Raw genomic sequence first — 56,430 nt, forward strand, 5'->3', positions numbered from 1 at the left:
TCATGCTCATCACGTTCGGACGAATGCTTTTGCATTCGCCTTGAGATGAGCGACGTGTTCAAAACAAATGAAGTGAAAACTTCAACCAGCTTCTCATTCGGTTTGCGCCAAGCTAGGCGTAAATCTTGCGCTTTGCCGACCTGGTGGTTCTGGCGGGGTGGCTGCACCCGTTCCCATTCCGAACACGGCCGTGAAACGCCCCAGCGCCGATGGTACTTCGTCTTAAGACGCGGGAGAGTAGGTCGCTGCCAGGTCTGCAAAACGCAAGAGAAACAAACCGAAATCTTCTCGACACACACTTCGGCCCTGCCGAAAACGGGCCGCCACCAAGCGGCCCTTTTGTTTTGCTAGGATCGACACGGTTAACACGAGACAAATCCTTCCGGATTTGCTCGGCACAGACAAACAACGAGATTTTGCTTCGCAAAACTCGGACCGGACTAAACGGGATTTTGCCTTCGGCAAAACCCGGAAAGAGCGGATAAATCCCATAGGGATTTACCGCGATGGCGCGGGGTGGAGCAGCCCGGTAGCTCGTCAGGCTCATAACCTGAAGGCCGCAGGTTCAAATCCTGCCCCCGCAACCAATAAAATAGCCCGCTTCAAGCGGGCTTTTTTGTTGGTAACGGGTCGAGGATTTAACGCCTCGTCAGGGGCCCGCAGACAAGCAAAAGCCGACGCAGCGGGACAGAAAACTCCAAATCCTGCCCCCGCAACCAAACATCCCAAAAGCCCGCGCGGAGAAATCCGCCGGGCTTTTTTGGCGTTTCTCAACCACCAAAACCACCGTCACCACGCGAAACCACCACGCCCGCAAGCATAAAGCGCGCTGAAACGGCAAACCGCGACGCGATGCCAGACACTTGACCAACCCCTTCTAGCCAGCGGCGATTGTTGTGTTTTGACCAATGAAACCTGACGTCGCTGGGTGGCTAAGCAAGTAGAAGCAAGCGTATGGGCAGAGTGCACGACAGCGAAGCACATCCTGCTGATCGGCCCCTCCAGGCACCCGCTCTGCGCGATGCAGCTGGACAAGCTCTCGAAAATAGAAACTATCGCCATAATCAAAAGGGAGTCGCACCAGGCTCCGAAAATGGCGGGGGGATTCGCGAGCATGGCCTATCAGGGGACTTTGGGTATCGAGCGAACCCGACTGGTCTACGCACTCTTTCTCGTTTGCGCCGGACTGGCGATCCTCGGCAGTCTGCTTGCCGCTTCAGACGAGTCCCCTTGGCGCTGGTTGCACTATCTGACGAAGCCGACGGCGACCTTGTTGCTTTTCGTCGTGGTCCTGCGCAACAGCCCGGCCTCGTCACGCACCTACGGCATGGCAGTCGCCATCGGCCTGCTTTTTGCCGCGGCCGGCGACACGTTTCTGATGCTGCCCGGCGATTATTTCCTCGCCGGGTTGATCTGCTTCCTGCTGACCCATTGCGCCTACATCTTCGCACTCACCCGCGATGCCAAATTTGCGGCCCATCCCGGGCTGTTCGGTGCTTTCGCCCTGGTCGCCTTTGCCGTCGTCGCTGGCCTCTGGACGTCCCTGCCGCCGGAGATGCGCATCCCAGTCATCATCTACGCATTGGCGCTCGGCGCCATGGCCGCCCAGGCCATTTGCCGCCTAAGGCAGTTCTTGGGAACGCCGGCGCAGGCAACCGCGCGGTTTGCCGCCTATGGCGGCCTACTGTTCATGATCAGCGACACGCTGCTTGCCTATGGCCGCTTCCGCTGGCAGATCCCCTACAACGCACTCTGGGTGCTCGGCACCTATTATGCCGCCCAGTATTTCTTCGCCCGTTCGACGCAAGCCCATGACAGCAAACGATAATTCATCCGCGCAGCTTCGCTCCACCTTCGACCGGCTGCGTGGCGCATGGCTGGAGCAGCGTCCAACGACCGAGCAACGACGTGACGACCTGAGCCGGCTCAAGGATCGGCTGCGCGCCCGCAAGGACGAGATGTGCGAAGCGATCAATGCGGATTTCGGCCATCGCGCCCGGCATGAAACGCTGCTCGGCGAAGGCGGCGTCGTGCTCTCGGAGATCGACCACACGCTGGCGAAGCTCAAGCGGTGGGTCCGTCCGGAGCGGCGGAAGGCCGGATGGAAGCTCTGGCCGGCCAAGGCGGAAGTGCGCTTCGTGCCGCTTGGCGTCGTCGGCATCATCTCGCCGTGGAACTACCCGATCAATCTGGCGCTCGCGCCCCTTGTCGCGGCGATTGCTGCTGGCAACCATGTCTACCTGAAGCCCTCGGAGCATACGCCGAAAACGGCAGAGTTCCTGCGGTCGCTGCTCGCCGAGGTCTTTCCCACGTCGCGGGTGGCGGTCGCGCTTGGCGGCCCCGAGCTTTCCGCCAGTTTCTCGGCTCTTCCATTCGATCATCTGTTCTTCACCGGTTCCACCGCCGTGGGGCGCAAGGTGATGGCGGCAGCCGCGCAAAACCTGACGCCAGTAACGCTCGAGCTCGGCGGCAAGTCGCCGGCGATCATCGGAGAAACCGCCGATCTCGCAAAAGCCGCAAGGCGTGTTACGACCGGCAAGTTCTTCAATGCCGGACAGACCTGCATCGCGCCCGACTACGTTCTGATACATGAGAGCAGACGCGATGCCTTCGTGGACTTGCTGAAGCAGGAAATCGCCACGCGTTATCCGGCAAAGCGTCGCTTCGACGATTACACCGAGATCGTCAATGCCGGCCAGCACGAACGTCTGAAACGGCTGATCGCCGATGCCGATCGGCGCGGCCACAGGGTGGTCCCGCTTCTCGATGGGACACAGGACGCGCCCGGACGCCCACGCTTTCTCCCGCCGACAGTCATCCTCGATCCGGATCGCGACAGCGCCGTCATGGGCGAGGAGATCTTCGGCCCGATCCTGCCTGTTGTCAGCTACGCTTCGATCGACGCGGCGATCGGCCATGTGCTCGGCCATGACCGTCCGCTGGCGCTTTATTGCTTCACGCGCAGCGAGGCCGAAATCGAAGCCATGCTCTCGCGCGTCGTCGCCGGTGGCGTCTGCATCAACGACACGCTCTACCAGTTCGGCTGCAACGACCTGCCCTTCGGCGGCGTCGGCGCCAGCGGCATGGGACACTATCACGGGCGCGACGGATTCCTGACATTCTCCAAGGCAATGCCGATCTTGCGGAAATACGATCCGGCGCCGAGCGACCTGGTGAAACCGCCCTATAAAGGCATCGCCGACTGGGTGATCCGCTTCCTTTCGCGATAGCTGCCAAAAATACTGCATGCGCGCTGCAATTTCGCCTTGTAGCTCTAGTTGCTAGAGGTCGTAGCCTTGCTTCAAGATTGCAAGGAGCAGGTCATGGCGAGCACTATTCGAGAAGCCCGTTATCGCGTCGAAGGCATGGATTGCGCATCCTGCGCGACCAAGATCGATACGGCGGTACGCAGGCTGTCAGGCGTCGAGGACGTTTCGGTCTCCGTATCGGCAGGCACGATGTCGGTAAAATTTGCCGATGAGAATGATCTCGCGACATCGATCGTCAGCAAAGTCGGAAAGCTGGGTTATCGTCTGCATCCGATCAATGCTGGCCAGACGCTGGAACGGAAAGCAGCGCATGTGTGCTCCGGCCATGACCATGACCATGATCATGGGCATCACCACGACCACCACGATCATCACCGTGAGGGCCACGCCGGACAGAAGGGCGAAAACGCAGCGGCTGCGGCAATGGGCCTTCATGGCCATGACCATGGCCCGGCGAGCGGCCCGTGGTGGAAATCGGGTAAGGGCAAGCTGACGATCGCCAGCGGCCTGGCGCTGATATCAGCCTATGCGGTCGGCAAGATGGTTCCGGCCACAGAGCCCTGGATCTTCACGCTGGCCATGCTGGTCGGCCTGTTGCCGATCGCGCGCCGCGCCCTTGCCGCTGCCACCATGGGCACGCCGTTTTCGATCGAGATGCTGATGACGATCGCTGCCGTTGGCGCGGTCTTCATCGGGGCGACCGAAGAAGCGGCGATGGTGGTGCTGCTCTTCCTGATCGGCGAGTTGCTGGAGGGCGTAGCGGCCGGCAAGGCGCGCGCCAGCATCCAGTCGCTGACAGCACTCGTTCCAAAGACCGCCTTCGTCGAGCGGGAGGGCCGGCTGGACGAAGTTCCCGCCGAGACGCTCAGTGTCGGCGCTGTCATTCTCGTTCGTCCCGGCGACCGCATTCCGGCCGACGGCGTGGTGCTTTCTGGCGAGAGTGCTGTCGACGAGGCGCCTGTGACCGGCGAGAGCACGCCGGTGCGCAAGGAGGTCGACGACACCGTCGTTGCGGGCACCGTCAACGGTTCCGGTGCGCTGCGCGTGCGAGTGACGGCCGCTGCTGCGGACAACACCATCGCGCGGATTGTCCGCCTGGTGGAGGAAGCACAGGAAAGCAAGGCGCCGACCGAGCGCTTCATCGACCGTTTCTCGCGGTACTATACGCCAGGTGTCGTCGTGGTTGCGGCGCTGGTCGGCTTGCTACCGCCGCTTCTCTGGGGCGGCGCCTGGGATGAATGGATCTACAAGGGCCTCGCCATCCTCCTGATCGGCTGCCCCTGCGCTCTGGTTATATCGACGCCAGCCGCGATCGCTGCCAGCCTTTCGGCTGGCGCCCGGCGCGGTTTGCTGATGAAGGGCGGCGCAGTGCTGGAGAATGTCGGCAAGGTGACCGCCGCCGCCTTCGACAAGACCGGCACGCTCACCGAAGGCAAGCCGAGGGTGACCGACATTGTCGGCTTCGGCCGATCGGAGACCGAGGTTCTGCGCCTGGCGGCGGCACTTGAGCAGGGATCGAGCCATCCGCTTGCCCGTGCCATCTTGGAGCGGAGCGCGGCTGACGGCCTTGTCGTCCCCAATATCGCGACCGTAAATGCGGTCGGCGGCAAGGGGCTCGAAGGGTCAGTCGAGGGTGGCGCATTGTTCTTCGGCTCGCCGAAGGCGGCCGCTGAGCGGGCACCGATAACGGCGGCTGAGACGGCGCGTGTTTCGGCGCTCAACGACGAAGGCAAGACGGTTTCGGTGCTGGTAGCCGGTGGCGTGATTGCTGGTGCCATTGCCATGCGCGACGAGCCGCGGCCGGATGCGGCCGCCGGCGTCAAGGCGCTGACCGATGCTGGTCTGCGCGTCGTCATGCTGACCGGTGACAACCGCCGCACGGCGGAAGCAATCGGCCGCCAGTTCGGCATGGAGGTTCGCGCCGAGCTCCTGCCCGAGGACAAGCAGCGGATCGTCCGTGAACTGAAGAACGAGGGCTTCAACGTTGCCAAGATCGGCGACGGCATCAACGACGCGCCGGCGCTGGCGGCCGCCGATATCGGCATCGCGATGGGCGGCGGCACGGATGTGGCGCTCGAGACCGCGGATGCGGCGGTCCTGCATGGACGGGTGGGCGATGTGGCGGCGATGATCCGGCTGTCCCGTTCGACGATGCGCAACATCGTCCAGAACATCACCATCGCGCTTGGCCTGAAGGCCGTCTTCCTGGTGACGACGATCATTGGGGTCACCGGCCTGTGGCCGGCTATCCTGGCCGACACCGGCGCCACCGTGCTCGTCACCATGAATGCTCTGCGTCTGCTTCGGCCCGTGCGAGCCGCCTGAACAGCTAAAATGCCTCAAAAAGACGACCGGCGGCACATGGTGTCGCCGGTTTTTCGCGTCCAGGTGCCTGTGTATATTCACGCTGGACTCTCACCAGCGATCTGGTGAGAGTATAAGGAGAACTCGATTGAGGGCTTCCGCCCCGAAAAATCGATGATAAACTTATACCAAATGGTAAAAAAATCGCCGGCACGGTTTCTGGGAAGAATGCCGAAGCGGGCCAGTTTGGGGATCGCAAGGCCAATATGGACAATATTGCCATCGAACTGCGTGGGATCGACAAAAGTTTCGGCCCGGTCCACGCCAACAAGAACATCAATCTGAAGGTCCGCAAAGGGACGATCCACGGCATCATTGGCGAAAACGGTGCGGGGAAATCGACCCTGATGTCGATCCTCTACGGCTTCTATCAGGCCGACAGCGGCGAGATCCTCGTCGACGGCAAACCCGTTGCCATCCGTGATCCGAACGCGGCGATCGCAGCCGGCATCGGCATGGTCCACCAGCACTTCATGCTGGTCGAGAACTTCACTGTTCTGGAAAACATCATGCTTGGCGCCGAGGACAGCCAGATCCTCAACAAGGGCATTGCCAAGGCGCGCGTCGAGTTGAAACGGCTGGAGCGCGAATACGCGTTGGAAGTCGATCCGGACGCCGTCATCGAGGAGTTGCCGGTCGGTCTGCAGCAGCGCGTCGAGATCCTGAAGGCGCTCTATCGCCGGGCCGATATCCTGATTTTGGACGAGCCGACGGGCGTCTTGACGCCGGCCGAGGCCGATCACCTCTTCCGCGTGCTCGAGCAATTGAAGAGCCAGGGCAAGACCGTCATTCTGATCACCCACAAGCTGCGCGAGATCATGGCGATCACCGACGAGGTTTCGGTCATGCGCCGCGGCGAGATGGTGGCGACCCGCACGACGGCCGAAACGTCGGTCGAAGAGCTCGCCGAGCTCATGGTCGGGCGCCGCGTGCTCTTGCGTGTGGAGAAAGGCGAAGCCAAGCCCGGCGAGGTCAAGCTCGCCGTCGAGGGGTTGACCGTCAAGGATGGCCGTGGGGTTACCATGGTCGACAATGTCTCGTTCAATCTGCGGGCTGGCGAGATTGTCGGCATCGCCGGTGTTGCCGGCAACGGCCAGTCGGAACTGCTGGAAGCGATCTCCGGCATCCGCCGCGCCGTTTCCGGCTCCGTGCTCCTGAACGGCAAACCGATCGATGTCACCGGGCGCGCCGACCCCTCCGAGCTGCGTGATCGTGGTCTCGCCCATGTTCCGGAAGACCGCCACCATGTCGGCCTCGTCCTGAAGTTCGAAGAATGCGAAAACGCCATCCTCGGCTATCACCATGACAAGCGCTATCTCAACGGCGTCTTCCTCGACGTTGATGCGATTCGCAAGGACGCCGAGAAGCGTATCGGCGAATACGACATCCGCCCGCCGAACCCACGCTTGAAGACCGCGAATTTCTCCGGCGGCAACCAGCAGAAGATCGTGCTGGCACGCGAGATGGAGCGCGGGCCTGATGTGCTGATCATCGGTCAGCCGACGCGCGGCGTCGATGTCGGCGCCATCGAATTCATCCATAAGCGGATCATCGAGATGCGCGACCAGGGCAAGGCTGTCCTTCTGGTCTCCGTCGAGCTCGATGAAATCCGCGCCCTGTCGGACCGCATTCTGGTCATGTTCGCCGGCCGTGTCGTCGGCGAGCGCGATCCTGATGCGACCGAGGGCGAACTCGGCCTCCTGATGGCCGGTGTAGAAGGCCGCAAGGAGGCCGCAGAATGAGCACCCCTTATGCTAAGCTCCCGGGCTGGGTCGAATATGGCCTCATCCCGCTGATCAACCTCGCGGTCGCCTTCCTCGTTGCCGGCCTCGTGGTGCTGCTCGTCGGCGAAAATCCCCTGGAAGCGGCCTATCATCTGATCAACGGTGCCTTCGGCCGAGGCGAGTATTTGGGCTTCACGCTCTACTACGCCACCACCTTCATCTTCACCGGTCTTGCCGTCGCCGTCGCCTTCCATGCCGGCCTCTTCAACATTGGCGGCGAAGGCCAGGCCTATGTTGGCGGCATTGGCGTGGCGCTCGCCTGCCTCTGGCTCGATCAGACGATGCCCTGGTTCGTGGTGTTCCCGCTGGCGATCCTTGGGTCCGCCTTCTTCGGCGCGGCCTGGGCCTTCCTGCCCGGTTGGCTGCAGGCCAAGCGCGGCAGCCACATCGTCATCACCACCATCATGTTCAATTTCATCGCGTCGAGCCTGATGGTCTATCTCTTGACACGCGTCCTGAAGCCGCTCGGCTCCATGGCGCCGCAGACGCGGACCTTCGCCGAAGGCGGGCAATTGCCGAAGCTCGACTGGCTGCTTGCGATCTTCGGACTGAATGTCGGTACGGCGCCGTTCAACGTCTCGTTCCTGCTGGCGCTCGTTGCGGCCTTCTGTGTCTGGCTGCTGATCTGGCGTACCAAGCTCGGATACGAAATGCGCACCATGGGCCACAGCCCGTCGGCGGCACGCTACGCGGGCATGAGCGAGAGCCGCATCACCGTTATCACCATGATGATCTCGGGTGGTCTCGCGGGCATGATGGCGCTGAACCCGATCATGGGTGAACAGGCGCGCATGCAGCTCGACTTCGTGCAAGGTGCAGGCTTCGTCGGCATCGCCGTGGCGTTGATGGGCCGCTCGCATCCGGCCGGCATCATCCCGGCCGCGGTGCTCTTCGGCATGCTCTATCAGGGCGGGGCCGAGATCTCCTTTGAAATGCCGTCGATCTCGCGCGACATGATCGTCATCATCCAGGGCCTGGTCATTCTCTTCGCCGGTGCACTCGAAAACATGTTCCGGCCGGCAATCACCCGGCTGTTTACGATGCAGAGCCGCCGCGCAGCCGTCGTGACGCAGACCAAGGGAGCTTGAAGCCATGGATTTCTTCCACGTCATCGTGGTGCTTCTCGAGTCCACCATCCGTGTTTCCGTTCCGCTGATCTTCGCAGCCCTTGCCGGGCTCTTCACCGAGCGCGCCGGCGTTTTCGACATCGGCCTTGAAGGCAAGATGCTTGGTGCGGCCTTTGCCGCCGGCGCCCTCGCTGCGGTCACCCAGTCTGTCTGGATGGGGCTGCTTGCGGCGATCCTGATCTCGATCGCGCTGTCGCTGGTGCACGGCTACGCCTCGATCACCCAGCGCGGCAACCAGATCGTCTCCGGTGTCGCGATCAACTTCATCGTCGCCGGCTCGACCGTCATTCTCGGTGAAGCCTGGTTCCGCCAGGGCGGCCGCACGCCGGCGCTCGGGGAAGGTTCCCGTTTCCAGACGATCACCTTCCCCTATGCCGACAGCGTCAGGGAGATTCCGATCCTCGGCCCGATCTATTCGGACCTGCTTTCCGGCCATTTCCTTCTGACCTATGTCGCCTTCGCGATGGTGCCGATCAGCTGGTGGATCCTTTACCGCACCCGCTTCGGCCTGCGCTTACGCGCCGTCGGCGAAAACCCGGGCGCGGTCGACACGGCCGGCATCTCGGTTCTCTGGCTGCGTTATCGCGCAGTTATCTGCTGCGGCATCCTCTGCGGCTTTGCCGGTGCCTATCTGTCGCTGGCGATGACCGCCGGCTTCGTCAAGGGTATGACCGCTGGCAAGGGCTATATCGCGTTGGCGGCGCTGATCTTTGCCAAATGGCGGCCGTTCAACATCATGCTGGCCTGCCTGCTCTTCGGTTTCCTCGATGCGCTGGCGATCCGCCTTCAGGGCAATCCGCTGCCGCTGATCGGCCAGGTGCCGGTGCAGTTGATGCAGGCGCTGCCCTACATTCTGACCGTGATCCTGCTCGCCGGGTTTATCGGCAAGGCCATCCCGCCGAAGGCCGGCGGCGTCCCCTATGTCAAGGAGCGCTAGAACCATGGAAAAAGAACTGTTCGAGGCCGCGCGTGACGCGATGGCCAAGGCGCATGCGCCCTATTCGAAGTTTCCGGTCGGCGCGGCGATCCGCGCCGAAGACGGCAAGATCTATACCGGCGCCAACATCGAGAACCTGTCGTTTCCTGAAGGGTGGTGCGCTGAGACCACCGCCATCAGCCATATGGTCATGGCCGGCCAGCGCAAGATCATGGAAGTGGCCGTCATTGCCGAGAAGCTGGCGCTCTGCCCGCCCTGCGGCGGCTGCCGGCAGCGGCTGGCGGAATTCTCCGGCGCCAGCACGCGCATCTTCCTGTGCGACGAGACCGGGGTGAAAAAGACCCTGGCGCTGTCGGACCTTCTGCCGCACAGCTTCGAGACCGAGATCCTCGGATGACCGCCGCCGCTGAACTGCTGAAATCCAGGCTCGGCGGCCTTTCGCCGCGCTATGGCATCGTGCTTGGTTCCGGGCTCGGCTCGCTGGTCGATGCCGTGGACGAAACGCTGCGGCTTTCTTATGCCGACATACCGGGGTTCCCGGTCAGCAGCGTCTCCGGCCATGCCGGCGAACTCGTGGCCGGAACGCTCTCGGGCGTTCCTGTTGTCATGCTTTCCGGCCGAGTCCATTATTACGAACAGGGCGACGCCAACGCGATGCGCCTGCCGCTGGAAACCCTGAAGGAACTCGGCATCGAGTGCCTGGTGCTGACCAATTCCGCCGGATCGCTGCGGGAGGATCTGCCGCCGGGATCGGTGATGCGGATTTCCGATCACATCAACTATTCGGGCTTCAATCCGTTGATCGGCGTGGAAAGCGACGATCGCTTCGTCGGCATGACCAATGCCTATGATGCCGAGCTCGCCGGAAGAATGCAGGAGAGTGCCGAACGCCTCGGCATTCCGCTTCTTGGCGGCGTCTATATGTGGTTCTCCGGCCCGAGTTTCGAGACGCCGGCCGAGATCCGCATGGCCCGCATCCTTGGCGCCGATGCCGTCGGCATGTCCACGGTTCCGGAGGTCATTCTCGCCCGTTTCTTCGGGCTGAGGGTCGTCGCCGCTTCGGTGATCACCAATTTCGGCGCCGGCATGACCGGGGGCGAGATCAGCCATCACGAGACGAAGGACATGGCGCCGGTTGGTGGCAAGCGGCTTGCCGCGATCCTCGCCGACATGATCGCAGCCGACGCGGTGCGCGGGTGACGATGCTTCCGCAGGAAACAATCAGGCGCAAGCGCAACGGCGAACGCCTCGCTCCAGCCGAGATCGCGGATTTCGTCCGCGGCCTGTCGGATGGCTCCATCTCCGAAGGGCAGGTTGCCGCTTTCGCCATGGCGGTCTGGTTTTCCGGCATGAGTCGCGACGAGACCGTGGCGCTGACGCTCGCGATGCGCGACTCCGGCGAAACACTCGACTGGAGCACCATCCGTCGCCCGATCGCCGACAAGCATTCTACCGGCGGCGTTGGCGACAACGTCTCGCTGATGCTGGCGCCGATCGTTGCCGCCTGCGGCCTTGCCGTGCCGATGATTTCGGGGCGCGGGCTCGGGCATACGGGCGGCACGCTCGACAAGCTCGAATCGATACCCGGCTACGATATCCAGCCGTCGGCGGCGCTATTCCGCAGGACAGTCGACGAGATCGGCTGCGCAATCATCGGCCAGACGGCGAACCTCGCTCCGGCCGACAAACGGCTTTATGCGATCCGCGACGTGACCGCGACCGTCGATTCCGTGCCGCTGATCACGGCCTCGATCCTGTCGAAGAAGCTGGCCGCCGGCCTTCAGTCGCTGGTGCTCGACGTCAAGCTCGGCAATGGCTCCTTCATGAGCGATGCCAAGGAAGCGGAGGTGCTTGCGCGCTCGCTGGTCGATGTCGCCAACGGCGCCGGCGTTCGTACCTCGGCGCTTCTGACCGACATGAACGAACCTCTAGCCGATGCCGCCGGCAACGCGTTGGAGATCGAAAATTGCCTGGCCTTCCTCCGGGGCGAGAAGAAGGGCACTCGGCTCGAAACGGTCGTCCTGGCCTTTGCTGCCGAAATGTTGGTGGCGGGGGGCGTCGCTGGTGATGCCGAACAGGGCGAAGCGCTGGCGCGCAAGGCGCTTTCAAGCGGGGCGGCGCTCGAATGCTTCGGAAAAATGGTGCACGCGCTCGGCGGCCCGACGGATTTCGTCGAGCGCTCGGTGGCCTATCTCGGGCGTGCGCCGGTCATCTTGCCGGTCGAAGCGAAGCAGTCCGGCTATCTTGCAGCCTGTGAGACCCGCGAACTGGGCATGGCTGTCATTGCGCTCGGCGGCGGACGGTCGCATCCGGATGACAGGATCGATCATCGGGTCGGCTTCGATGCGCTGAAGCCGCTCGGTACGCGGATCGAGAAGGGCGACCTGATTGCCTTTGTTCATGCGGCCGATCGGGATGCTGCGGACGTAGCCCGTCGGCGTCTGCACGAACTCTATACGATCGATGATATGGAGCCGACGAAGCGTTCGCCGATTCTCGCGAAAATCACCTGACGAGGTGCAGGGCACCGTCCTCGACGCGGAAGGACGACAGCCGGTTCAGGAACGTCATGCCGATAAGCGTGCCGGAGAGCGCCTTGTCCGGCAGCACCAGTGCCTGAACGTCGCGTACCGATATGCCGCCGATCTCGATACGGTTCAGCATCGCCGGAGCCCCTTCGACGACACCATTGGCAGTATTGACGCGAGCCGTGAAGGAAAGCGTGCTTGGTGCAATGCCGAGCCGGCGTGCGGTCGAAAGGTTGATGGCGATGCTGCTGGCGCCGGTGTCGACCAGGCCGCGCTCGCTGCGGCCGTTGATGCGGAAAGTGCCAAAGAAGTGGCCCCTGCCATCGGCGTCGAGCACAACGCTCCGCCCCGCCGCATACTTTGCCGTGGTCGTCGGCGGGGCTGCAGCTTCCTTGGCAGCCGTCTTGTTACCGCCTTGCGTCAAGGCGGTCGTTGCCAAGTGCGGAACCACCATGGCTGCAAGTGCGGCCAAACCTGCCAATGCGAGCAAACGGACGAGCATGGACATCACCCTTCAATGGCATCGGATGCAGCAAACGCAAATTGCTGCGGAGACCGGTCTGCACGCCCGAAAAGGAGGCGCGATCGCTATGGAGCAGTAGACCGCATGACGCCTAAGACGACATAAAAAAGCCGCCGGATACCGGCGGCTTTCTCACGGATTTGCAATCCTGGTTAAGGATCAGGAAATCATTTGGTGCCGTACATGCGGTCGCCCGCGTCACCGAGGCCGGGCATGATGTATCCGAGTTCGTTGAGGTGGCTGTCGATCGAGGCCGTGTAGATCGGCACGTCCGGGTGTGCGCCCTGGAAATTGCGGATGCCCTCGGGAGCGGCCAGCAGGCAGAGGAAGCGGATGTTCTTGGCGCCGCGCTCCTTCAGCTTGTCGATCGCTGCGATCGACGAATTGCCGGTGGCGAGCATCGGGTCGACGACGATGATGAGGCGTTCGGACAGGCTTTCCGGCGCCTTGAAGTAATACTCCACCGCTTCCAGCGTCTCATGGTCACGATAGACGCCGATGTGCGAGACGCGGGCCGAAGGCACCAGCTCGAGCATGCCTTCGAGCAGCCCGTTGCCGGCGCGCAGGATCGAGGCGAACACAAGCTTCTTGCCCTCGAGGACCGGCGAGTCCATTACCTGCAGCGGAGTCTCGATCCGCTCCATCGTCAGTTCGAGATCGCGCGTGACCTCGTAGCAGAGCAACGTCGAGATCTCGCGAAGAAGCCGGCGGAAACCTGCGGTCGAGGTCTCCTTCTTGCGCATGATGGTCAGCTTGTGCTGCACAAGCGGATGATCGATCACTGTAACGCCGTTCATGGCTCACCTTTCCGGATTTTTTGTATCCGTCCTTTTTCCATGGAATGCGTCGTCGCCGCAAGGGTATTGGCCGGCCGGAGAACGTCATCCCCAGCCGACGGATGGCGGCGGTTCCTAGATCCGCGCGAGCAGCCGCTGGCGCGTCGGTTCGTCGACGAAGGCGGCCTCGATCGCCGTGCGGGTCATGCGGTTGATCTCCTCGTCGGTGAAGCCCATCACCGCAGAGGCGATGTCGTATTCCTGAGCGAGCGACGTATGGAAGAACGGCGGATCGTCGGAATTGAGCGTGACGCGCACGCCTGCCTCGTAAAGTGCCCGCAATGGGTGCGAGGCGAAGTCCGGGAAGACCTGCAGCGAGATGTTGGAGCCGGGGCAGACTTCGAGCACGACTCCGGCATCGGCAAGGCGCCGCACCAGATCCATGTCTTCGATCGCCCGAACGCCATGGCTAATGCGCGAGGGGTGCACGTGGTCAAGCGCGTCGCGCACACTAAAGGCGCCGGAGAGCTCGCCCGCATGGATCGTCAGGCCAAGGCCTGCGTCCCGTACAATGTCGAAGGCGCGGGCAAAATCGGCCACGTTGTGCATGCGTTCTTCGCCAGCGAGGTTGAAGCCGGTGACGAGCGCATGCTCCCGCCTGGCCGCGAATTCTGCGGTCTTGATTACGGACTCCGGGCCGAGATGGCGAATGCCTGTGATCAGCATGCGCGATTCGATCCCGGTCTTCTGCCTTGCGGCTTCCATGCCGGCGGCAAGGCCCTCAAGGTAAGCCTTCGCGCCCAGGCCGATCGTGTTGCCGTGGTCGGGCGAAACGATGATTTCACTGTAGATTGTGCCGGCTTCGGCAAGCTCCGTCAGATAGGCTTCGGCGAGCAGTGCGTAGTCTTCCTCGGTCCGAAACAGCGAGGCGATGGCGTCGTAGCATTTCACGAAGCTGGTGAAGTCTTCCCAGACATAGGCCCTGTCACGGATGATCGCGCTGGTGTCGATGCCATACTTCTCGGCCTGAGCTAAAGCCAGCTCAGGCGGCGTCGCGCCTTCGATGTGGCAATGCAGCTCCGCCTTCTTCAGATGCGCGGTCAAATGAGGCTTCTCCCATGATGGCCCGGCGCGATGCCGAGATGTTTGGCGACGGATTCGCCGATATGCGCGAAGGTGTTGGCGACGCCGAGCGAGCGGCTGCGCAGCGACGGTCCGAACATCAGCACCGGCACCCGCTCGCGCGTATGGTCGGTGCCGCGCCAAGTCGGGTCGCAGCCGTGATCGGCCGTGAGGATGACGATGTCGGTGGGCTGCAGGCGGCGGTCGAGATCCGGCAGGCGCGCATCGAAGGCTTCGAGTGCTGCCGCGTAACCGGCGACGTCGCGGCGATGGCCGTAGAGCATGTCGAAATCGACGAAATTGGTGAAGACCAGGCTGCCGTCTTCGGCCTCGTCGATGGCCGCGAGACTTGCGTCGAAGAGCGCCATATTGCCGTCGGCCTTCGTCAGCTTCGTCACCCCCTGGTGGGCGAAGATGTCGCCGATCTTGCCGATCGCGTGAACCGTGCGCCCCGCTTCCGTCAGCCGGTCGAGGATCGTCGGCTCCGGCGGCAGCACGGAATAGTCACGGCGATTGCCGGTCCGGGTGAAAGTCTGCGGGCTGGTGCCGACGAAGGGGCGGGCGATCACGCGGCCGATATTGTAGTCGTCGACCAGGCGGCGGACCGTCTGGCAAAGCTCAAGCAGGCGATCGAGCCCGAAGCTCTGCTCATGCGCCGCGATCTGGAAGACCGAGTCCGAAGAGGTGTAGCAGATCGGCTTGCCGCTGCGCATGTGCTCCTCGCCGTGGCGGGCGATGATGTCGGTGCCGGAAGCATGGCAATTGCCGAGGATGCCGGGAATGTTGCCTTCGCGGCAGATGGTTTCGACGAGCTCGGGCGGAAAGGCATCGCCTTCAGCCGAAAAGTAACCCCAATCGAACATGACCGGCGTGCCGCCGATTTCCCAGTGCCCGGAGGGCGTGTCCTTGCCGCGCGAGACTTCGCTGGCGGCGCCAAAGGCACCATAGACCCGATTGGGCACCGGCATGCCCTTGGGAATCGTGCCGTTGGCGAGCTTTGCTGCGTGAACAAGGCCAAGGGCGGACATGTTCGGCAGATTGAGCGGCCCTTCTCGCAAACCAACCCGATCTGCGGCGCCGGCGGCGCAGAACTCCGCGATGTGTCCGAGCGTGTTGGCGCCCAGGTCACCGTAGGCTTCGGCATCCGGCGCGCCGCCTAAGCCGAAGGAATCGAGAACGAATAGAAACGCACGCGCCATGATGCACCTGACAGCGGAAGCGCTCGCATCGCGCTCCGAAAGCTTCTGGAAGAACGCGACGACGCCGGAGGCGCGCGCCACGCACAATCCCGAAGGGATAGCGCTGCGCACGGCGCAATGCAATTGCGCCGGATCAGTGCCCGATCAGCAATCAGTGCATTTTATAGTTTGGGCGAGACGCGAGTGGAAGTAGGCCGTCTTGGAGAGGTCTATCGTCTTCGCAGTGGCCTGAAGGCTCGGAGCGTAGAGCAGCAACTCGTGCGGCACGGTCAGCTCCGTGCGAATGACAAAGGACTTGTTGGCCGTGAATTGGCCGGGCAGGGTGACCTTCGAATTCACGCTGTAGGGAACCCCGCCGGCCTGATCGTGCGACCAAATGACGGTCCCCTCATTGGTGCTTGAGACCTCGATACCGGTGATCTTCAGTGTGTAGTTCGCGTTCCCATAGGGTTCGAGAATACTCTTTGCGATATTCGGCACCTTGGCGAGGAAGGCTTTGTTGACTTCCGATTGCTGTGCGATGATGTCGGCGACGGCGCTTGCGGCGCGGGCCGTCTTGCCTGCGACCGTAAAACCGACCGAAAGCTCGAACGCACCGAGATAGGTTATGATCAGCAAGGGTGCGACGATCGCGAATTCAACGGCTCCGACGCCGCGTTTGTCCCGCCGCAGCGCGTGAAACATGGCAGAAACCGCCCGAAGGCGCAGGATCTTTTGCTTCGCAATCTGCTTCACGGCAAACCTCACTCGCTCTCGTTTCGGAAGGTGGCGGTTGCCACCATGAGATAGTCCTTCGGCATGCTCGCGCCGGCGGGCCGCAAGTTGGTGACGAACGGCCTGACGAGGTCGGTGATCACGCTCCACCGATAGTAGGCACGCACCACGTTGAAGGTACCCGGACCGCCGGGGGCAAACTTGAAGTCGCCCGTATCAATATCGGTCGAGCCGGCCTTGCGCGGGATGTTCACAGGAAACGTGCTGAGATCCGAGACCGCCCGGACATCCAGGTAGAACTGCGAGGGCTGGTTTGCTTCGGTGGCGGAGCATTTCATCAGGACTGAGATTTCATTGCAGAAGGCCTGGCGAAACTGCGCCTGAGTCATATCCGTGGCCTTCCCCCGCTGGAAGGTAATCTGGCCGGTACGGACCTTGCGCGCCATCGTCTCCGTTGCGTTCGCCAGGAGCTGGTCGCCGTAGAAGGCGGCAAAGGTTTCGAGTGAGGCGAAAATCACCACGAAGAAGGGCAGCGCGAGGATGGCGAACTCGATGCTCGTCGTGCCTTTGCGGTTGCGGATGAAGCGGCGCAGAATGCCTTTTCGCCTGATATCAGGCCCGCTCGCACGTTCGATTGCCTGCTCGCTGCTCATTGTGCCGTCCCATCATGTTACGCCAGACGGGCGGAAGATTATGGAGCAACCGTTGATATTTCGTTCCCGCAAATCATGTGCATTTTAACGAATCGCGGGTCGAAACCCATAAAATTCAGTTGGTGCTACTTGTGGTTTTACGTTCCGCGTGTCGTTCACAATTTGGCGTACAGGAGAGCACGGTGCGCGACGTCTGTTTGTAGACGCGCACGGTGTTGCCTTCATCGATCGACACCAGAATCCGCTCATCGACAATGGCGTTTCCATCCTGGTCGAGGATGACCAGATTGGTCGTGCCAAAATTGCGGCCGGTGATGACGATGGTTCGGGCGTCGGCAACCGTGGCGTCTGCCACTTCGGCATTGCCGATGATGACCTTGCTGACCGGGCGATCGAGTTTGAGCACGCGCGCGTGATCCATATAGACGCGCATCATGTCGTTCTCTGCGCCAGCGGCGACCACCGGGGCGAGCGATGCGATCACGAAAGCAAACAGGGCGGCTCGGCCGGTCGCGAATGGCATGGTCATGGCGGGTCCTTGAGGTGGGTTCACGCCATACTCACCCGTCTTGGTGAATGAACCGTTAAATCCATGATTTCGAGACCGGATAGGCCCCGCGCCGTTTTCTGTTCGTTTACCCAAAAATCAGGGATGCGTCGTTAACCTGTCGGTAACCGCCTTCTTTAAGTCGATGGAAATGCGCCAGGACTAGTTTGAGGCCATCCGATCAACGGCAACAGTTGGCGGAAGTGCTGAACAACAAACGCGAAGTAGGAGAATCATCATGAAGAAGATTTTTGCCCGTCTGATGAAGGACGAGTCCGGCGCGACCGCTATCGAGTACGGCCTGATCGCCGCCCTCATCTCGGTTGCCCTCATTGCTGGCGCAAGCACCCTGGGCGACGCGCTCAACACCACGTTCGACGGCCTGGGCGGAAAGCTCACGGATAGCACGACTGGTAAGCTCTAATCGGTCTGACCGGTTCAAGCGAGGCGAGATTCGCATGGCGAAGATTTTCCGTCGCCTGAAGCGGGATGACAGTGGTGCGACCGCCATCGAGTATGGTCTGATCGCGGTGCTCGTTTCCGCGGCCCTGATTGCCGGCGCAACCACGATTGGCAATACGCTCGATTCCGCGCTCAATGCAATCGGATCGAGTATTGCGACGAGCGGCAAGATCTAATGAACCGGTCTTGCAAGGAACAAATGGAGCCGCTGCAAAAGCGGCTCCATTTCTATCTGGAGCCCCACGGGGAATCGGAGATTGCGTGCGCTCATCTTGGAGGCAGGAACCATGACTGAGGCTGCTATTTTGGTGGTTTTTCCCTTTTGCCTGGCGTTTGCAGCCTTTTCAGACCTGCTGACCATGACGATTCCCAATCGCGTTTCGGTAGTGCTTCTGGGCAGCTTTTTTGTCGTGGCGCTGCTGGCGGGACTCGATCTCGGGGAGATCGGCCAGCATGTGGCCGCGGCCTTGGTTGTCTTTGCCGTGTGCTTCGGCCTGTTTGCTGCAAACGTGATGGGCGGCGGCGACGCCAAGCTCCTGACAGCCAGCGCCATCTGGTTCGGATTCACCCCGTCGTTGACCGCTTTTCTGCTCTACGTTTCCATTTTTGGAGGTTTGTTGACGCTTGCCATCCTGATGTTGCGCCGGCAGGAAAACACGATACTGGCGAGTGGCATCCCCGTTCCGCAGCTCTTGCTGACGGCCAAGAAAATTCCGTACGGCGTGGCAATCGCGCTCGGTGGCTTTGTTGCCTATCCGGCTTCGCCGCTTATGGAGGCGGTCTTTGCGCGCCTTTCTTAAGGCTCAAGCGCGGGGCATCACCTTTCGTTAACTCTCCTCATAAGTAATCCGTTAACTATAATTACACCAATTCCTGATCAATCTGACCCTGGCAATTCTTCGGGGCTCGGAAACGATCATGAAACCGGTTCGCATCATAATACTGGCGGTGGCCGTTCTGTCGGCTGCAATGGCTGGTCTATTGGCGATGAAACTGACGCGCGCACCTGCGCCGTTGGCCGCCGAGCCTCTGATCGAGCGGGCGCCGACCGTCAACGTCCTGGTTGCCAGCAAGAGCCTGCCTGTCGGATCGCGCCTGGCCGGCGATTCCATCCAGTGGATGGCCTGGCCGAAGGACGGTTTGGTTGACGGCCTGATCACCGACGAAAGTCAACCGTCGGCAATCGACGACCTCACCGGAGCCGTCGTTCGCTTGCCGATCTTCAACGGCGAGCCGGTCCGTCACGAAAAGGTCGCAGACTCGTCCAACCGCATCATGTCGTCGCTGTTGCCGGCGGGCAAACGCGCCGTCGCGACGGAAATCACCGTCGCTACCGGTGCCGGCGGCTTCATCCTTCCGAATGACCGTGTCGACGTCATCATGGTCCGCAAGGGCGATGGCGAACTCTACCTGACCGAAACCGTGCTCAGCAACGTGCGTGTTCTGGCGATCGACCAGCAGGTCGAGGAGAAGGAAGACGGCACCAAGGCCGTGGTCGGAACCACGGCCACGCTGGAGCTGACGCCCGACCAGTCGAAAGTAATGACAGTGGCGCAGCAGATGGCCGAGCGCATTTCATTGGCGCTCCGAAGCGTCGCCGATGCACAGGAATCCGACACCGACGCCGCAGACTATCTATTGAGCGGCGACGGTCAGCCGAGCATTCAGGTCATCAAATCCGGGTCCATCGTCAAGAGCGATGGCGCCCTCGGCCAGACACAGCAGTAACCAGGCTAGAATGGGGCATAAGGTGAAACGGAGCGGAAACACATTTCGGGCGTCTGTCGCAGCCGGCCTATCATTCTGCCTGGCGTTTACCGGCATGTATCTGCCGGCGCCGACGGTCGCACTCGCCGCTGCTTCCTCCGTCGTGCGGATCGTTGAAAGCGGCCCAGGCGTCAAGAAGAAGGTCAGTCTCGGCTTAAACAAGGCCGTGGTCGTCGACCTGCCGGCGGACGCGCACGACATTCTCGTGGCGGACCCGTCGCTGGCGGACGCAGTGACGCGCACCTCACGGCGTATCTATCTCTTCGGCAAATCCGTCGGCCAGACCAACATCTTCGTCTTCGGCCCCAATGGCGAGGAGATCGTCAGCCTCGACATCGAAGTCGAGCGCGATATCGCCAATCTCCAGTCCAATCTGCGTCGCTTCATTCCGGACGCCGACATCAATGTCGAGATCATTTCGGACAACATCGTCTTGACCGGAACCGTGCGAACGCCGCTCGATTCCACCCGTGCCGTAGACCTTGCGAAGGCCTTCCTCCAGGGCGGCGAGGCGACCACGCGCAACATCACCGCCCAGGGCAACAATGGCGATGCCGACATCTTCGCTGAAGATCGCCAGGTTTCGCAGATCGTCAACCTCCTGACGATCGACGGCGATGACCAGGTCAACCTCAAGGTCACGGTGGCCGAAGTCAGCCGCCAGGTGCTGAAGCAGCTCGGTTTCAACGGCCGTGTTAGCGACGGCGAAAGCGGCATCGGTTTCCGCAATCCGGCCAACCTCGGGGATGCGATCGGCGTTGGTGTCAACGCCGTGATCAACAAGTCTGTCGGCGGCACGATGATCTCCAGCTACATCAACGCGATGGAGCAGGCGGGTGTGATGCGGACACTGGCCGAGCCAAGCCTGACGGCGATTTCTGGTCAGGAGGCGAAGTTCTATGTCGGCGGTCAGTTTCGCCTGTCGGGAACCCAGGAAGTCACGACCGACGATCAGACCGGCGAAAACAGGGTCACGCGCGAAGTCAACGACGTCGAATACGGCATCCGCCTGAACTTCAAGCCTGTTGTCCTGGGACCGGGACGCATCAGCCTGCAGATCGAGACGAATGTCTCTGAGCCCACCTATGAGGGATCCGTCGTCACTGGCAACGGCACGAGCAAGATTCCTGGCAATACCTTTCTCGGCATCCGCAGGCGCGAAGCTTCGACCAGCGTCGAGTTGCCTTCCGGCGGCTCGATCGTGATCGCCGGCCTGGTTCAGGACAATATTCGCCAGGCGATGTCCGGCCTGCCGGGTGCTTCGAAGATCCCGATCCTCGGAACGCTCTTCCGCAGCAAGGATTTCGTGCGCAACGAAACCGAGCTCGTCATCATCGCGACGCCCTATCTTGTCCGTCCTGTCGCCAGAAGCGCGATCTCCCGGCCTGACGACAATTTCAATCCGGCCAATGATCTCGACAGCTACTTCCTTGGCCGCGTGAACCGCATCTACGGGCGGCCGGAGGCGGCCGCTCCGGCAGGGCGTTACCACGGCAATGTCGGCTTCATCTACAAATAGGTCGGGTCATGACGCTTCGAACCGGTTCCCACCAGAATTCTGAAAGGCCGACTGCCATGCCCCTGAGCACATCCAGCGCCTTCATGCGATGCACGAGCCGCGTGGCCATGCTGGCCATCGCTGGTATCTTTCTTGCGAGCTGCGGGACAAAGGACAATCTCGCTACTGGCTCGATTCCGGACGACTATCGCACGAGACATCCGATCGTGCTCGCCGAAGGCGAACGCGCCATCGACATCCCGATCGCATCGGGCGACCGTCGCCTGACCCAGGGCACGCGCGATGTTATCGCCGGGTTCGCTTCCGACTATCGCAATTCGGCAAGCGGCGTCGTGCAGATCATGATGCCGCGCGGCGCGGCCAACAGCCATGCTGCGCAAGCGATGCGCAGGGAAATCCGCGGCGTCCTGGTTGCTGCGGGCATTCCCGCCAAACGTCTGCTCGAAACGAGCTACGACGCCGGACCTTATGGAGACGCGGCACCGATCCGCTTGAGCTACGTTGCGATTACCGCCCAGACCGCGCCTTGCGGCACCTGGCCGGAAGATCTGAACCTCAACACACTGGAAAACAAGAACTATTACAATTTCGGTTGCGCCTCGCAATCGAACCTGGCCGCCCAGATCGCCAATCCGACAGACCTGCTCGGCCCGCGCCAGACGTCGCCGATCGACGCGGAACAGCGTGGCCAGGTGATCAAGGACTGGCGTGGAACCGACAAGAGCGACGGCCCGGTCGTCATCTTCAACTGATAGCGGCGGGATGAAGAAATGAACACGATCGATTATAAGATCGGCACCGGCGGCGAGGGGGACGAGCCTTTCTTCGACCAAGTGCGCACGGGCGATCTGGAGCAAGTCCGCCCGCTACCGCGGATCTCGATCCACGCATTCTGCGAAACCAATGCAATGCAGCAGCTGATGGAGCGTTGCGGGCGGGACCGGCGCATGGCCAAGGTCAGCTTGCGCATCAACAGCGGCAGCATCGACGCGGCCGCAAACATGTTCGCGACCGTGTCTACCCCCAATCTCATCATCCTTGAAACATCGACCGAACCACGGTCGCTACTGGCCGAGCTTACGCCGCTTGCAGAGGTCTGCGACCCGAGCACCAAGGTGATTCTCGTCGGCAAACACAATGATATCGGGCTCTATCGCGAGCTCATCCGCAACGGCATTTCGGAATACATGGTCGCACCGGTGTCTATGCCGGACATTCTCACCGCCGTTTCGGCGATCTTCGTCGACCCGGATGCCGAGCCCCTGGGCCGAAGCATCGCCTTCATCGGTGCAAAGGGCGGTTGCGGTTCGTCGGTGATCGCGCACAATTGCGCCTGGGGCATCTCCAGCCTCTTCTCGACCGAGACCATTCTCGCCGATCTCGACCTTCCCTATGGCACGGCCAACATCGATTTCGACCAGGATCCGCCGCAGGGCATTGCCGAAGCGGTGTTTGCGCCAGAGCGCCTGGACGAGGTGTTCCTTGACCGGCTGCTGACCAAATGCTCCGACCACCTGTCGCTGTTGGCCGCCCCCTCCATGCTGGACCGCGCCTATGATTTTGAGACCGGTGCGTTCCACCCGATCCTGGAGATCCTGCAGCGCAGCGCCCCCGTTTCCGTACTCGATCTTCCGCATCTGTGGACGGACTGGACCCGCGCCGTGCTCGGAGAAGCCGACGAAGTGGTGATTACCGCGATCCCCGATCTCGCCAGCCTGCGCAATACCAAGAACCTGCTCGATGCAATGAAGAAGCTGCGTCCAAACGACAAACCGCCCCACTTGGTTCTGAACCAGGTCGGGATGCCGAAGCGTCCGGAGATTACGGCGAGCGAGTTCTGCGATTCGCTGGAAACCGAAGCGGCGGCCATCATTCCCTTTGACGCGGCCCTATTTGGCAACGCTTCGAACAGCGGACGGATGATAGCGGAAATCGACAAGAAGGCGCCGGCGGCTGAAACGTTCTCACAGCTCGCGCATCTTTTGACCGGCCGGGTAACGATGAAGAAGGCTCGGCGCGGCGGACTTGGAAAGGTGCTTGCCGCGCTCGGCAGGAAATAGACTGGACATAGGATCACGCAAATGTTTGGCAAACGCGGAAACGAAGGCTTCGGCAAAAGCGGCACCCCGGGTCCCGCCGTTCCGCCGCCCGTGGTTGCTGCGCAACCGATGGCGACCGAGCGGTCCGCGGTTCCGGTTCTCGGCGAAACGACGTCCGCGATCCCGAAGATCCAGCCGGCCGCCCCATCGACGACCCGACGTCGCACAGCGCGAACGGAAGACTATTACGATACGAAGTCGCAGGTATTTTCGGCGCTGATCGACACGATCGACCTGTCGCAGCTCGCCAAGCTCGACACCGAGAGCGCGCGCGAGGAAATCCGCGACATCGTCAACGACATCATCACGATCAAGAATTTCGCGATGTCGATCTCCGAGCAGGAAGAGCTGCTCGACGACATATGCAACGACGTGCTGGGGTATGGTCCGCTCGAACCGCTGCTTGCCCGCGACGACATCGCCGACATCATGGTTAATGGCGCCGGTCAGACCTTCATCGAAGTCGGCGGCAAGGTGCAGGAATCGGAAATCCGGTTTCGCGACAACGCGCAGCTGCTGTCGATCTGCCAGCGCATCGTCGGCCAGGTCGGCCGTCGCGTCGATGAATCGAGCCCAATCTGCGACGCCCGCCTGCCAGACGGATCCCGTGTCAACGTCATTGCCCCGCCGCTCGCCATCGACGGCACGGCGCTGACCATCCGCAAGTTCAAGAAGGACAAGCTGACGCTGGAGCAGCTCGTGCGCTTCGGTTCGGTAACGGCGGAGGGTGCCGTCCTTCTGCAGATCATCGGCCGCGTCCGCTGCAACATTGTCATCTCCGGTGGCACCGGCTCGGGCAAGACGACACTTCTCAACTGCCTCACGCGCTACATCGACGCCGACGAACGGGTCATTACCTGCGAGGACACGGCCGAGCTGCAGCTGCAGCAGCCGCATGTCGTGCGCCTGGAAACGCGCCCGCCGAACATCGAAGGCGAAGGTGAGATCACCATGCGCGACCTCATCAAGAACTGCCTGCGCATGCGCCCCGAACGCATCATCGTCGGCGAAGTGCGCGGACCAGAGGTTTTCGACCTGCTTCAGGCGATGAACACCGGCCATGACGGCTCGATGGGAACGATCCATGCCAACACGCCGCGCGAATGCTTGAGCCGTATGGAATCGATGATCGCCTTGGGTGGCTACAGCCTGCCAGCCAAAACCGTGCGCGAGATCATTGCCGGATCGGTTGATGTGATCATCCAGGCATCGCGTTTGCGCGACGGCTCCCGGCGCATTACCCACATAACCGAAGTGGTCGGCATGGAAGGTGACGTGATCATCACGCAGGACCTGATGCGCTACGAGATCGATGGCGAGGACGCCGGCGGACGTATCATTGGCCGCCACACGTCGACCGGAATCGGCCGGCCGCATTTCTGGGATCGCGCCCGCTACTTCAACGAGGATAAGCGTTTGGCCGCCACCCTTGACGCGATGGACAAGAACTAGGAGCTGCGATGTTCGGCATAGACATCACCGTTCTGGCGCTGGCCGCCCTTGTCGCAATATCGGCGGCGGCGCTCGCCTACGGCCTTTTGTTCTCGCGTATCGAAAGCGAAAAGAAGGCGGAAGGCCGCGTGCGTAAGGTCAGCGCGGCTGAAACGGACCGCGCCAAGGTGAAGGCCGCGCGGGACCGCGTGAGCGAACTGTCGAAGCGGCGCAAGTCCGTGCAGGATTCGCTGAAGGAACTCGAGAAGAAGCAACAGGAGCGCTCGGCCAAGTCTTCCCCTTCGATGAAGGTGCGACTGACCCAGGCGGACCTCTCAGTTTCCTTGGGGCGCTTCTATCTGTTCAGCGCGCTTTTCGGCGCCTTCGCCTTTCTCGTCGCCCTGATCATGGGAGCCGGGCCCGCTATAGGCCTCGGCATAGCAGTGATCGCCGGCCTTGGCCTACCCCGTTGGTTTGTCGGCTTCCTGATCAAGCGACGCTGCAAGAAGTTCCTGGAGGAGTTTCCGAACGCTCTCGAGACCATGGTCCGCTCGATCAAATCGGGCCTTCCTCTCAATGACGCGCTCCGCCTCATTGCCGCCGACGCGCAGGAGCCGGTGAAGACGGAGTTTCGCCGCGTGGTGGAATCACAGCAGGTCGGGTTGAGCGTCACTGATGCCTGTGCCCGCATGATCAATAGCATTCCCTTGCCGGAGGTGAACTTCTTCGCGATCGTGATCGCCATTCAGGCGCAGGCGGGCGGCAACCTTTCCGAAGCCCTCGGCAACCTGTCGAAGGTTCTGCGCGAACGTAGGAAGATGAGGGCGAAGGTCAGCGCGATGTCGATGGAGGCCAAGGCGTCGGCGTGCATCATTGGTGCCCTGCCGTTCATCGTTGCTTTGCTGGTTTATCTGACGTCACCCGCATACATGATGGTCCTGTTCACCGACCCGCGCGGCCACTTGATTATCGGTCTCGGCCTCTTCTGGATGAGCGTAGGCATCATGGTGATGCGCAACATGATCAATTTCGATATCTGAGGGGGCATCGATGAGCACGGGCCTGATCAAGACACTGACCGATCCGAACGTTGTCCTGGCCGTTCTGGTTTCGCTCGCCGTGCTCGCGACTTTTTATTCGCTGATCGTGCCGTTCTTCGAACGGGGCGACCTCGGAAAGCGGATGAAGTCGGTTGCGAGCGAGCGGGAACAAATCCGAGCACGCGAACGGGCGCGGCTTGCTGATATGCAGGGCGGCAGGGCGAGCCTGCGTGGCCAAAACAACGCCTCCATTCGCCAGATCGTCGAACGGCTCAATCTGCGCACGGCGCTCGTGGATGACAAGACGGTCAACCGTTTGAAAATGGCCGGCTTTCGCTCACAGAATGCCCTCAATACCTTCCTGTTTGCGCGTTTCTGCCTGCCCTTCCTGTTTCTGCTCGTCGCCCTCGTCTACATCTTCGGGCTCGGCAACTTTGCCGAGAAACCGCTGATGGTACGTCTCTTCTTTGCGATCGGTTTCGCCTATCTGGGCTTCTACGCGCCGAACATTATCGTCGCCAATGCCGTCTCCAAGCGTCAGGCTTCCATTCGTCGCGCCTGGCCGGATGCACTCGACCTTCTCTTGATCTGTGTCGAATCGGGTGTGTCGATGGAACTTGCCATGCGGCGTGTCGCCGACGAAATCGCAGCCCAGTCGCAGCCATTGGCGGAAGAACTCGTGCTGACGACGGCAGAACTTTCCTTCCTGCCCGAGCGTCGCGCAGCACTTGAAAACCTCGGTCTTCGCACCGGCCTCGAAGAGGTCAGGTCGGTGGTCCAGGCACTCATCCAGGCGGACCGCTACGGCACCCCGATCGCCCAGGCCTTGCGCGTCCTTGCGCAGGAAAGCCGTGATCAGCGCATGAACGCGGCGGAGAAGAAAGCGGCGGCGCTGCCGCCGAAGCTGACGGTGCCGATGATCCTCTTCTTTCTGCCCGTGCTGGTTGCCGTCATCCTTGGACCCGCCGGCATTCAGGTGGCCGACAAGTTCTAGACCACCCTGCGTTCAGACGAACGCACGAACGACGCTCTGGAACCTTGATTCCAGAGCATCTTTTTCGCTTCCAGCGATTCCGCTCGACGCGGGATGCTCCAGCGAATTTCGGAGTGTAACTGAAAATCGTCGTCCGTTACGCCCACTGCTTAGGACAGTGTCGGCTTACGACGTCGCGCGGACTGATGCGCGCTTAAACGCATGCGTTTCTGAGGTGAAATACACCGGAGGAGGGGAGAGCCGCCTGACCGTGCCTCGCCTGCAAGGTGCTCAGTTGGTCTTCGCTTCGTCAGCCTTGGCCAACTGCTTCCACGCTCCCTGCTGGGAGAGCATCGAGCGCAGATAGGCGACGTTCGCTTCCGCCTGCTCGCTGGAAAGCTCCTGCCGGGCGATGGTCTCGGCCTCCTGAAAGCGGCCCTGAAGCCCGACGGCCAGCGCCAGGTTCTGGCGAACGCTGCTGTCAGCACCGGGCTGGGCCGCCGCCGATTTGAGATAGGTTTCGGCGGTGCGGAGATCCTTGGTCAGAAGATAGGACATGCCGAGATTGGAGAGCACCGACGGTTCGTTCGGCTTGAGTTCGAGCGCTTCGCGGTAGCGCGTGCGCGCCTCCTGCGGGCGTCCGAGTTGGTCGAGGATTGCGCCCTCGGCCGATTTCAGCTTCCAGTCCGGACGGTCCGGGGTCTGGGCGCGGCTGATCGTCGCCAGCGCCTGATCGAGCTGGCCGGCCGCGGCCTGCGCCTTGCCATAGGCGCCGAGCACTTCCCGGTCCGACGGATTGTTGATCGCGACCTGCTGCATGACCGCGAGGGCCTGCTCGTTGCGGCCGGTCATACGCAGGAGGTTGGCGTAGTTGAGCCCGGCTTCGCGATCCTTGGGGTTCTTTTCATAGGCCTGGCCAACGCTTTCGGCCGCCGCCGAAAGCTCGGTCGCGGTCATCGACTGAACCGGCGTCGACGTTCTCGAAATCGAGCCCGTGGTCAGCTCCTTCTTCGGCTGATTGGCGCAGCCTGCGAGCGAGAGCGCCACCAGCGCAATCGCCGCGCCCTGGAAGAAGTGAGCGACTTTCAACGGTGAAGTCGTGCGTTTGGCCATGAGTGTCCCCAGCATGCATTCGCGCACCTGAACTTCAGACAACACCGGCGCAACTTTCACTCCAGCAATAATCTGTTAACCCTAACGGAGCGTTAATGGCGCGATTCCATCTCTGTCAGCCGAGGACTTTCATGGCTCCCTATCAGTTCATCGAGCGGCCGTCGCCGTTCAACACCAGCGCCGGCAAGACCCTGCCGATCTTCGCGGTCACGCCGGCGCATATCGAGACGGGGACGATCGATCCGATCGCTTTGGACTGGGCGCGCAAGGCTGGCTTCACGGCCGAATCCGGCGCGGTGCTGTTGATCCCGTCCTCAGACGGCCATCTCGGCGGTGCGCTCTTCGGTCTCGGCAGCAACCCGTCGGAAGCGCCGTTTCTGGCCGGCAAGCTTGCGCGAGCACTGCCGGCAGGCAAGTGGCACATCGAAACCGCGCCGCTCACCGCCAACCGGCTGGCGCTCGGCTATGGCCTCGGTTCCTATCGCTTCGAGCGCTACAAATCCACCAAGGGCGAGCCGCCGACACTGCTGATCCCCGCCGACGCCGATGCGACCGATATCAAGCGGCAGCTCGCCGGCGTCTTCCTTGCGCGCGACCTGATCAACACGCCAACCAACGACATGGGTCCCGAGGCGCTCGAAGCGGCATTCCGCGCGCTTGCCGCCCACTACAAGGCCGATGTCTCGGTGATATCGGGCGAAGCGCTGCTGACGCAGAATTTCCCTCTGGTCCATACCGTTGGACGCGCCAGCGCCGAAGCTCCGCGCCTGCTTGAGCTGCGCTGGGGCAAGAAGGGCCACAAGAAGGTAACGCTGGTCGGCAAGGGCGTCTGCTTCGACACCGGCGGTCTCGACATCAAGCCGGCCGCCTCGATGCTCTTGATGAAGAAGGACATGGGCGGTGCCGCCAATGTCCTCGGCCTCGCGTTGATGATCATGGACGCCAAACTCAAGGTCGATCTGCGCGTCATCGTGCCGGTTGTTGAGAACTCGATCTCCGCCAATGCCTTCCGCCCCGGTGACATCTATCGCAGCCGCAAGGGGCTGACAGTTCAGATCGACAACACCGATGCCGAGGGCCGGCTGATCTTGGCCGATGCGCTCGCCTATGCCGACGAGGAGAAGACTGATCTTTTGGTCGACATGGCGACGCTCACCGGTGCCGCTCGCGTCGCGCTCGGCCCGGATCTACCGCCCTTCTTTACCGACGACGCCGACCTTGCCCATGATCTCTCGGAAGCAAGCCTCGAGGTCGACGATCCGATGTGGCGCATGCCGCTTTACAATGGCTACGACAAGGATGTCTCGGCACGGATCGCAGATCTCACCAATGCGCCGGCGGGTGGTATGGCCGGTTCAATCACTGCAGCGCTCTTCCTCCGGCGTTTCGTCACCAACACCAAGAGCTGGGTGCATTTCGACATCTTCGGATGGGCACAGTCCGAGCGGCCGCATTCGCCGGTTGGCGGCGAGGCGCAGGCGATCCGGGCGCTCTACCATCACGTCCAGAAGATGGCAAAATAGCCTATCGGAACGATTGGCAAGAAAGAAACGCTTGCGTAACGATCCGCCGCTATCGTGGCGGATCAGTTTCTTGCGCAGGAGCCGCCATTGCCGATCGAGCTTACGCCCTCCCAGGCCCTCGGGCTTTGGCATACGGTGTCGCTCGCCCAGGTGCGCGTCGACAGCCGCGACCTGACCCTGCGGCAGCTGGCGATCCTTCTGCACATCTACCTCGTGCCACCGCCCCACACGGTGCGCGGACTGGCGGCGACGCTTGGCGTTACCAAGCCGGTCATCACCCGCGCGCTCGATACCATGGGCGCTCTTGGTCTCGTGGACCGGGTGCGTGACGATATCGACCGGCGCAACGTGATCATCAAGCGCACCGTCGAAGGTGCGCTTTACCTTGAAAAACTCGGCGATCTGATCATTCTTCATGGTCGCAAATTGACCTTGTGAGTCTCAGCCATGTCGCAACTGCCGGACCGTCGTCTCAACGCCTATCGCAGCGATCTCGCCGAAATCGCGCTTCGCGGCCAGGTCGAGGCGGAGCGTTATGTCGAGGGAGAGGTGGCGACGCTCGCCGTGCCGGTCGCGCCGCTCCGTGCCCGCCCGGACGCCGCCTGCGGCACGGACACCGAGGTGCTCTATGGCGAGGGCGTGCGGGTGCTTGATACGGCCGAGGGCTGGGCCTGGGTCAAAGCCGATCTCGACGGCTATGTCGGCTATCTGCCGGAGACGGCTCTTCTGCGGCAGACGACCGTTCCGACCCATATCGTCACCGTGCCGCGCACATTCGTCTACAACGGTGCCGACCTCAAGTTTCCGCATGCCCTCGCTCTCTCGATGGGAAGCCGTGTCGCGGTCATCGGCGAGGCGGAAACGCGTGGCACGCGCTACTTCCTGCTTGAGGGCGGCCGCGCGATCGTCGCCAATCATTGTGCGCCCGTTGGCCACGCCGTCAGCGCCGACTACGTCGCCGTCGCCACCCGCTTCCTGGAGACGCCCTATCTGTGGGGCGGCCGCTCCGGCTTCGGCATCGATTGCTCAGGCCTCGTCCAGACGTCGATGTTGATGGCAGGCCGTGTAGTCGAGCGCGATTCCGACATGCAGGCGGCTCGACTCGGGATGCCGATCTCTCGTGAAGAGTTGCGGCGCGGCGATCTCGTGTTCTGGAAGGGCCATGTCGCGATCATGGAAGACGAACGCACGCTGGTCCATGCCAACGGCCACACCATGTCGGTCGCGCATGAAGGATTGGAAGAGGCGATCGCTCGCATTGGCTGGCTCTACGACCAGCCGACCGGCTATCGACGGCCCTGAAGCAAGCCACGTGCAGGCGGGTTGATTCCGCCGCACCTCGCTTCCGCTAAATCAATAGCCGGCTACTTTGTCGACCACGTGTTCGAGCGATTGACCGCTTTCGAAGCGGGCGATCTGCTGCTCGACATGGCGGAACAACGCCTTGACGTCGGAGGATGCCGCCACATGCGGTGTGACATACACGTTCGGCATGGTCCAGAAGCGGCTGTCGCTGGCAAGCGGTTCCTCTTCGAAGACATCGAGCGAGGCGCCGCCGAGCACGCCATTGTCGAGTGCCTGAACGATATCGGCTTCGACCTGGCTGCCGCCACGGCCGGCATTGATGAAAACAGGCGCACCGAACGGGCCGTTGCGGCTGAGCTTGGCAAACAGGCGCAGATTGAAGATGCCGCGCGTGTCCGGCGTCAGCGGCAGCAGACCGACGAGGAAATCCGTGCGCGCCAGGAACGTGTCGAGCTCGCTGCCGCCGAAGGTCTCGATGCCTGCGACGTCTCGCTTGCTGCGCGACCAGCCGACGACCTTGAAGCCCATGGTGGAGAGCTTGCGGGCGGCGTCCTGGCCAAGCACGCCCATGCCCATGATGCCGACCGTGATGTCTGCGGCTTCCGGCTGGGTCAGATCGCGCCATTCGCGCTTCGCCGCTAGCGCCTCATAGGCGCGGTGCTGGCGCAGATGCAGAAGACATTGCATGACGACCCACTCGCTCATGCGCGTCGTCAGCGTCTGATCGACGAAGCGCACGAGCGGCACCTCGGGAAGCCCGGGAAGCGTCAGCACGTGATCGACGCCGGCGCCGCCGGAGAAGACCACCTTGAGATCCGGCGCCCGCTCGAAGAGATCCGGCGCCGATTTCCACACCACTGCATAGTCGATCCCCGAGAGATCGCGGTTGTGGTGCACGACGTCGGCGCGATTGATCACCTCGCGATCGGGAAAGGCGCCGCGAAGAGCCGCCTCGACCTCCTCCGGAATGAACTTCAGATCGACGATGACGGGGCTCTTTGCGGACATTGCGGGCACTCTACTGGCGGATCGCGGTGAGATTGACGGCTTCGAGGTTGAAGGCCGCTGCCATCAGCGCCTTCGTGTAATCTTCGCTCGGCGCATTGAAGATGCGCTCGGCCGGCCCCTGTTCCACCACCTTGCCCAGGCGCATCACGATCATCTCGTTGGCAAGCGCCCGCACGACCTTCAGGTCATGGCTGATGAACAGATAGGCGAGATCGTGTTTGCTCTGCAGGTCGCGCAAGAGATCGACCACCTGCGCCTGCACGCTCATGTCGAGCGCCGAGGTTGGTTCGTCGAGCATGACGAATTGCGGCTTCAGCACCATGGCACGCGCAATGGCAATGCGCTGCCGCTGGCCGCCGGAGAACTCGTGCGGATAGCGCCAACGGGTCGAGGGGTCGAGGCCGACCTCTTCGAGAGCGGCGGCGACGCGGGCGTCGCGATCGTTCTCCGAAAGCGAACGTTCATGGATCTTCAGGCCTTCGGCGATGATATCGGCCACCGACATGCGCGGGCTGAGCGAGCCATAGGGGTCCTGGAAAACGATCTGCATCCGGTTTCGAAGCGGCCGCATTTCGTTGAAGCTGTAGCGGTCGATGTCCTTGCCGATAAAGGCGATGCGGCCCTTCGACGAGATGAGCCGCGTCAGCGCCAGGCCGAGCGTCGTCTTGCCGGAACCGGATTCGCCGACGACCCCGAGCGTCTGGCCGGCGCGCAGCTTCAGGTCGATGCCGTCGACGGCCTTCACATGGTCGACCACCTTGCGCAGAAAGCCGGCCTTGATCGGGAACCAGACCTTCATGTCGGAGGCTTCCATCACGATCGGCTTCGACGCGTCTGATGGCGGTGGGTTTCCCTTCGGCTCGGAGGCGAGCAGATGGCGGGTATAGGCGTGCTGCGGATTGGCGAAGATCTCGGCGGTCGGCCCGGTCTCGACGATCTTGCCCTTGGTCATCACGCAGACCCGGTCGGCGATCTTGCGCACGATGCCGAGGTCGTGGGTGATGAACAGCATCGACATGCCGTGTTCGTCCTTGAGTGTCTTCAGAAGCTCGAGGATCTGCGCCTGCACCGTGACGTCGAGCGCCGTTGTCGGTTCGTCGGCGATCAAAAGCTCGGGCCGGTTGGCCAGCGCCATGGCGATCATGACGCGCTGGCGCTGGCCACCGGAGAGCTCGTGCGGATAGGCGCTGAGGCGCTTCTCCGGCTCGCGGATACCGACCTGATTGAGAAGCTCGAGAATGCGGGTGCGCGCAGCGGCTCCTTCGAGCCCCTGGTGCAGTTCGAGGATCTCGCCGATCTGCCGCTCGATCGAATGCAGCGGGTTGAGCGAGGTCATCGGCTCCTGGAAGATCATGGTGATGTCGTTGCCGCGCACGTTGCGCAGCTCCGCATCGCCGGCCTTCAACAGGTCCTTGCCGTTGAAGACGATCTCGCCGCTCGGGTGGCTGGCCGAAGGATAGGGCAGAAGTTTCAGGATCGAATTGGCCGAAACCGACTTGCCGGACCCGGATTCGCCGACAAGCGCCACGGTTTCCCCGCGCTTGATCTCGAAGGAGATGTGGTCGACGGCGATCGAGGTGTTGCCGCCCTGGTGAAAGGCGACCGAGAGGTCGCGGACGGAGAGGATGGGATCTGTCATCGTCGCGCTCACCGGAATGTCTTTCTCGGATCGAAGGCATCGCGCGTTGCTTCACCGACGAAGATCAGCAGCGATAGCATCAGCGACATGACGCAGAAGGCCGTCAGTCCGAGCCAGGGCGCCTGCAGGTTGGATTTGCCCTGCGCGATCATCTCGCCGAGCGAAGGCGAGCCCGGCGGCATGCCGAAACCGAGGAAGTCGAGCGATGTCAGCGTCGTGATCGAGCCGGAGAGGATGAAGGGCAGGAAGGTCAGCGTTGCGACCATCGCGTTCGGCAGCAGGTGGCGATACATGATCGTGCCGTTGCCGACGCCGAGCGCGCGCGCCGCATTCACATACTCGAAATTGCGCGCCCTTAGGAACTCGGCGCGCACGACGCCGACGAAGCCGACCCAGGAAAACAAGAGCATGATGCCGAGCAGGATGAAGAAGCCCGGCGGCAGGATCGCTGCAATGATTAACAGGATGTAAAGCACCGGCATCGACGACCAGATCTCGATGAAGCGTTGCATCAGGAGATCGGTCCAGCCGCCGAAATAGCCCTGGACAGCGCCCGCGGTCACGCCGATCACCGCCGAGGCAATGGTCAGCGTCAGGCCGAACAGCACCGAGAGACGGAAGCCGTAGATCATCCGCGCAAACACGTCGCGGGCCTGGTCGTCGGTGCCGAGCCAGTTGAGATTGCCGACGATACAGTTGCGGTCGTTGAGCCCCTCCGGGTAGGCGGAGCAGCGCTCCTCCTTGTCCATCAGCCAGAAGGGTTTGGTGGGCGCCGAATGTGGGATGTTGGAATTGACGGTCTGATAGGAATAGCGGACCGGCGGCCAGATCATCCAGCCATTGGCCTCGATTTCGTCGCGGATGAAGTCGGAGCGGTAGTCGGTCTCGGCAAGGAAGCCGCCGAACTTTTCCTCCGGGTAATCGATGACAACAGGGAAGAGAAGCTCGCCCTTGTAGGAGGCGACAATGGGCCTGTCGTTGGCGATGAATTCGCCAACAAGGCTGAGGCCGAAAAGCGCAAGGAAGATCCAGAGCGACCAGTAGCCGCGTCGGTTCGCCCTAAAATTCTGCCAGCGCCGCTGGTTGACCGGAGACAGCCAGCCGCGCGGGGGCACCGCCACGCGGCTTGTCGGGGAGGTCGTCACGTCCACCATCAGACGTCCCTCCGCTCGAAGTCGATGCGCGGATCGACCCAGGTGTAGATGAGGTCTGACAGCAGGCTGACGAGCAGACCCATCAGCGAGAAGATGAAGAGCGTTGCAAAGACGATCGGGTAGTCACGCTTGACGACCGAATCATAACCGAGGCGACCGAGGCCATCGAGCGAGAAGATGTACTCGATCAGCAGCGACCCGGTGAAGAAGGCCGAGATGAAGGCGCCCGGGAAGCCGGCGATGATGATCAGCATGGCGTTACGGAACACGTGGCCGTAGAGCACCTGGCGATCGTTGAGACCCTTCGCCCGCGCCGTCGTCACATATTGCTTCTTGATCTCGTCGATGAAGGAATTCTTGGTGAGCAGCGTGGTGGTCGCAAATGCCGAAAGCAGCAGCGTGATCAGCGGCAGGGTCATGTGCCAGATGTAGTCGAGTGGCTTCTGCCACCAGGGCAGTTGCCAGAAATTGTCGGAGACAATGCCGCGGAGCGGGAACCAGTCGAAGAACGACCCGCCGGCGAAGATGACGATCAAGAGGATGCCGAACAGGAAGCTCGGCACGGCATAGCCGATGACGATGATGCCGGAGGTCCAGACGTCGAAGGCCGAGCCGTCGGAAACCGCCTTCTTGATGCCCAGCGGGATGGAGATTGCGTAGGAAAACAGCAGAATCCAGAGGCCGAGCGAGATCGAGACCGGCATCTTCTCCTTGATGAGATCGATGACCGAGGTGTTGCGGAAGAAGCTCTCGCCGAAGTCGAAGCGGATGTAATTCCACATCATCGTCGCGAAGCGCTCAAGCGGCGGCTTGTCGAAGCCGAATTGCTTCTCGAGCTTGGCGATGAATTCGGGATCAAGCCCTTGGGCACCGCGATAGCGCCCGCCTTCGTCGCCGCCGGCCTGCATCAGGTCGCCGCTGCTGCCGCTCAGGCGATCGGAGCCGCCAGCATTGGTGAGATCTGAAATCACCTGCTCGACCGGGCCGCCCGGCGCGAACTGTACGATGGCGAACGAGATCGCCATGATCCCGAAGATCGTCGGGATCATCAGAAGGAGGCGGCGCAGAATATAGGCACCCATCAGGCGAGCCTTTCGATCGACGTGTGGGCGATGGCCCGGACCGGCGAAGCGTCGGCATGCCGTCTATGGTGTCTCAATCCCTGTGTCTCCTTGCGGCTGTCAGGCCCGGATCGGGGCTTGTTTCAGTGATTCGTTTTTTTGCATTTGGAATCGAGACGCCATCCGAGTGCAAGGACTTCATTTGGGGGTAGCGTTTTTCGACCACCAGATCGACGGGAAGCCGATCGCATAGGTCGGGAGTTCGGCGGGGCGAGCAAATTTGTCCCAATAGGCGATGTTCATGTCGCGCTTGTAGTAAAGCGGCACGACGAAATTGTGGGCAAGGAGCACGCGGTCGAGCGCTTTCGTCGCCGCCACCAGCGTCTCGCGATCCTTGGCGAAAATGACCTTGTTGATCAGTGCATCGACACCCGGGTCGGCAATGCCGGCGTAGTTTCGCGAGCCCTGTTCCCCGGCGGAGCGCGAACCCCAATAGTCGAGCTGTTCGTTGCCGGGACTCAGCGTCTGTGCCCAGACGATCCAGGTCATGTCGTAGTCGAAAGCGCGCGTGCGATTGGTGTACTGCGAAGCGTCGACGGTGCGCACACGCGCGTCGATACCGATCTTCTTCAGGTTCTGGGCATAGGGAAGCGCGACGCGCTCGAGCGTGGCGCTGCTGAGCAGGATCTCGAATGAGAAGGGCTTGCCCGTCTTCGCCTCGACCATCCGATTGCCCTTGAGCTCGAAGCCGGCCTCCTTTAGCAGAGCGATCGCCTGGCGAAGGTTGTCGCGTCCCGCCTGTGGCGTGCCGCCCACCGGGTTCTTGTAGGGTGTCGTGAAGACTTCCGACGGCACCTTGTCCTTCACTTCGTCAAGGATCGCCAATTCAGCGCCCTGCGGCAGGGCCGACGAGGCGAGATCCGTATTCCAGAAGTAACTGTCGATCCGCGTGTACTGGTTGTAGAACACCGTGCGGTTCATTTCCTCGAAGTCGAGGGCATAGTTCAGCGCCTCGCGCACCTTTTCGTCATTGAAGGGCGGCCGGCGCATGTTCGGGACCAGAGCCTGCATGATGCCGGTGGCCCTCAGCGGATTGGGTAGGCTCTCGCGCTTGACGCGACCGTCCTTCACTGCCGGAAAATCATAAGCGGTTGCCCAGCGCGCCGCGATGTTTTCAAGCCAGTAATCACTGTTTCCCGAACGAAACGCCTCGAACTCGACATCCCGGTCACCGAAGAAGGTATAGCTGATCGAGCCGAAATTGTTCTGCCCGACATTGACGTTCAGCGACTTGCCCCAGTAGTCGTCCCTGAGCTCGTAGCGAATGGACGAGCCGGCCGAAAATGCGGCGATCTTGTAGGGGCCGGATCCCATCACCGGCTCAAGCGTCGTCTTGTTGATGTCGCGCGGCTTGCCGTCCGTTCCTTGGCCCTCCCACCAGTGCTTCGGCAGGATCTGCAGCTGGCCGAGGATGTGGGGCAGCTCGCGGTTGTTCTTCTCATCGAAATGGAAGGTGACGTCGCGTTCGCCGGTCTTTTCCGCCGAGGTCACATGCTTGTAGTAATTGGCGTAGAGCGGATCGAGCTCTTTGCTCTTGTCGAAGCTGAAGATGACGTCTTCCGGCGTCACAGGCTTTCCATCCGCCCATTTGGCTTCCTGCCGCAGCCGGAAGGTTGCGGATGAAATGTCTTCTGGGAACGAAACGCCTTGGGCGAGCAGACCGTAAGCGGTCGAGATCTCGTCATCGGCGGATTTCAGCAGCGTGTCGAAGACGAGCGTCAGCCCGACTGCGGGTTGTCCCTTGTCGAGGACCGGGTTGAAGGTATCAAATGTTCCGGTGCTCGACAGTTTGACGTCGCCGCCCTTGGGCGCATCCGGATTGACATAGTCGTAATGGGCAAAATCGGGCTTGTACTTCAGTTCGCCGATGAGGGAGAGGCCGTGATGCCAGTCGGCATGGTCGGCGCGTGCTGCAGGAGGAAGGAGGAGAAGTGTCGCTGCCAGTAGCGACGCTGCGATTCCAGGTTTCACGGTCCTGCAGAAGTTTGGCATCCAGCCGGTACCCCTTATATTTCAATCTTCTTTTGCGAGAGCATAGGCGAAATCGGGGCAATTGACAGGCACTGCCGCAAATCAGGCAAAATTTTTGAGTCACATCCCGGTGATTCACAAGCGCGTGACGCGTAAGGCTGAGGCAAAGACGGGGCCTTAGGATCGGGGTTCGTCGGACAGGGAATGCCGCGAGTTGGCGCTGCTGTCCGCGAGACAAATGGGACGAAATTCAATGATTGCTCCACTTCGACGTTGCGGCTCGGCGTTTCTTGCGTTGCTGCTGGGAACAAGCCTTCTGATTGCCGACAACGCGGCGGCCGAGGATGTGCCGGCAAAGGCGCTGTTCGGTGCCAAGGCCCTGCCAGCCGAAATGGCCGCGAACCCCTATGGTTTCTACGCGAAGGGCTGCCTTGCCGGCGGTGTCGCCATCCCGACCGACGGGCCCACCTGGCAGGCGATGCGGCTGTCGCGTAACCGCCGCTGGGGTCACCCGCAGATGATCGCGCTGATCGAGCAGTTTTCGCACGATGCCGCCGAAAAGGTCGGCTGGCCCGGCCTGTTGCTTGGTGACATCTCGCAGCCGCGCGGCGGTCCGATGCTTTCCGGGCACGCGTCCCACCAGATCGGTCTTGACGCCGATATCTGGCTGACGCCGATGCCGCAGCGCACGCTCACCTATCGCGAGCGCGAGGATATTTCGGCGACCTCGATGCTGCAGAAGAACAAGTTCCTGACGGTTGATCGTTCCATTTGGACGCCAAAACACGCGCAGCTCATCATGCTGGCTGCCAGCTACCCGCAGGTGGAGCGCGTCTTTGTCAATCCGGCGATCAAGAAGAAGCTCTGCGACACCTGGACCGGGGACCGATCGGCGCTTGGCAAGGTCCGGCCGATCTACGGCCATGACTATCACTTCCACATCCGCATCAAATGCCCCGCGGGCGCAGCGAGCTGCAAGGACCAGGCGGCGGTGCCGGCCGGCGATGGCTGCGACAAGTCGCTGGCCTGGTGGTTTACCGACGAGCCCTGGGCAAAGCCGAAGAAAAAGCCGGGCGAAAAGCCGGTGAAGCCAAGGCTCACGACCATGGCCGACCTGCCGAAAGCCTGCGCACTCGTGTTGAACGGTCCGGCGCCTGCCTCGGAAGAGGCCGCCACGTTTGGCACGGCCTATCGGGCGGCGGCACCTGCCCCTGCGATACAGGGTATCGAGCAGGTGATCGGCGCTGCCGCCGGAGACGTTCCGCCGGCCGATATTCCGGTGCCGCTGGCCCGTCCGACCTTGCGATGATCATGAACGCGTGAGCGGGGTGGGCGGGCTTCAATCTTCCCATCGCCGCGGCGTTCATGTATAGGGCGATCAAATCGATTTAAAGATTGATGCGAGGCCCGACATGGCGGATCGGAAATGCATTGCCCTGATCGCTCACGATCAGAAGAAGGACGATCTTGCGGCTTTCGCCAAGGTGCATGAAGCGGTTTTGTCCCAATGGCGCATCGTTGCGACAGGCACGACAGGCGGCCGTGTCCTCGATGTCTGTCCGGGGCTCGATATCACGCGCCTGAAAAGCGGTCCGCTCGGCGGCGACCAGCAGATCGGCGCGATGATCGCCACCGGCGAGGTGCAGCTTCTGATCTTCTTCGTCGATCCTCTGACGGCAATGCCGCATGACGTGGACGTCAAGGCGCTGATGCGTCTCGCGATCGTCTACGACATTCCAATGGCCCTCAACCAGGCGACAGCCGAACGGTTGATCGACTTCAACCCAAAATCATAAACGTGATCGCTTCTCATGAATTAGGCGGCTGCGGGCGGAAAACCGGACACACTTTCCCTTATCCCGCTCTAGCTGATAGACAGCGATATACCTGCCACGACGATCAGGATGGATCTTGCGATGCCCGGCACCAGTGAAAACGCCTTCCCCTTTCCGATCCTGATCGGTGATATCGGTGGCACCAATGCCCGCTTTGCCCTGCTCCTCGATGCTTTTGCCGAGCCGAAGCAGCTGCCGCCGATCAAGACCGGCGATTTCGAAACGATCGAGGAGGCGATGCAGAAGAGCATCCTCGACAAGACCTCGGTGCAGCCGCGTTCGGCGATTCTGGCGGTGGCCGGTCCGATCCGGGGCGATGAAATTCCGCTCACCAATGCCGGCTGGGTGATCAGGCCGAAGGACATGCTCTCGAGCCTTGGCCTCGAGGACGTACTGATCATCAACGATTTCGAGGCACAGGCGCTCGCCGTGGCCGCGCCGGCGGACGAGGATCTCGTGCAGATCGGTGGCGGCAGTGTTCGTCCCCTGACGTCGCGTGTGGTCCTCGGCCCGGGCACGGGTCTCGGCGTCGGCGGACTGGTCTTTGCCCAGCACACCTGGATCCCGGTACCGGGCGAGGGTGGCCATGTCGACATCGGCCCGCGTAGCGAACGCGACTTTCAGATCTGGCCCTTCCTCGAGCCGATCGAAGGGCGCATGGCCGGCGAGCAGATCCTCTGCGGGCGCGGCATCATGAATCTCTATCGCGCCGTCTGTGCCGCCGATGGCGTGGACCCGGTGCTCATCGATCCGGCGGAAGTGACGACGCACGCTCTGGCCGAGAGCGACAGGGCGGCGATCGAGACGATCTCGCTGTTCTGCACCTATCTCGGCCGCGTTGCCGGTGACATGGCGCTAATTTTCATGGCTCGCGGCGGCGTGTTCCTGGCGGGTGGCATCTCGCAGAAGATCTTGCCGGCGCTTATGAAATCACCGTTCCGTGACGCCTTCGAAGACAAGGCGCCGCACTCGGCGCTGATGAAGACGATCCCGACCTTTGCCGTCATTCATCCGATGGCGGCGCTCTCCGGTCTGGCCGCTTTTGCCCGCACGCCGAGGGATTTCGGTGTTGCAACGGAGGGACGCCGCTGGAGAAGCTGAGCAGTCGGCGCGCGCAAAGACTCGCCAAAGCGATACCAAACTACTATAGAGCCCCGGGAAAGGTCGGGCCGGAAACCGGCTCGCCACATTGGGTCCAGGGAAGACGGGCTTTTTGAGCGCCAGCAATAGAAAACAGCACGCGGTCGATTCCGATACGATCAGCGGAATTCTGAAACGGGTCATTGCGGAAAACGGTCGCGACCACATTCGCGGCTATGTCTTTGCCATAGCCTGTCTGGCCGTCGTCGCTGCAACAACCGGTTTCACGGCCTCGATCATGGAGACCGTGATCAACGAGGCTTTCGCCAACAAGCGGGCAGATATCGTCCTGCTCGTCTGCGGCGCGATCCTCGCAGCCTTCATTCTGCGCGGCTTCGCCACCTACGGCCAGGCCGTTGCCCTGTCGAAGATCGGCAACAACATCGTCGCGCGTTACCAGCGCCGGCTCTACGCCCATCTGATGGCGCTGAGCGTAGGCTATTTTAACGAGACGCGGTCGGCACAGCTTGCAGCTCAGATAAGCCAGAATGTCAGCGGCATCCGCGACGTGCTCAACCTGACGGTCACGTCGATCGCCCGCGATCTCCTGACCCTGATCGGTCTTGTCGGCGTCATGTTCGCCAAGGACTGGCTGCTGTCGATCATCGTCTTCGTCGCGGCGCCGCCATTGCTGCTCGGCCTGCGCTACGTTTCCAGGCGCCTGCGTTCGGCAACGCGCGAATCGATCGAGGTCAATAGCCGCGTTCTCGGTGCGATGCAGGAAACGATCCAGGGCATTACCATCGTCAAGGCCTTCACCATGGAAGGCGAACTGCGCGGCAAGGTCGATGCGATCATCGATCGGGCCGAGAACCGGGCGAACCGCATTGCGCGGTTGAGCGAGCGCACGGCGCCGATGACCGAAACCTTCGCCGGCCTCGCGATTTCTGCTGTGCTTGCCTATTCCGCCTTCCGCGCGATCTATGCGGACGTGCCGCCCGGCGCCTTCTTCGCCTTCGTGGTGGCTCTTCTGATGGCCTATGATCCGGCCCGCCGACTGGCGCGGCTGCAGGTCTCGATGGAGCGTGCTGCCGTCAATGCCCGCATGGTCTACGAAATCCTCGACACCGTGCCGCATCAGCGCGACAAGGCGGACGCCAAGGAACTGACCTTCACGAGTGCCGCCGTCGAGCTGCGCGACGTCCGTTTCCAATACGCCAATGGCGACGAGGTTCTGAAAGGCGTCAGCTTCGTTGCAGAAGGCGGCAAGACGACGGCGCTCGTCGGCCCCTCCGGTGCCGGCAAGTCGACGGTCATCAGCCTCATCCCGCGGTTCTACGATCCGGCTTCCGGCCAGATCCTGATCGATGGGCAGGATATTGCCGACGTTACCAAGCAGTCGCTGCGCAAGAGCATCGCCTATGTGTCACAGCAACCCTACCTCTTCGAAGGATCGATCCGCGACAACATCCGCTACGGGCGCATCGATGCGACCGACGCGGAGATCGAGGAAGCCGCGCGGCTTGCCTATGCGCATGATTTCATTCTGGCGCAGCCGCAGGGATACGATACCCCGGTCGGCGAAAACGGCATGACGCTTTCCGGCGGCCAGCGCCAGCGGCTGTCCATCGCCCGTGCACTCGTGCGCAATGCGCCGATCCTGCTGCTCGACGAGGCCACCTCGGCGCTCGATACCGAATCGGAAGCCGCCGTGCAGAAGGCGCTCGATTACGCCATGAACGGCCGTACGGTGATCGTCATCGCGCATCGCCTTTCGACCGTCGTCAATGCCGACAAGATCATCGTCATGAAGGATGGTTCCGTCGTCGAGGAGGGCACGCATGCCGAGCTTGCACGGCGACCGGACGGTCTCTACGCTCGGCTTCACAATCTTCAGGGCCAGTCGCCTGAGGCCAAGGCGCCCGAAGCGCCGGCCGGCGCCGAAATCTAGAACATTTCCAGCAAAAGCGCGTAGCGGTTTTGCGTCCGGAAATGCGTAAGAACAATGAGATAGAGCGTTTCCCGACGCCGTTTTGACTGGGAACGCGCTAACAGCGGACGAGAAGGAAATCACCGATGGGCGAACCCGATATGAAGCTCGTGGTGGTGGGTGCTGCAGGCCGTATGGGCCAGACGCTGATACGCACGGTCCACGCGATGGACGGCGTGCGCCTGCATGCCGCCATCGAGCGCCCGGGTTCTCCCTTCATCGGCCGTGACGCCGGCGAAGTGGCCGGTCTCGGGCCGATCGGCGTGCCGGTCACCGACCAGCCGCTCGAAGCGTTCGTCGAGGCGGAAGGCGTGCTTGATTTCACAGCACCCGCGGGCACCGTCGAGTTTGCCGGCCTTGCGGCCCAGGCCCGCATCGTCCATGTCATCGGGACCACCGGCTGCTCGGCCGACGACGAGGCGAAAATCCGTGCTGCTGCGCGTCACGCCCGGATCGTCAAGTCGGGCAATATGAGCCTCGGTGTGAACCTGCTCGGCGTGTTGACGGAAAAGGCGGCGCGTGCGCTCGGCCCCGCCAATTGGGATATCGAAATCCTCGAAATGCACCACAAGCACAAGGTCGATGCGCCCTCGGGCACCGCATTGCTTCTCGGCGAAGCGGCGGCGACGGGACGCGGCATCAGCCTTGCCGACAATTCGGTGCGCGTGCGTGACGGTCATACGGGCCCGCGTCCGGCCGGTACGATCGGCTTTGCGACGCTGCGCGGCGGCTCGGTCATCGGCGAACACTCGGTCATTCTCGCCGGCGAAGGCGAGCAGGTGACGCTCTCGCACAGTGCCACGGATCGCTCGATCTTCGCGCGCGGCGCCGTCACGGCGGCGCTTTGGGCACGCAGCCAGAAACCCGGCTTCTATTCCATGCTCGACGTTCTCGGGCTCAACTGACCTTTCCACTCTCAAGTCTCAAGGGGAATTCGACATGAGCGGTACTCTCGTCCTCGTCCGGCATGGCCAGAGCGACTGGAACCTGAAGAACCTGTTTACCGGCTGGCGTGATCCGGACCTGACGGAACTCGGCGTCGCGGAAGCCAGGGCCGGCGGCAAGGCGCTTGCCGAATATGGCATCAAGTTCGACATCGCCTTCACCTCGGACCTCGTCCGTGCCCAGCGCACCTGCCAGTTCGTGCTCGACGCCGTCGGCCAGTCCTCGCTCGAAACGATCCGCGACCAGGCGCTCAACGAGCGCGACTACGGCGACCTCTCCGGCCTTAACAAGGACGACGCACGCGAGAAGTGGGGCGAAGAGCAGGTGCACATCTGGCGCCGCTCCTACGACGTGCCGCCTCCGGGCGGCGAAAGCCTGCGTGACACCGGTGCCCGCGTCTGGCCCTATTACCTGACCGAGATCCTGCCGCGCGTGCTGTCGGGCCAGAAGGTTCTGGTCGCCGCCCACGGCAACTCGCTGCGCTCGCTGGTCATGGTGCTCGATCGTTTGACCAAGGAAGAGATCCTGAAGCTCAACCTCGCGACCGGCGTGCCAATGGTCTACAAGCTCAAGGCCGACTCGACGGTCGCTTCCAAGGAAGTGCTGGGCGACATGTCCGGCGCCCACTGAGCGCTGACAAATATGGAAATGAAGAAGGGGCGCCGAGCGCCCCTTTTTTGTTTTTCCAAGCAGTTCCAGGAAAGGTGCGAAGCGGCTTTCCGTCCGGATCTGCGTGACTTGAAAGCATCAGATCGTGCCGTCCGCCGCCTTGCCGGCTTCCCAGCCGAGGATCGCGCGCTTGCGCGTCAGGCCCCAGTGGTAGCCGGTGAGATCGCCGCTCTTGCCGAGTGCGCGATGGCAGGGAACCACGAAGGAGATCGGATTACGCCCGACCGCGGCACCGACGGCGCGCGAGGCCGTCGGCTGGCCGATCGTCCCGGCGATGTTCGAATAGGTGGTGGCGCAGCCGAGCGGGATCTTCAACAATGCCTGCCAGACCCGGATCTGAAAATCGGAGCCGATCAGGAAGATATGCAGCGGCTCTTCCTGGCGCCAGCGCGAGGGATCGAAGATGCGTGCCGCATAGTGGGCGGTGGCCGCACTGTCTTCGATATAGCTGGCGTTCGGCCAGCGTTGCGCCATGTCCTCGAAGCTCGCCTGTTCGCCGCCGCCATCGTTAAAGGCGAGGCCTGCCAGGCCGCGGTCTGTGATCATCACCAGCGCCGTGCCGAAGGGCGAGGGATGGTAACCGTAGCGGATCGTCAGGCCGGTGCCGCGCGCCTTCCATTCGCCGGGCGACATCGCCTCGTGGGTGACGAACAGGTCGTGCAGGCGGCTCGGCCCTGACAGGCCGACCTCGATGCTGGTTTCGAGCAGCGGCATGTCTTCCTGGCGCAACAGGCGCTTGGCATGGTCGAGCGTCACCGCCTGGAGGAAGGCCTTCGGCGAAAGCCCGGCCCAGCGGGTGAAGACCTTCTGGAGTTGCGTCGGCGACTGCTTCAGGCGGTGCGCCACCGTTTCGAGCGACGGCTGGTCGCGATAATCCTCGGTGAGCATTTCGATCACGCGGCTGACCGTATCGTAATCGGTGCCTTTCGGCGTGATGTCTGTGGGTACGGATGTCGCAATGTTCATGGCTCTTCTCCTGTCATGTCACAGGTAATCCCTTGCTGGTCCAGGAAACCACCCGAAACTTGAACGAATGCGCGGATTTGCGTCCCATTGGTCGTTCGGCGAGCGTCAGCGGCGGCGAACGGTCGCAAGCGCACCCGAGAGGGCGAGCGCGAAGGTCTCGCGATCGTCGCGATTGAGAAACGAACCGATGTCGGTCCGGCGGCCACCACCGCTGATCGTCATCGAGATGATGCCGATTTCCTGATGGCGGGCGACATTGAAGCGGGCCCAGAACGGATTGAAGCGGTGTTCGGTGATCTGGCCCGACGGCGTGAACTTGCGCACGGAAACATCGGTTCTGGAAACGCTGACCTCTTCGCGGCTGAGCGCCGAGCGGTAATTCAGCCAGAAGGCGCCGAACAGCAGCAGGTAGTCGAGCCCGAAGAAGAACACGATCGGCCAGGCGCCGATGACGAGGAAGACAAAAGCGTGCACCAGGCTGAGCAGTCCGGCGATCAGGAAGACGATCCTGAAGCCTTTTCGCCCGAGCGAACGATAGGGCGTAAGCTCGGCGGTGAAGACCGGCGCATCCTCGGGCGGGGTGGTGACGTTGCCATTGATCATGACCTTTGACTATAGATGCATCATGAAAAACGTGAAGCCGAAATTCCCCGTCAGCGCCGCAAAACCCAAGACGAGCCGCCGCGCAACGCCGCGGGTGAAGAGCCTCTACAGCCAGGACGAGCTCAAGGAGATTTTCCGCCGCTTCTCGATCCAGCGCCCCGAGCCGAAGGGCGAGTTGGAGCACGTCAACCCGTTCACGCTCGTCGTTGCCGTGGCGCTCTCGGCCCAGGCGACCGATGCCGGCGTCAACAAGGCGACGCGCGCACTCTTCGCCATCGCCGATACGCCGGAGAAAATGCTGGCGCTTGGGGAGGAAAAGGTCCGGGACTACATCAAGACCATCGGCCTTTATCGCAACAAGGCGAAGAACGTCATCGCGCTCAGCGAAAAGCTGATCCGCGATTTTGGTGGCGAAGTGCCGCGCACGCGGGAGGAACTGGTGACCCTTCCGGGGGTCGGTCGCAAGACCGCCAATGTGGTGTTGTCGATGGCCTTCGGCCAGTCGACGATCGCCGTCGACACCCACATCCTCCGCATCGCCAACCGCCTCTGTCTGGCACCGGGCAAGACCCCAGACCAGGTGGAAGACAAGCTGATCAAGATCATCCCGGATGAATACCTCTACCACGCGCATCACTGGCTGATCCTGCACGGGCGCTACTGTTGCAAGGCGCGCAAGCCCGAATGCGAGCGCTGCGTCATCGCCGATCTCTGCAAGTCGCCGGAAAAGACCTGCGAGATCCCGGCGCCGCTCGTCGAACTGCCGCCGCAGATCATCTCCGCCGCAGGCTGAGGCACCCTGGTGTTGTCTTGACGGTCGGCGTCAGGCCGACACCAGCCGGTCGATCAGCGTGCCGATCGTCTCCGCGTAAAGCTCGGCCGAAGCACCATCGGCGATGTCGAGCGCCGCGCGATCGAAGGCGGCCGAAAGCAGCGAGGCCATGGCCGACAGCCTTTCCGGGCCCGGCACTGCCGGCGCCATCGCCTCGGCAATGCCCTCCTCCAGGGTTCTCTGGGCATTGGCCGCGTCGATCGCGGCCATTTCCTGCTTGCCGAGCACCGCCGGCCCGTCGAGCAGCAGCAGACGGATTCGGCCCGGCTCGCGCATCGCGTCGAAATAGGCGCGGGCACCGACTTTCAGTGCGTCGCGGGGCGTGAGGTCGTTGGCCGTTGCCTGCTCGATCGATATCGCCACTGCGCCCGCCTCCCGCTCCGCCACGGCACGGAACAATGCCTTCTTGTCTTCGAAGTGGTGATAGAGCGCGCCGCGGGTCAATCCGGCGGCGGCAACAATATCGGGCGTGGAGGTATCGGCATAACCCCGGGTGACGAAAAGGCCACGCGCGGCATCGAGGATCGCGGTGCGCGTCGTGTCGGATCGCTCGCGATTGGAGCGACGGGAGACTTCCTGTTGCATGCATGCAGCCTGTATGTTAATTAAAGATACATACAGATTGTATGATATTGCCGGAGCGAGGGAAAGCCATGAAATCGACGAGCTACTATCCTGTCATCATGACATCAGATGTTGCCGCCACCGCCGCCTTTTACATCGAGCACTTCCGCTTCCAGGCGCTCTTCACCAGCGATTGGTATGTGCATCTGCAGTCGGTCGAGGACGAGCATGTGACGCTGGCGGTGCTCGACTACCGCCACGAGACGATCCCGGAGGAAGCACGTACGCCCACCCGCGGTCTTCTGCTGAATTTTGAGGTCGAGGATCCGGATCGCATTTACGCGCAAGCGGTTGCCGCCGGGCTTCCGATCCTGAAGACGTTGCGAGACGAGGTCTTCGGTCAGCGTCATTTCATCACCGCCGATCCGAACGGCGTGCTGATCGATGTCATCAAGCCGATCCCGCCGAGCGCCGAATTCGCCGCAGCTTACGACGAAAGCGCGCTTCCGACGGCCTGATGCGATGGCCCCACGTCTTTTGTCTTCCAAATGGCCGGAAAACCGGTATTAACGAACACCGGCCATCACGGAGACCGGACGAGGTTCATGACAAAATACGACGTGCTGACGATCGGCAATGCCATCGTTGATATCATCGCGCGCTGCGACGATGCCTTTCTCAATGAAAACGGCATCATAAAGGGCGCCATGAACCTCATCGATGCCGAACGAGCCGAGTTGTTGTACTCGCGCATGGGCCCGGCCGTCGAAGCGTCCGGCGGCAGCGCCGGCAATACGGCAGCCGGTGTCGCCAGCCTTGGCGGTCGCGCTGCCTACTTCGGCAAGACCGCGAGCGACCAGCTCGGCGAGATCTTCGCGCACGACATCCGCGCCCAGGGCGTTTACTTCCAGACGAAGCCGCTCGAAAACGTGCCGCCGACCGCGCGCTCGATGATCTTCGTCACCGAGGATGGCGAGCGCTCGATGAACACCTATCTCGGCGCCTGCGTCGAGCTTGGCCCCGAGGATGTGGAGGCCGACGTCGTCGCTGAGGCCAAGGTCACCTATTTCGAAGGCTATCTCTGGGATCCGCCGCGGGCCAAGGACGCCATCCGCGAGACCGCGCGGATCGCCCACGAAAACGGCCGCGAAACCGCGATCACGCTGTCCGACAGCTTCTGCGTTCACCGCTATCGCGAGGAGTTCCTCGAACTCATGCGATCAGGCACGGTCGATATCGTCTTCGCCAACAGGCAGGAAGCGTTGGCCCTCTACGAGACCGAAGACTTCGATCTGGCGCTGGAAAAACTCTCGAAGGATTGCAAGCTCGCTGCCGTGACTCTCAGCGAAGAAGGCTCGGTGGTCGTGCGTGGAGAGGAGCGGGTTCGGGTCCGCGCAACGCCGATCGCCCAGGTCGTCGATACGACCGGTGCCGGCGACCTCTATGCCGCGGGCTTCCTGCACGGCTACACGACCGGACGCTCGCTCGAAGACTGCAGCAGGCTCGGCAATCTCGCCGCCGGCATTGTCATCGGTCAGATCGGCCCGCGGCCGATGGTCTCGCTGGAAACGGCCGCCAAGCAGGCGGGTCTCGCCTGATTCGTCCTGATTGAATTTTGTGAAAAGCAGGCGTGGCCTTACTTGAAGGCCTCGCCGGGATAGGCGCCCCAGATCTCGCTCTGGGCGATCCAGCCTTCGACGCCCTGCGTCTCGGCATGGCACCAGTCGCCATTGCATTCGCCGACATGCACGATGACCCCCGGCTCCATGCGGGCGACGATCGGGGATGTACCCTGCGGATCGCGGCGCATGTTGACGAAGACGCCTTCGCCCTTGCCGCGCATCCAGGGCGCTGCGACGGCTGTACGGTCGCCGGAAAGCAGCGCCTGGTTGACCCAGCCTTCGGTGCCGTCGGCGTCGCGGATACGGCGCCAGTTATCGTATTCCTGGATGATCTCCACGGGAACGCCGGGCTTCATGTAGCGGAAGGCGACCGCGTAATCGACGCTCGGGCCGATCCGGAGATTGACGCTCTTCGACTTGAGGCTCACGAAGCGCGGCAGCGGCAGTCCGCTGGCGCCCTTGGCAGCTTGAGCGTAAGCCGCCGACGCCATGATCCCGGCGCCAAGGCAGGCGGCGATCAACGAGAACGAGAATCTGGAAATGACATGACGCATGACGAAGCTCATTTTCCGTGGCACTAGCTTTTGCGGGCGCAGTTCACCTGGGGCCCAACACACGGGCTGAAATCGCGGGGACGAACGCGCGAGTTTTGTTTGTCTTCCCGGTGGGGTCTGGTAGAAATTGCGGCTACAGGGAGAAAGTATCGCCCAACTTGGTTAAGGACCCGTCAACAAGGCCCGTCGCAGCAATGACAAGCAAGAAGAAGCCCACGGTCTACATCACCCGTAAACTGCCTGATATCGTCGAGACGCGCATGCGCGAACTTTTCGATGCGGAGTTGAACATCGACGACACGCCGCGCAGCCAGCCCGAGCTCGTCGCGGCGGTGAAGCGCGCCGACGTGCTGGTGCCGACAGTGACCGATCGCATCGATGCGGCGCTGATCGAGCAGGCCGGCCCACAGCTGAAGCTGATCGCCAGCTTCTCGAATGGGGTCGACAATATCGACGTCGACGCCGCAGCGCGCAAAGGCATCACCGTCACCAACACGCCGAACGTGTTGACGGAGGACACCGCCGACATGGCGATGGCGCTGATTCTCGCAGTGCCGCGCCGGCTTGCCGAAGGTGCGCAGATCCTGACCGATCGCAAGGGCGAATGGGCCGGGTGGTCGCCGACCTGGATGCTCGGCCGGCGCATTGCCGGAAAGCGCATCGGCATCGTCGGCATGGGCCGGATCGGCACCGCGGTCGCACGCCGCGCCAAGGCCTTCGGCCTTTCGATCCACTATCACAACCGTCACCGGGTGAACGCGGAAACCGAAGAGATGCTGGAGGCGACCTACTGGGACAGCCTCGACCAGATGCTGGCCCGCGTCGATATTGTTTCGGTCAACTGCCCGTCGACGCCGGCGACCTATCACCTGCTCTCGGCCCGCCGCCTGGCGCTGATGCGGCCTGACAGCTATATCGTCAACACAGCCCGCGGCGGCATCATCGACGAGACGGCGCTGATCAAGTCGCTGCGCGAAGGCAAGATCGCCGGTGCCGGCCTCGACGTTTTCGAGAACGAGCCGGCGGTCAATCCGAAGCTGATCAAGCTTGCCGGCGAAGGCAAGGTCGTGCTCCTGCCACACATGAGTTCGGCGACGCTCGAGGGCCGCATCGATATGGGCGACAAGGTGGTCATCAACATCCGCACCTTCTTCGACGGCCATCGCCCGCCGGACCGCGTGCTTCCGGGCCGCGACTGATCGCGGAGCGCCGCACGGTCCTGCCGTGCGGCTGTCCGTCCGGCCTGCTCAAGGTTAGAAGCTAGCTAGAGTGTCTTGCGCATCTCGATCGCCGTCGGCCGGGTAAAGCCGGGGTGGCACATCGTACCGGTTTCGACGAAGCCCCAGGCGGCGAACGCCCGGTGGTTTTCGGTGAGTTCGATGCGGGTGAGTAGCCGCAACGCCGAAAGGCCGAGCGCTCGCGCTGTCGCCTCCGCTTCCGCGAGCAGCAACCGGCCGATACCCTTTCCCTGTGTCTGTGGGGCAACCGCGAGCTTGCCGATGTAGAGGCAATCGGCTTCAGGCTTGCAAAAGATGCAGCCGACAAGCCGCTCGCCGTCGCTGACGCCAAAGGCGATCTCGTCGGCACTCTTCTGCCGGAGCGATTCGACGGTGAGTACGTGCGCCGAGGAGGGCGGGTCGACCCGTCCGTCCATGTAGGAGAAGGCGCCAAGGATCAGCTTCAGCAGCTCCTCGTGCCGGTCGAAACTTTCACTGATGCGAAAGATCTGCACCATGATCGGCCTACGCTCTGCGATGGTAACGGATGGTGTTGAACTGCGCCGTCAGCGCGTCATACATCAACAGCCGACCGACCAGCGGTTCGCCGAAACCGGCGATCACCTTGATTGCCTCCATCGCCTGGAGCGTGCCGATGACGCCGGTCAGGGCGCCGACGATGCCCGCTTCGGCACAGGAGGGCACGACGCCGGCCGGCGGCGGTTCCGGGAAAAGATCGCGATAGGAGGGGTTCGGCCGCCCATCGCTGCCTGCCTTGTACGGCATCAGCACCGTCAGCGATCCGTCGAAGCGGCCGACGGCGCCGGTTACAAGCGGAATGCCGACCGCGGCTGCCGTATCGGCTGCGAGATAGCGCGTGTCGAAATTGTCCGAGCCGTCGATCACCAGGTGATATTGCCGGAACAGCGCCTCGGCATTGTCGGGGTTAAGCCGCAGCCTGTGTTCGTCGACGCTGACATGCGGGTTGAGTGAACCGATCGCTTCGGCTGCTCGCTCGACCTTGGCGCGATCGATGTCCTCGGTGCGGTGAATGATCTGCCGCTGCAGGTTCGAGAGTGCAACGATGTCGTCGTCGACGACGCCGATCCGGCCGATGCCAGCGGCCGCGAGATAGACGAGCACCGGGGCGCCGAGCCCGCCGGCGCCGATCACCAGCACACGTGCCGCTTTGAGTTTTTGCTGCCCCGCGCCGCCGATTTCCGGCAGCACGATATGGCGGGCGTAGCGGGCGATCTCCGATTGGTCGAGCTTGTTCTCACCGGTCATGCAACATCCTCCTCATCCCGCTCGGCCGGGTGGCCGATCGATTCTCAAGCGAGAGCGGATGCGGGCGGAAAACCGCACACACTTTTCCCCATCCGCTCTTGCTTATCCCGTAACGCTCCCGTGCGAAACGGTCAGGAAGCGGCCGCGATCGCCAAGTGCGTCGAACATCGCCTGGTCCGTTCCCGTCATGAAGGCCTGGCCGCCGAGGCCATCGACGAGGTCGAACAGCGCCGCACGCCGGTTGACGTCGAGATGCGCGGCGATCTCGTCGAGCAACATGATCGGCGCGTGGCCAGTCATGTCGCCGACGAGGCGCGCATGCGCCAGCACCAGTCCGACGAGCAGCGCTTTCTGCTCGCCGGTCGAGCAGCGTGCGGCTTCCATGTCCTTGTCCCGATGACGCACCAGCAGGTCGCTTCGGTGCGGCCCATCGAGCGTCCGGCCCGCCGCTGCGTCGCGCGGCCGCCCGTCGCGCAACATTGTCAGATATTGCTCTTCGAGATCATAGGCCGGGCGATGGCCCTCGTCGTCGAGAAAGCCGGACAGCGCCAGGCGGGCGGACGGAAAAACGCTGTCATCGACGTTCCGCTCGACGAGCGCGGTCAAGAGGCCGAGCATCTCCTGCCTTGCCAGCGCCATGGAAACCCCGAGACCGGCCATCTCTCGCTCAATTGCGGTCAGCCAGGACGGATCCGGGCGAAACTCGCTGAGCAGCCGGTTTCGGCTGCGCATCGCCCGATCGAATTCGCTGGCGCGTCGGCCATGCTCAGGATCGAGCGAAAGCACCAGCCGATCGAGGAAGCGCCGCCGGTCGGCCGAAGGCCCGGTGAAGAGCCCGTCCATCGATGGCGTCAGCCAGAGAACGCGCAGGTGATCCGTCAGTTCGTCGACGGTTGATGCCGGAGTTCCGTTGAGCCGCAGCCGCCGGGATTGGCCCTCGGTTACCCCGGCGGTGCCGGTGCCGATTTCGACCGGCCCCTCCATGCCCTCGACCTCCGCAAAGACGGAAAACCCGTCGCTCGCGCCGACGCGGGTGACGTCGGCGTAAGCCGCGCGCCTCAAGCCTCGTCCTGGCGAGAGGAAGGAAACCGCTTCCATCAAATTGGTCTTGCCGGCGCCGTTCTCTCCCGTCAGCACCACATGGCGCTGGTCGAGCTCCAGCGAGAGAGCCGCATAGTTGCGGAACTCCGTGAGCTTCAAGCGGTTGAGAAAGACCTTGTGGGGCATGGGCAAACCGGATTCGACGTTGGGCGCCAGCTACAGCGCCGCGCGTCATATCAGACGCGCAAAGGTCGCTGTAGCACTTTGAATTGCTGCATGTCTTCGTCCTTAAATCGAGGTCGATTTAAGGAGACATGCAGTAGGACGAAAGCGTTGGCCAAGGCAAGACGAAATGGCCAGCGCGTCGATATCGCCTGGGATAGGTCGATATCGGCAGGGGATAGGCGACAAACCCCTTGAATCAGGTGCTTTTCTTGAGCGCCTCGGTCAAATATGACAGTTTCATGACAATCCACGGATGGATATATTTGTAATGCTGGCTTGGTTCCGCAAACTGCTTCCCCGCGAAGATCGCTTCTTCGACCTTTTCGCAAAACACGCGCTCACCGTTGTCGGTGCCGCCGAAGCGCTCGACAGGCTGCTTGCCGGTGGCGACGACATGGAGAAACAGTGCGACCGGATCGTCGCGCTTGAGGATGAAGCGGATCATATTACTGGCGAAGTGCTCCTGGCGGTGCGCCGGTCCTTCATCACGCCCTTCGACCGCGGCGACATCAAGGACCTGATCCAGTCGATGGACGATGCCATCGACATGATGCACAAGACGGTCAAGACGATCCGGCTCTACGAGCAGAAGACATTCGATCCGGGCATGCGCGAGATGGCGACGATCATCGTCCAGGCCGCGCATCTGATCGGCGAGGCCATTCCGTTGCTCGACCGTATCGGCGCCAATCACAATCGCCTTATCGCCATCGCCGAGGAAGTTACCCGCATCGAGGGGCGTGCCGACGAATTGCACGACCTCGGCCTCAAGGATCTCTTCCGCCGTCACGGCGCCAGCAACCCGATGGCCTATATCATCGGCAGTGAGATCTATGGCGAGCTCGAAAAGGTGATCGATCGCTTCGAGGACGTCGCCAATGAAATCAGCGGCATCGTGATCGAGAACGTCTGATGGATGCGACGCTCGCCTTTCCGTTGCTCGTCGGGCTGATCGGCATCGCGCTGTTCTTCGACTTCCTGAACGGTTTGCACGACGCTGCCAACTCGATCGCGACAATCGTCTCGACGCGGGTGCTGAGACCGCAATACGCGGTCATCTGGGCAGCCTTTTTCAACTTCATCGCCTTCCTGTTCTTTGGCCTGCATGTGGCCGAGACGCTCGGCAAGGGCATCATCGATCCCGGCATCGTCACGCCGCTGGTGATCTTTTCGGCCCTCATGGGGGCGATCGTCTGGAACATCGTCACCTGGCTCTTCGGCATTCCGTCGAGTTCGTCGCATGCGCTGATCGGCGGCCTCGTCGGTGCCGGCCTTGCCAGCACCGGCTTTAGTTCCATCGTCTGGACCGGTCTTCTCAAGACCGTCGGCGCCATCTTCATGTCGCCGGCGATAGGCTTCTTCCTGGCCTTGCTCCTGGTGTTGATCGTCTCCTGGATTTTCGTGCGGCAGACGCCCTTTGCCGTCGACCGCACCTTCCGCGTGATGCAGTTCGTTTCCGCGTCGCTCTATTCGCTCGGCCACGGCGGCAATGACGCGCAGAAGACCATGGGCATCATTGCCGTTCTGCTCTTCTCGCAGGGCTATCTCGGTTCGGAGTTCTACGTGCCCTTCTGGGTGGTCATAACCTGCCAGGCGGCAATCGCGCTCGGCACGCTGTTCGGCGGCTGGCGCATCGTGCACACCATGGGCTCGAAGATTACCAGGCTCAATCCTATGCAGGGCTTCTGCGCCGAAACCGGCGGGGCGATCACGCTCTTTGCCGCCACCTGGCTCGGCATTCCCGTCTCGACGACGCACACCATCACCGGTGCGATCATCGGCGTCGGTGCGGCGCGGCGCGTCTCGGCGGTCCGCTGGGGGCTTGCCGGCAATATCGTGATTGCCTGGTTCATCACCATGCCGGCCGCGGCGGCGATTTCGGCGCTCGCCTATTTCCTGATCGATCTGATCTTCTGATCGAAGCGAACAGCGTCTCCCGCTTCAATCGGTGGGAGACGTGCATCATTTCTCGATCCGAGGCGCGGGGCTGTCCCGCCCGCCCTGATGCAAGGTCAGGCTCCCGGCGCGGGTGCCGGTTACGGTGAAGCTGATCTGCGCATCGATAAGCTTCGCAAAGAAACGGTGTTCGGCCTCCGGAAAGATTTCGATCCGATCCTGTCCCGTTGCCTGGGCAAACAGCCGATCTCCATCGCGAAAGATCGTCAGCTCGAAGCTGGGGGCCAGCCGATAGGTGCCGACATAGGCGTCCTAGCTCGTCGGATCGACGGTTATCGCAGTGCGCCTGGCATTTGCCGGCGCAAGCGGAGCGTTGCGGTTGAGCAGGTGTTGGCCGATATCGTCCACGCCGACCTCGGTCGACGCATTGGAGAGGGCGACGACGCCGATACCGGTCGACGGTCGGTAGCCGACGAAGGACCGATAGCCGCCGGTCCCGCCATTGTGCCAGATAATCTGCTCGTCGCCCTTGCCCGAGATCACCCAGCCGAGTGCCTGCTGGTCGTCTCCCCCGTTGCCGAGCGGCTGCCGGGTCGCAAGTAGCATGGTGAAGGCCGGCGCCAGCGGCGATGACGTTTTCCCCATGGCCGCCTCCAGGAATATCAGAAGATCGTTCGTCGTGGAGCGCAGCGCGCCGGCTCCTTGCAGCGCGTTGAGATCCCAGTCTCTCACCGGCTCCAGCGCCGCATTGTGGCCCGTCGCCCGCCTTTCGGCCCAGCCGGGCTGCGACGAGATCGCCGTGTCCTTCATGTCGAGAGGCGCTGTGATGCGGCTGATGACGAGCTCTTCGTAGGAAAGGCCGGCCTTCAAGGCGAGCGCGTGGCCGAGAAGCCCGGCGCCGAGATTGGAGTACTCGTGCTCGACGCCAGGGCGCCGCAGCGGCTTGTGATGGGACAGGAAGGCATAAAGCTTTGCAGTGCCGTAGTCCGCATACGGATTGCTTGTGTCTGTCGGGTCCAGATTGGTGGGTAGCCGCGGCAGACCGGACATGTGCGTCGCCAGGTCCTTCAGCGTGATCGGCTCCTCCTTGTCGTCCGGCATCGCCACACCTGGCGGAAACAACGCGGAGACGGGCGTGTCGAGGCGCAGCGTGCCTTTTTCAATCGCGTCCGCGAGCAACAGCGCGGTGAAGACTTTGGTGACCGAGCCGATCTCGAACACGGTCCGTCCATCGACCGGGCGCGGGTCACCTTTGGCCGGATGGCCATGCGCGACGATGCGTCGTCCATTGGCATCGATGATTCCGACGACAATGCCGACCGACTGCTGCTGCTTGTCGATTCGATCGGTCAGAATATTCAGGATTTCGGCATCGGTCGGAGCCGCGGAAAGGTTGTCCGCATGGGCGGCGGCGCCAAGCGTCATGGCGACGATCC

At 62.3% G+C, this 56,430-nt stretch carries 55 protein-coding genes, 1 tRNA gene, 1 rRNA gene and 1 pseudogene (1 of these 58 only partly in view); 36 read left to right on the forward strand and 22 right to left on the reverse strand.

Features of this window, described 5'->3' with window-relative positions; all coding sequences use genetic code 11:
* Positions 1-139 precede the first annotated feature (139 nt).
* From rrf to deoA, 11 genes are all read left to right on the forward strand, one after another.
* Positions 140-254 (forward strand): 5S ribosomal RNA (gene rrf, locus AC070A_RS09145).
* A gap of 256 nt (positions 255-510) precedes the next feature.
* Positions 511-587, forward strand: a tRNA-Met gene (locus tag AC070A_RS09150).
* 527 nt (positions 588-1,114) lie between these two features.
* Positions 1,115-1,828 (forward strand): lysoplasmalogenase, encoded by a 714-nt coding sequence (locus tag AC070A_RS09155; RefSeq protein ID WP_057247710.1) that lies wholly within the window; start codon positions 1,115-1,117, stop codon positions 1,826-1,828.
* A complete protein-coding gene (locus AC070A_RS09160; RefSeq protein ID WP_057247711.1) occupies positions 1,812-3,230 on the forward strand; it encodes a coniferyl aldehyde dehydrogenase in 1,419 nt (472 codons plus the stop codon). The genes AC070A_RS09155 and AC070A_RS09160 overlap by 17 nt, the downstream gene beginning before the upstream one ends.
* A 93-nt stretch (positions 3,231-3,323) precedes the next feature.
* A complete protein-coding gene (locus AC070A_RS09165) occupies positions 3,324-5,594 on the forward strand; it encodes a heavy metal translocating P-type ATPase (RefSeq protein ID WP_057247712.1) in 2,271 nt (756 codons plus the stop codon).
* 245 nt (positions 5,595-5,839) lie between these two features.
* On the forward strand, positions 5,840-7,375 hold the full coding sequence (locus AC070A_RS09170; protein WP_057247713.1) for an ABC transporter ATP-binding protein: 1,536 nt from the start codon (positions 5,840-5,842) through the stop codon (positions 7,373-7,375).
* Positions 7,372-8,505, forward strand: coding sequence for an ABC transporter permease (locus AC070A_RS09175; protein WP_057247714.1), 1,134 nt, complete (start codon positions 7,372-7,374; stop codon positions 8,503-8,505). The genes AC070A_RS09170 and AC070A_RS09175 overlap by 4 nt, the downstream gene beginning before the upstream one ends.
* Before the next feature lie 4 nt (positions 8,506-8,509).
* Positions 8,510-9,481, forward strand: a complete 972-nt coding sequence (locus AC070A_RS09180) for an ABC transporter permease (protein ID WP_113479324.1) — start codon at positions 8,510-8,512, stop codon at positions 9,479-9,481.
* Positions 9,482-9,485: 4 nt separating this feature from the next.
* Complete coding sequence (locus AC070A_RS09185; protein ID WP_034805117.1) at positions 9,486-9,878, forward strand: cytidine deaminase; 393 nt, start codon at positions 9,486-9,488, stop codon at positions 9,876-9,878.
* Positions 9,875-10,681: a purine-nucleoside phosphorylase gene (locus AC070A_RS09190; protein ID WP_057247716.1), complete on the forward strand. Its 807-nt coding sequence runs from the start codon at positions 9,875-9,877 to the stop codon at positions 10,679-10,681. Before AC070A_RS09185 ends, AC070A_RS09190 begins: the two co-directional genes overlap by 4 nt.
* A complete protein-coding gene (deoA, locus tag AC070A_RS09195) occupies positions 10,678-11,994 on the forward strand; it encodes a thymidine phosphorylase (RefSeq protein ID WP_057247717.1) in 1,317 nt (438 codons plus the stop codon). The genes AC070A_RS09190 and deoA overlap by 4 nt, the downstream gene beginning before the upstream one ends.
* On the opposite strand, the gene AC070A_RS09200 is transcribed toward deoA, so the two are convergent.
* From AC070A_RS09200 to AC070A_RS09230, 7 genes are all read right to left on the reverse strand, one after another.
* Positions 11,987-12,511, reverse strand: a complete 525-nt coding sequence (locus tag AC070A_RS09200) for a TIGR02281 family clan AA aspartic protease (protein ID WP_057247718.1) — start codon at positions 12,509-12,511, stop codon at positions 11,987-11,989. The two genes, deoA and AC070A_RS09200, sit on opposite strands and share 8 nt — an antisense overlap.
* Before the next feature lie 188 nt (positions 12,512-12,699).
* Positions 12,700-13,329 carry a uracil phosphoribosyltransferase gene (gene upp / locus AC070A_RS09205; RefSeq protein ID WP_057247719.1) on the reverse strand — a complete coding sequence of 210 codons (630 nt, stop codon included), beginning with the start codon at positions 13,327-13,329 and terminating at the stop codon, positions 12,700-12,702.
* A 114-nt stretch (positions 13,330-13,443) separates the two neighbouring features.
* Positions 13,444-14,412 carry an adenosine deaminase gene (locus AC070A_RS09210; RefSeq protein ID WP_057247720.1) on the reverse strand — a complete coding sequence of 323 codons (969 nt, stop codon included), beginning with the start codon at positions 14,410-14,412 and terminating at the stop codon, positions 13,444-13,446.
* Entirely contained in the window at positions 14,409-15,629 is a 1,221-nt protein-coding gene (locus tag AC070A_RS09215) for a phosphopentomutase (protein ID WP_057248218.1), read from the reverse strand. Before AC070A_RS09215 ends, AC070A_RS09210 begins: the two co-directional genes overlap by 4 nt.
* Positions 15,630-15,773: 144 nt before the next feature.
* Positions 15,774-16,313: a TadE/TadG family type IV pilus assembly protein gene (locus AC070A_RS09220; RefSeq protein WP_057248219.1), complete on the reverse strand. Its 540-nt coding sequence runs from the start codon at positions 16,311-16,313 to the stop codon at positions 15,774-15,776.
* A gap of 59 nt (positions 16,314-16,372) precedes the next feature.
* On the reverse strand, positions 16,373-16,996 hold the full coding sequence (locus tag AC070A_RS09225; RefSeq protein ID WP_057247721.1) for a TadE/TadG family type IV pilus assembly protein: 624 nt from the start codon (positions 16,994-16,996) through the stop codon (positions 16,373-16,375).
* A 115-nt stretch (positions 16,997-17,111) separates the two neighbouring features.
* Positions 17,112-17,525, reverse strand: a complete 414-nt coding sequence (locus AC070A_RS09230) for a pilus assembly protein N-terminal domain-containing protein (protein WP_492384437.1) — start codon at positions 17,523-17,525, stop codon at positions 17,112-17,114.
* A 256-nt stretch (positions 17,526-17,781) separates the two neighbouring features.
* Between AC070A_RS09230 and AC070A_RS09235 the strand changes: the two genes are divergently transcribed.
* From AC070A_RS09235 to AC070A_RS09280, 10 genes are all read left to right on the forward strand, one after another.
* Positions 17,782-17,967: a Flp family type IVb pilin gene (locus tag AC070A_RS09235; RefSeq protein ID WP_057247723.1), complete on the forward strand. Its 186-nt coding sequence runs from the start codon at positions 17,782-17,784 to the stop codon at positions 17,965-17,967.
* A gap of 34 nt (positions 17,968-18,001) precedes the next feature.
* Positions 18,002-18,181, forward strand: a complete 180-nt coding sequence (locus tag AC070A_RS09240) for a Flp family type IVb pilin (protein WP_057247724.1) — start codon at positions 18,002-18,004, stop codon at positions 18,179-18,181.
* A gap of 111 nt (positions 18,182-18,292) precedes the next feature.
* Positions 18,293-18,805 carry an A24 family peptidase gene (locus AC070A_RS09245; protein WP_057247725.1) on the forward strand — a complete coding sequence of 171 codons (513 nt, stop codon included), beginning with the start codon at positions 18,293-18,295 and terminating at the stop codon, positions 18,803-18,805.
* A 118-nt stretch (positions 18,806-18,923) separates the two neighbouring features.
* Positions 18,924-19,733 carry a Flp pilus assembly protein CpaB gene (gene cpaB / locus AC070A_RS09250; protein ID WP_057247726.1) on the forward strand — a complete coding sequence of 270 codons (810 nt, stop codon included), beginning with the start codon at positions 18,924-18,926 and terminating at the stop codon, positions 19,731-19,733.
* 10 nt (positions 19,734-19,743) lie between these two features.
* The gene (locus AC070A_RS09255; protein ID WP_057247727.1) at positions 19,744-21,291 is read left to right on the forward strand and encodes a type II and III secretion system protein family protein; all 1,548 of its coding nucleotides are present in this window, start codon (positions 19,744-19,746) and stop codon (positions 21,289-21,291) included.
* 56 nt (positions 21,292-21,347) lie between these two features.
* On the forward strand, positions 21,348-22,043 hold the full coding sequence (locus AC070A_RS09260; protein ID WP_057247728.1) for a CpaD family pilus assembly protein: 696 nt from the start codon (positions 21,348-21,350) through the stop codon (positions 22,041-22,043).
* A gap of 18 nt (positions 22,044-22,061) precedes the next feature.
* Complete coding sequence (locus AC070A_RS09265; RefSeq protein ID WP_057247729.1) at positions 22,062-23,351, forward strand: CpaE/TadZ family protein; 1,290 nt, start codon at positions 22,062-22,064, stop codon at positions 23,349-23,351.
* Between the two features lie 21 nt (positions 23,352-23,372).
* Positions 23,373-24,842 carry a TadA family conjugal transfer-associated ATPase gene (locus AC070A_RS09270; protein ID WP_057247730.1) on the forward strand — a complete coding sequence of 490 codons (1,470 nt, stop codon included), beginning with the start codon at positions 23,373-23,375 and terminating at the stop codon, positions 24,840-24,842.
* Between the two features lie 8 nt (positions 24,843-24,850).
* Positions 24,851-25,861, forward strand: a complete 1,011-nt coding sequence (locus tag AC070A_RS09275; protein ID WP_057247731.1) for a type II secretion system F family protein — start codon at positions 24,851-24,853, stop codon at positions 25,859-25,861.
* Between the two features lie 10 nt (positions 25,862-25,871).
* Positions 25,872-26,855, forward strand: coding sequence for a type II secretion system F family protein (locus AC070A_RS09280; RefSeq protein ID WP_057247732.1), 984 nt, complete (start codon positions 25,872-25,874; stop codon positions 26,853-26,855).
* A gap of 270 nt (positions 26,856-27,125) precedes the next feature.
* Here AC070A_RS09280 and AC070A_RS09285 read toward each other — a convergent pair whose 3' ends face one another.
* Entirely contained in the window at positions 27,126-27,947 is an 822-nt protein-coding gene (locus AC070A_RS09285; RefSeq protein WP_057247733.1) for a tetratricopeptide repeat protein, read from the reverse strand.
* Between the two features lie 131 nt (positions 27,948-28,078).
* Here AC070A_RS09285 and AC070A_RS09290 point away from each other — a divergent pair, with 131 nt between their 5' ends.
* From AC070A_RS09290 to AC070A_RS09300, 3 genes are all read left to right on the forward strand, one after another.
* The gene (locus tag AC070A_RS09290) at positions 28,079-29,470 is read left to right on the forward strand and encodes a leucyl aminopeptidase family protein (RefSeq protein ID WP_057247734.1); all 1,392 of its coding nucleotides are present in this window, start codon (positions 28,079-28,081) and stop codon (positions 29,468-29,470) included.
* 87 nt (positions 29,471-29,557) lie between these two features.
* On the forward strand, positions 29,558-29,908 hold the full coding sequence (locus tag AC070A_RS09295; protein ID WP_057248220.1) for a MarR family transcriptional regulator: 351 nt from the start codon (positions 29,558-29,560) through the stop codon (positions 29,906-29,908).
* A gap of 9 nt (positions 29,909-29,917) precedes the next feature.
* Entirely contained in the window at positions 29,918-30,772 is an 855-nt protein-coding gene (locus AC070A_RS09300) for a C40 family peptidase (RefSeq protein ID WP_057247735.1), read from the forward strand.
* Positions 30,773-30,823: 51 nt separating this feature from the next.
* On the opposite strand, the gene AC070A_RS09305 is transcribed toward AC070A_RS09300, so the two are convergent.
* The 5 genes from AC070A_RS09305 to AC070A_RS09325 form a co-directional block, all read right to left on the reverse strand.
* Positions 30,824-31,783 carry a 2-hydroxyacid dehydrogenase gene (locus tag AC070A_RS09305; protein WP_057247736.1) on the reverse strand — a complete coding sequence of 320 codons (960 nt, stop codon included), beginning with the start codon at positions 31,781-31,783 and terminating at the stop codon, positions 30,824-30,826.
* A gap of 10 nt (positions 31,784-31,793) precedes the next feature.
* Entirely contained in the window at positions 31,794-33,422 is a 1,629-nt protein-coding gene (locus AC070A_RS09310) for an ABC transporter ATP-binding protein (RefSeq protein ID WP_057248221.1), read from the reverse strand.
* A gap of 8 nt (positions 33,423-33,430) precedes the next feature.
* Positions 33,431-34,576 (reverse strand): ABC transporter permease, encoded by a 1,146-nt coding sequence (locus AC070A_RS09315; RefSeq protein WP_057247737.1) that lies wholly within the window; start codon positions 34,574-34,576, stop codon positions 33,431-33,433.
* Positions 34,576-35,658: a microcin C ABC transporter permease YejB gene (locus AC070A_RS09320; protein WP_057247738.1), complete on the reverse strand. Its 1,083-nt coding sequence runs from the start codon at positions 35,656-35,658 to the stop codon at positions 34,576-34,578. Before AC070A_RS09320 ends, AC070A_RS09315 begins: the two co-directional genes overlap by 1 nt.
* A gap of 177 nt (positions 35,659-35,835) precedes the next feature.
* A complete protein-coding gene (locus tag AC070A_RS09325) occupies positions 35,836-37,668 on the reverse strand; it encodes an extracellular solute-binding protein (RefSeq protein ID WP_244495496.1) in 1,833 nt (610 codons plus the stop codon).
* A 253-nt stretch (positions 37,669-37,921) separates the two neighbouring features.
* Between AC070A_RS09325 and mepA the strand changes: the two genes are divergently transcribed.
* The 6 genes from mepA to AC070A_RS09355 all read left to right on the forward strand — a co-directional run bounded on the left by mepA (position 37,922) and on the right by AC070A_RS09355 (position 44,148).
* Positions 37,922-38,977, forward strand: a complete 1,056-nt coding sequence (gene mepA / locus AC070A_RS09330) for a penicillin-insensitive murein endopeptidase (protein WP_375293048.1) — start codon at positions 37,922-37,924, stop codon at positions 38,975-38,977.
* A 103-nt stretch (positions 38,978-39,080) separates the two neighbouring features.
* Positions 39,081-39,464: a methylglyoxal synthase gene (locus AC070A_RS09335; protein WP_057247741.1), complete on the forward strand. Its 384-nt coding sequence runs from the start codon at positions 39,081-39,083 to the stop codon at positions 39,462-39,464.
* Between the two features lie 120 nt (positions 39,465-39,584).
* Positions 39,585-40,604 carry a glucokinase gene (locus tag AC070A_RS09340; protein ID WP_057248222.1) on the forward strand — a complete coding sequence of 340 codons (1,020 nt, stop codon included), beginning with the start codon at positions 39,585-39,587 and terminating at the stop codon, positions 40,602-40,604.
* A gap of 112 nt (positions 40,605-40,716) precedes the next feature.
* Entirely contained in the window at positions 40,717-42,534 is a 1,818-nt protein-coding gene (locus tag AC070A_RS09345) for an ABC transporter ATP-binding protein (protein WP_057247742.1), read from the forward strand.
* Positions 42,535-42,659: 125 nt separating this feature from the next.
* Complete coding sequence (dapB, locus tag AC070A_RS09350; RefSeq protein WP_113479325.1) at positions 42,660-43,478, forward strand: 4-hydroxy-tetrahydrodipicolinate reductase; 819 nt, start codon at positions 42,660-42,662, stop codon at positions 43,476-43,478.
* A gap of 34 nt (positions 43,479-43,512) precedes the next feature.
* The gene (locus AC070A_RS09355; protein ID WP_057247744.1) at positions 43,513-44,148 is read left to right on the forward strand and encodes a 2,3-bisphosphoglycerate-dependent phosphoglycerate mutase; all 636 of its coding nucleotides are present in this window, start codon (positions 43,513-43,515) and stop codon (positions 44,146-44,148) included.
* 117 nt (positions 44,149-44,265) lie between these two features.
* Here the strand turns inward: AC070A_RS09355 and AC070A_RS09360 are convergent, their stop codons facing one another.
* Positions 44,266-45,153 (reverse strand): methylated-DNA--[protein]-cysteine S-methyltransferase, encoded by an 888-nt coding sequence (locus AC070A_RS09360; RefSeq protein WP_057247745.1) that lies wholly within the window; start codon positions 45,151-45,153, stop codon positions 44,266-44,268.
* 105 nt (positions 45,154-45,258) lie between these two features.
* The gene (locus AC070A_RS09365) at positions 45,259-45,756 is read right to left on the reverse strand and encodes a DUF2244 domain-containing protein (RefSeq protein ID WP_057247746.1); all 498 of its coding nucleotides are present in this window, start codon (positions 45,754-45,756) and stop codon (positions 45,259-45,261) included.
* A gap of 22 nt (positions 45,757-45,778) precedes the next feature.
* Between AC070A_RS09365 and nth the strand changes: the two genes are divergently transcribed.
* Positions 45,779-46,549: an endonuclease III gene (gene nth, locus AC070A_RS09370; protein WP_492384440.1), complete on the forward strand. Its 771-nt coding sequence runs from the start codon at positions 45,779-45,781 to the stop codon at positions 46,547-46,549.
* Between the two features lie 30 nt (positions 46,550-46,579).
* Here nth and AC070A_RS09375 read toward each other — a convergent pair whose 3' ends face one another.
* Positions 46,580-47,173, reverse strand: coding sequence for a TetR/AcrR family transcriptional regulator (locus tag AC070A_RS09375; RefSeq protein WP_057247747.1), 594 nt, complete (start codon positions 47,171-47,173; stop codon positions 46,580-46,582).
* Positions 47,174-47,241: 68 nt separating this feature from the next.
* On the opposite strand from AC070A_RS09375, the gene AC070A_RS09380 reads away from it, so the two are divergent.
* Positions 47,242-47,670 carry a VOC family protein gene (locus tag AC070A_RS09380; RefSeq protein ID WP_057247748.1) on the forward strand — a complete coding sequence of 143 codons (429 nt, stop codon included), beginning with the start codon at positions 47,242-47,244 and terminating at the stop codon, positions 47,668-47,670.
* A gap of 87 nt (positions 47,671-47,757) precedes the next feature.
* A complete protein-coding gene (locus tag AC070A_RS09385; RefSeq protein WP_057247749.1) occupies positions 47,758-48,750 on the forward strand; it encodes an adenosine kinase in 993 nt (330 codons plus the stop codon).
* Positions 48,751-48,788: 38 nt separating this feature from the next.
* Here AC070A_RS09385 and AC070A_RS09390 read toward each other — a convergent pair whose 3' ends face one another.
* A complete protein-coding gene (locus AC070A_RS09390; protein WP_057247750.1) occupies positions 48,789-49,340 on the reverse strand; it encodes an SH3 domain-containing protein in 552 nt (183 codons plus the stop codon).
* Between the two features lie 182 nt (positions 49,341-49,522).
* Between AC070A_RS09390 and AC070A_RS09395 the strand changes: the two genes are divergently transcribed.
* Positions 49,523-50,527, forward strand: a complete 1,005-nt coding sequence (locus AC070A_RS09395; RefSeq protein ID WP_057247751.1) for a 2-hydroxyacid dehydrogenase — start codon at positions 49,523-49,525, stop codon at positions 50,525-50,527.
* Between the two features lie 65 nt (positions 50,528-50,592).
* On the opposite strand, the gene AC070A_RS09400 is transcribed toward AC070A_RS09395, so the two are convergent.
* The 3 genes from AC070A_RS09400 to recF form a co-directional block, all read right to left on the reverse strand.
* The gene (locus AC070A_RS09400; RefSeq protein ID WP_210334372.1) at positions 50,593-51,063 is read right to left on the reverse strand and encodes a GNAT family N-acetyltransferase; all 471 of its coding nucleotides are present in this window, start codon (positions 51,061-51,063) and stop codon (positions 50,593-50,595) included.
* Between the two features lie 7 nt (positions 51,064-51,070).
* A complete protein-coding gene (locus AC070A_RS09405) occupies positions 51,071-51,832 on the reverse strand; it encodes a molybdopterin-synthase adenylyltransferase MoeB (protein ID WP_057247752.1) in 762 nt (253 codons plus the stop codon).
* Between the two features lie 102 nt (positions 51,833-51,934).
* Positions 51,935-53,059: a DNA replication/repair protein RecF gene (recF, locus tag AC070A_RS09410; RefSeq protein WP_057247753.1), complete on the reverse strand. Its 1,125-nt coding sequence runs from the start codon at positions 53,057-53,059 to the stop codon at positions 51,935-51,937.
* Positions 53,060-53,366: 307 nt separating this feature from the next.
* Between recF and AC070A_RS09415 the strand changes: the two genes are divergently transcribed.
* Positions 53,367-54,011, forward strand: a complete 645-nt coding sequence (locus AC070A_RS09415; RefSeq protein ID WP_057247754.1) for a DUF47 family protein — start codon at positions 53,367-53,369, stop codon at positions 54,009-54,011.
* Positions 54,011-55,015: an inorganic phosphate transporter gene (locus AC070A_RS09420; RefSeq protein WP_057247755.1), complete on the forward strand. Its 1,005-nt coding sequence runs from the start codon at positions 54,011-54,013 to the stop codon at positions 55,013-55,015. Before AC070A_RS09415 ends, AC070A_RS09420 begins: the two co-directional genes overlap by 1 nt.
* A 45-nt stretch (positions 55,016-55,060) precedes the next feature.
* Here AC070A_RS09420 and AC070A_RS09425 read toward each other — a convergent pair.
* Positions 55,061-55,294: pseudogene (locus AC070A_RS09425) on the reverse strand (DUF3471 domain-containing protein); the annotation flags it as partial.
* A 12-nt stretch (positions 55,295-55,306) separates the two neighbouring features.
* Positions 55,307-56,430, reverse strand: partial view of a serine hydrolase domain-containing protein gene (locus tag AC070A_RS09430; protein ID WP_492384441.1) — the 3' portion only. Its footprint extends 91 nt past the window's final position; 1,124 of the gene's 1,215 nt are visible here — the last part of the coding sequence; its start codon lies beyond the right edge, outside the window — the gene reads right to left on this strand; its stop codon occupies positions 55,307-55,309.

It is taken from the genome of Ensifer sp. GW101-20A05 (assembly GCF_059424735.1).

Coding starts and splice junctions, on each gene's coding strand:
- AC070A_RS09155 (WP_057247710.1), top strand. CDS start 1,115: ATGGCCTATCAGGGGACTTTGGGTATCGAGCGAACCCGACTGGTCTAC.
- AC070A_RS09160 (WP_057247711.1), top strand. CDS start 1,812: ATGACAGCAAACGATAATTCATCCGCGCAGCTTCGCTCCACCTTCGAC.
- AC070A_RS09165 (WP_057247712.1), top strand. CDS start 3,324: ATGGCGAGCACTATTCGAGAAGCCCGTTATCGCGTCGAAGGCATGGAT.
- AC070A_RS09170 (WP_057247713.1), top strand. CDS start 5,840: ATGGACAATATTGCCATCGAACTGCGTGGGATCGACAAAAGTTTCGGC.
- AC070A_RS09175 (WP_057247714.1), top strand. CDS start 7,372: ATGAGCACCCCTTATGCTAAGCTCCCGGGCTGGGTCGAATATGGCCTC.
- AC070A_RS09180 (WP_113479324.1), top strand. CDS start 8,510: ATGGATTTCTTCCACGTCATCGTGGTGCTTCTCGAGTCCACCATCCGT.
- AC070A_RS09185 (WP_034805117.1), top strand. CDS start 9,486: ATGGAAAAAGAACTGTTCGAGGCCGCGCGTGACGCGATGGCCAAGGCG.
- AC070A_RS09190 (WP_057247716.1), top strand. CDS start 9,875: ATGACCGCCGCCGCTGAACTGCTGAAATCCAGGCTCGGCGGCCTTTCG.
- AC070A_RS09200 (WP_057247718.1), bottom strand. CDS start 12,511: ATGCTCGTCCGTTTGCTCGCATTGGCAGGTTTGGCCGCACTTGCAGCC.
- upp (WP_057247719.1), bottom strand. CDS start 13,329: ATGAACGGCGTTACAGTGATCGATCATCCGCTTGTGCAGCACAAGCTG.
- AC070A_RS09215 (WP_057248218.1), bottom strand. CDS start 15,629: ATGGCGCGTGCGTTTCTATTCGTTCTCGATTCCTTCGGCTTAGGCGGC.
- AC070A_RS09220 (WP_057248219.1), bottom strand. CDS start 16,313: ATGTTTCACGCGCTGCGGCGGGACAAACGCGGCGTCGGAGCCGTTGAA.
- AC070A_RS09225 (WP_057247721.1), bottom strand. CDS start 16,996: ATGAGCAGCGAGCAGGCAATCGAACGTGCGAGCGGGCCTGATATCAGG.
- AC070A_RS09230 (WP_492384437.1), bottom strand. CDS start 17,525: ATGACCATGCCATTCGCGACCGGCCGAGCCGCCCTGTTTGCTTTCGTG.
- AC070A_RS09235 (WP_057247723.1), top strand. CDS start 17,782: ATGAAGAAGATTTTTGCCCGTCTGATGAAGGACGAGTCCGGCGCGACC.
- AC070A_RS09240 (WP_057247724.1), top strand. CDS start 18,002: ATGGCGAAGATTTTCCGTCGCCTGAAGCGGGATGACAGTGGTGCGACC.
- AC070A_RS09245 (WP_057247725.1), top strand. CDS start 18,293: ATGACTGAGGCTGCTATTTTGGTGGTTTTTCCCTTTTGCCTGGCGTTT.
- cpaB (WP_057247726.1), top strand. CDS start 18,924: ATGAAACCGGTTCGCATCATAATACTGGCGGTGGCCGTTCTGTCGGCT.
- AC070A_RS09255 (WP_057247727.1), top strand. CDS start 19,744: ATGGGGCATAAGGTGAAACGGAGCGGAAACACATTTCGGGCGTCTGTC.
- AC070A_RS09260 (WP_057247728.1), top strand. CDS start 21,348: ATGCCCCTGAGCACATCCAGCGCCTTCATGCGATGCACGAGCCGCGTG.
- AC070A_RS09265 (WP_057247729.1), top strand. CDS start 22,062: ATGAACACGATCGATTATAAGATCGGCACCGGCGGCGAGGGGGACGAG.
- AC070A_RS09270 (WP_057247730.1), top strand. CDS start 23,373: ATGTTTGGCAAACGCGGAAACGAAGGCTTCGGCAAAAGCGGCACCCCG.
- AC070A_RS09275 (WP_057247731.1), top strand. CDS start 24,851: ATGTTCGGCATAGACATCACCGTTCTGGCGCTGGCCGCCCTTGTCGCA.
- AC070A_RS09280 (WP_057247732.1), top strand. CDS start 25,872: ATGAGCACGGGCCTGATCAAGACACTGACCGATCCGAACGTTGTCCTG.
- AC070A_RS09285 (WP_057247733.1), bottom strand. CDS start 27,947: ATGGCCAAACGCACGACTTCACCGTTGAAAGTCGCTCACTTCTTCCAG.
- AC070A_RS09290 (WP_057247734.1), top strand. CDS start 28,079: ATGGCTCCCTATCAGTTCATCGAGCGGCCGTCGCCGTTCAACACCAGC.
- AC070A_RS09300 (WP_057247735.1), top strand. CDS start 29,918: ATGTCGCAACTGCCGGACCGTCGTCTCAACGCCTATCGCAGCGATCTC.
- AC070A_RS09305 (WP_057247736.1), bottom strand. CDS start 31,783: ATGTCCGCAAAGAGCCCCGTCATCGTCGATCTGAAGTTCATTCCGGAG.
- AC070A_RS09310 (WP_057248221.1), bottom strand. CDS start 33,422: ATGACAGATCCCATCCTCTCCGTCCGCGACCTCTCGGTCGCCTTTCAC.
- AC070A_RS09315 (WP_057247737.1), bottom strand. CDS start 34,576: ATGGTGGACGTGACGACCTCCCCGACAAGCCGCGTGGCGGTGCCCCCG.
- AC070A_RS09320 (WP_057247738.1), bottom strand. CDS start 35,658: ATGGGTGCCTATATTCTGCGCCGCCTCCTTCTGATGATCCCGACGATC.
- mepA (WP_375293048.1), top strand. CDS start 37,922: ATGATTGCTCCACTTCGACGTTGCGGCTCGGCGTTTCTTGCGTTGCTG.
- AC070A_RS09335 (WP_057247741.1), top strand. CDS start 39,081: ATGGCGGATCGGAAATGCATTGCCCTGATCGCTCACGATCAGAAGAAG.
- AC070A_RS09340 (WP_057248222.1), top strand. CDS start 39,585: ATGCCCGGCACCAGTGAAAACGCCTTCCCCTTTCCGATCCTGATCGGT.
- dapB (WP_113479325.1), top strand. CDS start 42,660: ATGGGCGAACCCGATATGAAGCTCGTGGTGGTGGGTGCTGCAGGCCGT.
- AC070A_RS09355 (WP_057247744.1), top strand. CDS start 43,513: ATGAGCGGTACTCTCGTCCTCGTCCGGCATGGCCAGAGCGACTGGAAC.
- AC070A_RS09360 (WP_057247745.1), bottom strand. CDS start 45,153: ATGAACATTGCGACATCCGTACCCACAGACATCACGCCGAAAGGCACC.
- AC070A_RS09365 (WP_057247746.1), bottom strand. CDS start 45,756: ATGATCAATGGCAACGTCACCACCCCGCCCGAGGATGCGCCGGTCTTC.
- nth (WP_492384440.1), top strand. CDS start 45,779: ATGAAAAACGTGAAGCCGAAATTCCCCGTCAGCGCCGCAAAACCCAAG.
- AC070A_RS09375 (WP_057247747.1), bottom strand. CDS start 47,173: ATGCAACAGGAAGTCTCCCGTCGCTCCAATCGCGAGCGATCCGACACG.
- AC070A_RS09380 (WP_057247748.1), top strand. CDS start 47,242: ATGAAATCGACGAGCTACTATCCTGTCATCATGACATCAGATGTTGCC.
- AC070A_RS09385 (WP_057247749.1), top strand. CDS start 47,758: ATGACAAAATACGACGTGCTGACGATCGGCAATGCCATCGTTGATATC.
- AC070A_RS09390 (WP_057247750.1), bottom strand. CDS start 49,340: ATGAGCTTCGTCATGCGTCATGTCATTTCCAGATTCTCGTTCTCGTTG.
- AC070A_RS09395 (WP_057247751.1), top strand. CDS start 49,523: ATGACAAGCAAGAAGAAGCCCACGGTCTACATCACCCGTAAACTGCCT.
- AC070A_RS09400 (WP_210334372.1), bottom strand. CDS start 51,063: ATGGTGCAGATCTTTCGCATCAGTGAAAGTTTCGACCGGCACGAGGAG.
- AC070A_RS09405 (WP_057247752.1), bottom strand. CDS start 51,832: ATGACCGGTGAGAACAAGCTCGACCAATCGGAGATCGCCCGCTACGCC.
- recF (WP_057247753.1), bottom strand. CDS start 53,059: ATGCCCCACAAGGTCTTTCTCAACCGCTTGAAGCTCACGGAGTTCCGC.
- AC070A_RS09415 (WP_057247754.1), top strand. CDS start 53,367: ATGCTGGCTTGGTTCCGCAAACTGCTTCCCCGCGAAGATCGCTTCTTC.
- AC070A_RS09420 (WP_057247755.1), top strand. CDS start 54,011: ATGGATGCGACGCTCGCCTTTCCGTTGCTCGTCGGGCTGATCGGCATC.